This is a genomic window from Limosilactobacillus walteri (genome assembly GCF_014830205.1).
GTDB lineage: Bacteria > Bacillota > Bacilli > Lactobacillales > Lactobacillaceae > Limosilactobacillus > Limosilactobacillus walteri.
Map to the genome: position 1 here is coordinate 1 of NZ_QORN01000020.1, position 43,644 is coordinate 43,644.

A 43,644-nucleotide genomic window follows, 5' to 3' on the forward strand; every position below is an offset into this window, starting at 1 on the left:
CTTGACGGGACATAGTGCCATAAGATACCTGCAGTTTCTTTTTCTATAGGTCAATATCAATCTCAATTGGCGTATGGTCACGACGTTCACCGCTATCAATCATTCCTGAAGAAGTGACCTTATCAGCTAGTCGATTACTTACCAACCAGTAGTCAATCCGCCAGCCAGAGTTATTTTGCTTACTAGTAATCACCCGTTGCGCCCACCATGAGTATGCTCTTTTTTCATCTGGATGAAGGTGACGAAAACTATCAGTAAATCCAGCCGCCAGCAATTTAGTAAAATGTTCCCGTTCTTCATCAGTGAAACCTGCTGAATGATGATTGTTAGCTGGATGTGCCAAGTCAATCTCCTCATGCGCAACATTGAAATCACCACTAGCAATCACTGGTTTTTGCTGGTCTAGTTTCTGCAAATATTCCCGATAACGATCGTCCCATACTTGCCGCTCCGCAAGCCGCTTTAGACCGTTACCAGAGTTAGGGGTATAGACTTCCGTAACGAAAAAGTCAGGAAATTCAAGGGTAATGATACGTCCCTCATCATCCATTGGCGCCGGTGCCCCAATCTTAGGATATGTTACTACTGGTGCGTACTGTTTCAAATATAAGTACATTGTTCCTGCATATCCCTTGCGCGCAGGCTCTTCGGAACTACGCCAGATAACTTCATATTTAGGAAAAAGCTCTTCTAAAACAGCTAAATGTTTTTTGGTAGGTCCATTTTTAGATAGCTTTGTCTCTTGAATTGCAATCACATCAGGAGCTAGTGTTGCTATTTTTTGTAAAACTTCCCGTGTCTCACCCGCACGCACCGAGGTTCCGGTTAATGCGGCATTAATTGAATCAATATTCCATGAAATAAATTTCACTATTGTTTCCCCTTTTCATCACTTGATTTTATGTCACTTTTCTTGATAAAAACACCATCTGCTGTTGTCTTGCCTATGCGGTTCTCAATTTCGTGGTAAGCAGTTTCAACCGCCTGATAATGGTCGACCCCGATCAGTTTGCAAAAAATTAATAATGCCACTTGGAGGTCCCCAATACTATCAACTAGTTTAGCATGATTTTCTTTATTATACGCATCCGACAGTTCACCCATTTCTTCGACCATCTTCATAAACTCAACGCGTGGATCAGCATGATCAATACCACGTTCGTGCGCCCATTGATCGATTTTTTGGAACAATTCTTCATAGTCCTTCATCAACTCACCCCAATCACTAAAATTTATAATACCGCTCTTACTATATGATAAAAGATCGAAGTGAGCAATAAGGAACTTTATTTAAAAATAAAAAGCCCCTGCAATTGCAGAGACTCTCCACTACTAGTTATCGCGACGACGTTCAGCGATACGAGTAGCCTTACCAGTACGTTCACGTAAGTAGTAGAGCTTAGCGCGACGTACACGACCATGGCGAAGAACATCAATCTTGTCAACACGTGGTGAGTGAACTGGGAAAGTACGTTCAACACCAACACCGTTACTGATCTTACGTACAGTGTAAGTAGCACTGATACCAGCACCGTGGCGCTTGATAACAACACCTTCGAACATCTGGATACGTTCACGTGAACCTTCAACGATTCGTGCGTGAACCCGAACAGTATCACCGGCACGGAATTCTGGAATATCATCCCGTAATTGACTAGCAGTAATCTTTTCGATTAACTTGTTTTGACGCATAATATATTTCTTTCCTTTCGCCGACATTCATGTCCGTATGTGGGCAGCGGAACACCGTTATTCATAGCTAAACAGCCAATAAATACTATACACGTTTTTTTATACTGTTTCAAGGGAAAATTAATGGTTTTCCTGATTAATAATCGAATGACGAATCCCGTAAACAAAATAAATAAGTAAACCAATAACAAACCAGCCGACCATCAAAATTTTGGCGTCAGTATTCAATCCCCAAAAGATTATTGCGGAAAATATTGCGGAGATTGCTGGTAGGACGGGATATAACGGCATCTTAAATTGGGCTGGCGGCAAGTCAACCCCCTCACGCGGACGCAACGCATAAATCCCTAGAGAAACAAAGATAAAGGCAACTAACGTTCCTGCTGAGACAAGGGTGGCTAAAAATGTAAATGGGAAGACAGAACCCAGAATCATCGCCAACACAGTAATCATCCATAAAGCATGATTAGGAACATGTTTTTCATCAATTTGGCCAAGCGTTTTAGGTAATAAGCCATCACGGCCAAACGCGTAGATAAGCCGTGAAGAAGCTAGCAAAATAGCAATTAAGGCTGAAAAAATCCCGACAATTGCGACTATCGATAACAAGTTGGCAGTTATATAGTGTCCTGATTGGCGGAGCGCCCAGGCAGCCGGTTCAGCATTATTAGCATAGCGACTATATTTAAACATCCCCACTAACACTAGCGAAACTGCGATAAAGAAACCCGTTCCTAATAGTAGCGTTCCAATTAAACCACGTGGCATCGTTTTTTCAGGGTTTACCGTTTCTGCTGTATTAGCCGCAATTGCATCAAAACCAACATAAGCAATAAATATTTGGGCCGTCCCTGCTAAAATTCCTTGCCACCCACCAAAAGTTGTTCCCGGTTGATGAGCTGGTAAAAAGGGAACGTAATTTTGCGGATGAATTGCCGTAGCGCCAACAACAATAAACATTAGGATAACTAACAGCTTAACGCTCACAATTAGATTTTCAATCCTACTAACTTGATGAACTCCCCGAGAAATTAATGCCCCAACGATTAGGATAGCAAAGGCAGCCAATATATCAACATAAGATCCAGTATGGGGATTAAATCCTCCTGCTAAAGCCGGTGGTAACTTAATACCAAAACTACCGAGAAATCCTTGCATGTATGCTGACCAACCAGAAGCCACAAAGGCCACAGAGATAAAATATTCAGCAAGTAAGGCCCAACCCGCGATCCAGCCAAAAAATTCGCCAAAAAGAACATTAATCCACGAAAAAGCAGACCCAGCAAATGGTAATACTGATGATGTCTCAGCATAAGCCAAGGCCGACAAACCAGCACCAATTGCTGCCACGATGAATGCTAACGGAACAGCTGGTCCTGTATGGTCAGCAGCCACGATTCCTGGCAAGGTAAAAATTGCCGTTCCTACAACCATTCCCGTTCCTAGCCCAATCAAGTCTTTTGTATGTAAGCTTGGTGTCAGTTGAGCGTCCTTTTCTTGATACACTTTTGGGTTTTGCTTAAGAAATAAACGTTTAATAAATTTTTTCATCCACATCACCCTAATCTGGAACAGTCGGATCTTCATCAAGCTTAATATCTTCCAGCATTATTTGCTGTTCCCGACTAAGTTTTGCATTTTCCAGCAAGTCAGGACGGCGATGCAGGGTCCTTCGCAACGACTCCCGCATCCGCCATTCTTTAATCTTTTGGTGGTTCCCACTCGTTAACACTTCTGGTACCTTCATTCCACGAAAATCAGCAGGACGGGTATACTGGGGATATTCCAAAAGCCCATTGCTAAATGAGTCACCCATTGGAGAGGACATGTTGCCAAGAACCCCTGGAACAAACCTGACCGTAGCATCGATCATAACCATTGCCGCTAATTCTCCACCCGTCAATACATAGTCACCAAGAGAAGCCTCATCAGTAACTAACTGGCGAATCCGTTCATCGTAACCTTCATAGTGACCACAAATAAAGGTTAGGTGGTCCTCTTGAGCTAATTCTTTAGCATAGGCCTGATCAAATTTACGTCCTGCCGGATCCATTAAAATCACGCGCCCTTTAGAATATTGCCCTTTCGTTTGTTCCTCAACAGCGGCCATGGCGTCAAATATTGGCTGTGCCTGTAATAGCATCCCCGCACCACCACCAAATGGCGCATCATCAACATGATTGTGTTTATCGGTAGTATACTGGCGAAAATCAGTTACATTAATATCTAAAAAGCCATTATCCTGTGCTTTACCAATAATTGACTCGCCAAGAGTAGCTTGAAACATATTAGGGAATAAACTTAAAATGTCAATTCGCATTATTCCAGTCCCTCCATCAATTCCACTTTGACCACTTTCGCAGCAAGGTCAACATCCTTAATAACATCATCAATCACTGGCAATAATAAATCATTTTTATCTGGGCGCTCAACAACCCAAACATCATTAGCGCCGGGGGACAAGATTTCTTTAATTTTGCCTAGCTGTTGGCCATCCATTGTTTCAACATTTAGGCCAATAATTTGGTGATAATAATATTGACCATCTTCTAGTGGTTGCTGATCTTCTGCACTCACCATTAATTCATGATCGCGAAATTTTTCAACATCATTAATATTGTCGTAGCCCCTAAACTTCACTAAAATAAAGCCCTTGTGTTGACGCGCTTTCTCGATTTCTAGTGCAAGGGGTTCTTTTTCCTCTTGCAAGTATAAGGTGGTTCCCGGTGCAAAACGTTCATTGATAAAGTCAGTCGTTGCGAGAACCCGCACTTCACCACGAACGCCATGCGTATTTACAATTTTACCGACATTATAATATTTCATTTTTTCCTCCAAAAAAGACAAAAACCCCCACAGATTAGTGTGGGAGTTTTAAATTTAGTGACGATGGTCATTAATCAATAACCGGACGCGCTTAGAGTTAGCCCGTCGAGATTGAGCACCCTCGACTACCGTCCGCAATGCCGCTGCAACATGTCCCTGCCGACCAATCAAGCGACCAACATCACTCTGGTCGACACTGATTATGTAATGATGATAACGTCCATCATTATTCTGAGAAATTGACAATGCTTGCGGATATTTTAATAGCGGGGTCACTAAACTACGAATTAACGACTCTACATTTGTCTCAGCCATGATTAACTATCACTACTTCTTTGCGTACTTAGCTTCGTGGTACTTCTTCATAACGCCAGCTGCTTGAAGCATGTTACGAACAGTATCTGAAGGTTGAGCACCCTTTTGTAACCATTCCATAACAGCGTCTTCATCAAACTTGACTTCTTTAGGAGTAGTCAATGGGTTGTAAGTACCAACAGCAGTAATAAAACGACCATCACGTGGAGCACGTGAGTCAGCTACAACGATCCGGTAAAATGGACGCTTCTTTGAACCCATACGCTTTAAACGAATTTTAACAGACATTCTTTGCACCTCCCTGATTTCTTTTAACAGATAATAATATACCAGTGTTCAAATAGAATGTAAAGTATTTTTTCTTGACAGGCTTAAATTTTCTCAAAATTATTTCTTTTTGCGTAGTTTACGCAGTTTTTTAATTCGCTTTTGCTTATCTTTTTTCATCTTTCGCGCCATCCTATTCATCGCCATTTGACCCATTTTGCCACCCGGCATCTGACCGCCAAACATATTCTGCATTCCGTTGAGGTTACCATTTGTTACCTGCTTCATCATCTTCCGCATTTGATTAAATTGTTTAATCATTCGGTTAACTTCAACAATTGGCCGTCCTGCACCAGCTGCTAATCGACGACGGCGGCTTGGATTCATCAAGTCAGGATTCTCACGTTCTTCTGGAGTCATTGAAAGGACAATTGCCCGAATATGCGCAAATTGCTTCGGATCAAGGTTAATATTCTTTAACGCCGGATTATTAGCCATTCCTGGCATCATTTTTAAAATATTTTCAAGTGGCCCCATCTTAGTGACCTGGTCCATTTGGGCTAAGAAATCATTATAATCAAACGTATTTTCACGCATCTTATCCATGGTTTCTTGGGCTTGTTCTTCATCGAAATTCTTTTGAGCCTTTTCAATCAGCGTCATCATATCGCCCATGCCGAGAATTCGTGATGCCATTCGATCCGGGTGGAAAACATCGAGGTCTTCCATTTTTTCACCTTCACCGACAAATTTAATCGGCTTACCGGTAACAGCACGAATTGACATGGCAGCCCCGCCACGGGTGTCACCATCTAACTTAGTTAAAACAACCCCGGTGATATCTAACTTATCGTCAAATCCTTGCGCGGTATTAACAGCATTTTGTCCCGTCATTGAATCAATAACCAGCAAAATTTCATTTGGTTCAACGAGTTTTTTAATATTTGCCAGCTCATCCATTAATTGCTCATCAATTTGTAGACGCCCCGCTGTATCGATAATGACGTAATCATTATGATTTTGCTTGGCAACCTCCATCCCTTCACGAACAATCTCAACTGGATCAACATCGGTTCCCTTTTCAAAAACAGGAACATCAATTTGGTCAGCTACTTGTTGTAACTGGGTAATCGCAGCTGGACGGTACACATCGGCCGCAATAAACATTGGCCGCGCATGATTTTCGTTTTTTAACCGTAATGCTAACTTACCAGCAGTCGTTGTTTTACCAGCACCTTGAAGACCAACCATCATAATAACGGTTGGAATATGGGGAGCTTTATTAAGAGGAACTGCTTCTTCCCCCATTAATTTAGTTAATTCTTCATTAACAATTTTAACAATCTGTTGGGCAGGATTTAGTCCCTTTAAGACTTCCGCACCAGCAGCTTTTTCACGAACCGTTTTTACAAAGTCCTTAACAACTTTAAAGTTAACGTCGGCTTCCAAAAGGGCAAGGCGGATTTCACGCATTGTCTCCCGAAGATCTGCTTCAGTAACTTTTGGCTTTCGCCGTAATTTTTCCATCGCCTTTTGCAGACGATCTGTTAAACCTTCAAATGCCATTTATTCTTCCTCCAAGCTTTCCAAATGATTTACTAAATGATTTAAGGTTTGATCATTCGGATAGTTTTCATGAACGTATCGTTGAATCCGATCCGCCTGCTGATTTCGAACTTGAAATTCAGCATATAGATGCAATTTAGCTTCATAATCTTCTAAGATACTTTCCGTACGCTTTATATTATCGTAGACTGCTTGACGACTAACATTAAAGTTTTCTGCAATCTCACCCAGTGAATAATCATCACCATAATAAAGCTCTAGATAATCATTTTGTTTTTTCGTCAATAATGGTTGATAAAACTCAAATAGCGAATTTATTCGGTAGTTCTTTTCAATTTCCATCTAACCACCTACTTAGTCTACTTCGACAAGTCCCTTGAATAAGCCATAGACGAAGTCACTAGCATCAAATTTCTGCAAGTCATCAACCTTTTCTCCTAGCCCAACATACTTAACTGGCAAGTGTAGTTCGTTACGGATTGCAAGAACAATTCCTCCTCGGGCAGTTCCATCAAGTTTAGTCAGTACAATTCCCGTAACATCAGTACTTTCCTTGAACAATTTTGCCTGATTAAGGGCATTTTGACCAGTCGTTGCATCGAGGACTAACAAAACTTCATGAGGAGCCGATGGTATTTCACGCGTAAGAATCCGCTTCATTTTGGCAAGCTCATTCATTAGGTTAACTTTATTTTGCAACCGTCCTGCCGTATCAACAAACAAAACGTCATAATCTTCATCTTTAGCTTTCTTAACTGCATCAAAGACCACTGCTGCTGGATCGCCATTTTCCGGTCCCGTAACAATATCAACACCATCGCGTTGCGCCCAGACATCCAATTGTTCAGTAGCACCAGCCCGGAAGGTATCAGCAGCTGCCAGAAGAACTTTCTTTCCTTGCTTCTTAAATAATGCCGCCATTTTACCAATTGTGGTGGTCTTTCCGGCACCATTAACCCCAACAAACATAATAACGGTCGGACCTTGCGTTGCCATTGTTAAATCAGGATTCTCATCTTGACCAGCTTCGTCGTAAAGGTCAACCATTTTTTCAATAATAACGTTGGAAACGTCTTGCTTGTTCTTGGCATTCTGCAATTTAACTTCTTCACGCAACTCATCACTAAGTTTCATTGCCATATCATAGCCAACATCAGACTCAATTAGCATATCTTCAAGATCATCAAAAAAGTCTTCATCCACATGACGGAAATTAGCTAAAAATTTATTTAGGCGGGCGCCAAACCCTGACCGTGATTTTTCCAAGCCACGGTCGTATTTTTCTGTGGTTTCATCTTTTGCTGCGGTAGCTGATTCATCACTCGTTGGTGTTGCTGACTGATTATCTTCAACAGTTGCAGGCTGATCGTTTAACGCCACTGTATTTGCAGCAGGTTCATCATTTTGAGCATTAGTAGCTGGGGTAGCTGCTGGCTTTTCATCCTCAGTTACTTCTTCCTCATTAATACTGCTAGAGCTTTTTGCCACGGTTGTTATCTGGTCATCATTTTCCGTTTCTGATTGCTCAGCGATTGTTGAATCGGCTGAAGATTTAACGGGCTTACTTTCGCTTTCGCCAATGCCATTTTCAATTCCATCATGAATTACCTCATGGGTGCCATCAGCATTGATTTTTTCTTCCCGACTCACCGCTGGTGGAATATTTACCGGCACCTTCACTTCACTTTCAGCAGAAGATGCTGGCTGATCGCTTTCTGGTACTGACGATGCTGTACTTGCTAGTTCACTCTCGCTTGCCGGTGTCGCAGAATGTGCATCAGCGCTAGCTTCATTAGTAACTTGTTCTTCTTTTTTCTTATGGCGACGGAAAATATCAAATAATCCCATATTGATGCCTCCTAATAAAAATTAATCGTTATCTTCTTTGAGGGTATCCACGACATCGACTGAAACCATCTTTGATACTCCAGATTCTTGCATGGTTACCCCGTACAGAACATCAGCGCCCATCATTGTACCCTTACGGTGGGTTATCACAATGAATTGCGGTCCCGTTGTCCCAAACTGATTAAGGTAGTTTGCAAATCGCTGCACATTTACCTCATCAAGGGCTGCTTCCGGTTCGTCAAGAATAGCAAACGGTACTGGTCGAACTTTAAGGATCGCAAATAAAAGCGTAATGGCGGTTAAAGCCCGTTCACCACCTGATAGTAAGGATAAGTGCTGATTCTTCTTGCCTGGTGGCTGGGCCATAATATCAACCCCGGTGGTTAATAGGTCATGAGGATCAGTCAATACTAGTTTAGCATGACCACCAGTAAAAATTTGTTGGAACGTTTCATCAAATTTTGCTGAAACTTGGTTAAAGGTATTGATAAACCGTTCTTTTACTTGTGCATCCATCTCCCCCATTGTTTGATTAAGCTGGCTTCGTGAAGCTAAAAGGTCATCTTGTTGTCCCTTTAGAAAATCATACCGTTCACGGACACGTTCATATTCCTCAATCGCCCCGGTATTTACTTGCCCCAAATCATCGAGTCCCCGTTTCAACAACTTCAGCCGCGTGTGTAAAGTCTCATCATCAAGTGAACTCATTTGCTTACGCGCTTCATCAATTGTCATTGAATACTGATCAGTTAAGCGGTTAAGGCATTGGTCGATCATTGCTTCACACTTTACACGTTCTTCATTCAAACTGTTTCGATCGTCCAGAGCTGCGCGTTGCAATTCTTGTAACCGATCATGGTGTGCTTCCGCTTTGGAAAGACGTTGTTCAAGCTGGTCAAGACTGATCCCATTATCAGTTAATTGCCGTTTAGCCTTCTCTTGCTCTTGATTTGCCGCGTTAAGCGCTGATTGAGTCGATTCCTCGCTTGTCGACTGATTTTTTGACTCGTGCGTTAAGCGGGCCAAGTCTGCGACTACTATTTGAAGTGAGGATTGGGCAGCCCGCATTTGTTGCTGATAATCTTTCTTTTGTCGAAGAGATTGTTGCAGCCGTTCTTCGGCAACTGCCAGCCATTGTTGCATTTGGGCCAGCTGTTCAGCCTGAGCAGATTCACTATTTTGTAACTCATCAATTTGTATAAGGATTGTTTTAATTTTAGCTTTGGTATCCTCTAAAGCTTGATGAGTTTGTTTTTCTCGTACTTCATTATCATGTGCTTGCGTCTCATAATCCTGATACTGGGTTCCCTGTTGTTGAGCTTGCAATTCTAACGTCTTAACTCGGTTAGTCAATGTCTCTTGCTTGCTTGAGATAAGCCGACAGTTGCTTTGCGCCTCATGAAGGGCGGTTTGCTGCTCATGTAATTGTTGTTGATAGTCAGCAATAACTTGATCATTTGCTTGCTGTGCATGTTGCAATTTAGCAACCTCTTGTTCTAGCGTACTTGCAAGTTGCTGTTGTTTAATTAACTCATTTTCTAATTGTTTTGCCATCTGTCTTTGACTTAACAAACCTGCGCGCTGATTTTTAGTTGCTCCACCAGTCATCGCTCCGCTAGCATTGATTAGTTGTCCATCAAGGGTAACAACGCGGATTAGGTGCCGGCCGGCCTTAGCAATTGTGGCAGCATGATCAAGGGTGTCGGCGATTACCGTTGTCCCTAACAAATGGTCAGCAATTATTTGAAATTGCGGATCATAATTAATAAGGTCCGTTGCCCGCCCTAAAAATCCCGGTAATTCGTTTAATTGTTGCCAAATATTCAACGGACGACGCTGATTAAGGGTGTCAAGCGGTAAGATTGTTACTCGGCCTGCCCGTGTTTTTATCAAAAAGTTAATTATCTTTTTGGCAGTGACTTGCCGATCAACAACTAGTTGCTGTAATTGGCTCCCCAGTACTGTTTCAACGGCAATCGTGTAATTAGCAGGTACTTCCAACAACTCACTAACAGCCCCTGCTAATCCTGGAAATTGCTCCCGTTGGCGAAGGACGCTTTGTACTCCCCGATAATAGCCGCTATATTCATCGGCCATCGACTTATAGGCATTAATCCGCGATTTAAGTGACCGAACATCACCTAATGATTGATACCATTTTCGTTGTTTGCTTTGGTATTGTTGCGCTAATGTATCGTGCCGGCGTTGCGCTTGTTTTAATTTTTCTTCAGCAGCAATAACTGCTTCATGCAATTTTGTGGCTGCGACTTCACTTGCACTATATTGCTGGCGTGTCTTTTCTAATTCATCTTTGGCCGTCGTCATTTCGGCATTGCTTTGCTGCTGTAAAACAACTGCTTGCTCATGATTCCGAGATAGGAAAGACTGTTGATTATGAATTGTTGTAATTTGTTGCATTAAGTCAACTTGTTGATTTCGCAACTCATCTACTTCTTGATTCAATTTGGCAATTCGTTCACTGCTGCTCATCTTTTTAGCAGTCGCAAGTTCGTCTTGATGGTTCTTAATTGCTGTTTGCTGCTTATCAATCTGCGCTTGTACTTCTATTTGCTGCTTTTTAAGCTTTTGGAGTTGTGTATTTATTTCTTCTTGTTGTCCGTTAAGCCGTTGGCGTTCGTTTTCGCGCTGTTCACGACGTACACTCGAAACCGACTGTTGGCTTTGAAGCTTAGCAATCGCCTCGGTCTGATTAAGGATTATTGCCTGTAAACGGTCCTTTGTCGCCGCTAATTCACGCCGCTGCTGTTTGAGCTTATCTAATTGTTGACTATCCCGATCTGCTTGACGCTTGTAATCGTCAACCATCGCATTTGCTTGTTTTAGCTTATCCCCTAAACTGACTAACTTTTGGTGATAATTGTCGTAATGACGCACAGTTTGAGTCCAATCTAAAACATCAAATTGCTTTTTTTGTTCTAAATAGTCCTGCGCGATTGCACTTTGTTCTTCTAATGGCTCGATTTGCTTTTCCAGCTCACTAATAATGTCATTCACCCTGTTAAGGTTTTCCATCGTCGTTGCTAACCGCTTTTCTGCAGTTTCTTTATTCTTTTTATACTTAGCAACTCCGGCAACAGTTTCAATAATTCCCCGCCGGTCCGCTGATTTTCCATTAAAAATTTCTTCAATCCGACCCTGAGAGATAATTGAGAACGACTCACGTCCTAATCCGGAATCAATAAATAAATCAGTAATATCCTTTAAGCGAACGTGCTGATTGTTAAGTAAATACTCGCTATCACCATTGCGGTAGATTTTCCGCGTAATCGTTAATTCCGTAAAATCACTAGCAAGATAATGATCACTATTATCAAGAGTTATTGAAACCAGTGCACGATTAAGCGGCTTACGATCTGATGACCCATTAAAAATAACGTCAGCCATCCTGTCTCCACGTAGGTGATGCGCGGATTGTTCACCCATCACCCACTGGATTGCCTCGATAATATTACTTTTTCCACTACCGTTAGGACCAACAATCCCCGTCATTCCAGGCTCAAATTTAATTGTTGTTTTTTGGGCAAACGATTTAAACCCATCTAAAGTTAATGACAATAATTGCATCAGTTATTCCTACTTACTATTTATTTTTATTACGCAGCTTATCAAGTGCTTGTTGGGCAGCTTGCATTTCTGCATGTTTCTTTGAGGACCCCGTACCTTCACCAATGACCTTCCCATTAGCCGTAACATTTACATTAAACTCGGGATCGTTCTCCGTTCCGCTTTCTTTTAACAAGTGATATTCGATATCAATATCTCCATCACGTTGCAAAAATTCTTGGAGACTAGTCTTGGCATCAACTGCGTGATCAAACCAGCCCATATCAAGCTTCGGGAAAATAATTCGTTGAACAAACTTTTCAACCGCAGGACGCCCTTGGTCTAAGTATAAGGCACCAATGAAGGATTCAAAAATATCACAAAGAAGACCGGGACGTTGTCGCGCGCCAGCCATCTCTTCACCATGACCAAGCCGAATATATTGGTCAAAATGACATTCTTTAGCAAATTTTGAAAAGCTATCTTCGCAAACCATTGCTGCTCTTAAACGAGTAAGTTTTCCTTGCGGTAATTCTGGAAAACGCTTGTAGATGTATTCTGAAACGATCAGTTCCAACACGGCATCGCCAAGAAATTCAATCCGTTCGTAAAACTTTAATCCTTGGTTCGGATGTTCATTTACATATGAAGCTTGTGTAAAAGCTTCAGCTAATAAGGATGGATTATCAAAATGAATATTAAATTCCTTGGCCAGGTAGTCTTGTAATTCTTCGATCATAAAAAATTCCTTTCATTATTGACTAAATACTAATAAAATGTCTACCGCCTATTATACTAGACAACCTGCGTTTCCGCAGAGAAAATTAATGAATATTAAGGAGTTATTAAAACCCAGAACATTGATCTCTCAATATTCTGGGTCTTCTTTAACCAATTATCACTTGAGCTAGCTGCTAATTCGCAGTATGTTCAGCAATATAGTCAACTACTTCACCAATTGTGCTGAGCTTTTCAGCATCTTCATCATCAATTTCTTCGCCAAAAGTATCCTCTAATTCGAGCACAAATTCAACAAAATCGATTGAATCAGCATCTAAATCTGTTTTTAAATTTAAATCATCAGTAATTTTGGCCCGATCAACATCAAAATGATCGGCAACGATTTCTGAAACCTTATTAAAGATTTCTTTTTTCTTATTATCAGCCATCATTATTAACCTCTCTTTACTAGTTCGCTATTTATTCTATTCGTTTTTTGCCGAATTGTCTAGATTTGTAGAATCATCAAAAAATTCGACTGTTTTTTCAATTACACCGGTTTTAAGCATCGTCCTAATTTGACTAATAGTATTTTTTACTGCTATTGCATCTGATGAACCGTGTGTTTTTACCACGGGAGCTTTCAAGCCCAATAAGACAGCTCCACCATATGTAGAAGCACTCATCTTTTGTCCAATTTGGTGGAACGTCGGTTTTAACATTAAATAGCCTAACTTAGCACGTAACCCCCCATGAAGGATTCCATGCTTAATCAAGGTCATCATCATCTTCGCCGTTCCTTCAGTTGCCTTTAACGCTGCATTAGCTGTCCAACCGTCGCTTACAACAACATCAGCTTTGCCAAATAACAAGTCTCCCGCTTCGATATTACCGATAAAATTTAAATCATCTTTTCCGTTAAGGATCTTCCAAACATCTTTATGTAATTTATCGCCCTTATCTTCTTCGGCTCCATTATTCAATAGTGCAATTCGCGGATTAGCGACCCCTAGTACATTTTCAGCGTAGAATTTACCAAGGTATGCATACTGTTCGAGATTTTTTTCTTTACTTTCTGCATTTGCACCTGTATCTAAATAGACAAAGTTGTGACGAGATGATTCTGGCTTGGCAATCGGTAAAATACTGGTCAATCCTGGACGATCGATCCCTTTGATTCGACCAACAATAAAAAGCCCGGCCGCCAAAATTGCCCCGGTATTCCCTGCTGAGAAAAAGGCATCTGCATTTCCTTCTTTAACGGCAGCTGCTGCTCGAACAATCGAAGAATCTTTTTTGCGGCGAATAGCTCGAACAGGTTCTTCTCCCATAGTAATCTCTTCTGTAGTGGCAATGACGTTTAACCGATCATTATTCTTTATGAGGGGCTTAACCTTTTCTAAATCACCATAGAGGTCAAATTCAAGGTCTGGATAAAGGTCACGAGCCTGTTCAACCCCTTCAATGATTACTTGCGGCGCATTGTCGCCACCCATTGCGTCAACTGCAATTTTCATAATATATTCTTCCTTTCAATCAAAGTGTGTTTCTAGTTCATGTCGTTTAAGATACAACACAAGCGGTTGGTTTTCATCAACATCATCCCAGTTAGGCGTTGCTAATAGGTTACCAGCATCAGATCGTGCTATTTGGAGCATTTTTAAATCAGCAATCGGATCTCCCACTTTAAATTCTGGCATCCCTGATTGCTTTTTACCTAAAATATCACCAGAACCACGCAGTTTTAAGTCTTGTTCTGCTACTTTAAATCCATCATTCGTGGCAACCATTGTTTTCATGCGTGCTTTACCTTCGTCAGTCTTAGGATCAGCAATTAGCAAGCAATAGCTCTGACGATCTCCTCGTCCTACTCGCCCGCGCAATTGGTGAAGCTGGGCCAGTCCAAAGCGATCAGCATCATAAATAACCATCACTGTCGCATTGGGATTATCAACCCCTACTTCAATAACCGTTGTTGCAACAAGAACCTGGAGATCGCCAGCCTTAAATTGTTGCATCGTGGTATCTTTTTCATCTGTCCCCATTCGTCCATGCAATAAGCCGACCTTATAGTCAGGCTGTAAATCGGCTGACAATTGCTGAAAAAGGGCGGTTGCATTTTGAACATCTAAGGCCGCAGACTCCTCAATTAATGGACTAACAATATAAGCTTGCGCACCATTTTTTAATTGATCCCGCAAAAAGTGAATAGCTTCAGCATGCTGGTTAGACTTTAGCCATTGAGTTTGAATTGGTTTTCGTCCTGCCGGTAGTTGGTCAATGACGGAAACATCCATTTCTCCATAATTAGTAATCGCCAGAGTGCGGGGAATTGGGGTAGCTGTCATCGCTAAAACATCTGGGTGCTCCCCCTTTTCCCGAAGCCGTTGACGTTGATTAACGCCAAAACGGTGCTGCTCATCAGTTATTACTAAGCCTAGGTTAGCATATTCAACATCATCTTGAATCAAAGCATGGGTGCCAATTATTAAGTTTACATCACCACGTTTCATGGCGGTTACTAAGCTCTGGTGCTGTTTTGCAGTAAGCGAACCAGTTAAAAGTGCAACATGGACATGAGTTCCTTCAAAAACACGTGATAATTTTTCAGCATGCTGAGCTGCTAAAATTTCTGTGGGGGCCATCAACGCCGCTTGATAACCTGCAGTTACTGCTGCATAAATTGCAATCGCGGCGACAACCGTCTTTCCAGACCCAACATCCCCTTGAAGCAAACGATTCATTTGGTATGGCTGCCGCATGTCCCGACAGATTTCATTAACAACTTTCTTTTGGGCATTAGTTAGCTCAAATGGTAAACCCGCAATAAATTCTTTTAACTCATCATTATGGTATAAAATACGATTACCATTTTCCTGGCGGTGGGCCCGCCGAATAGCCTGTAAACGTAATTGAAAGAGAAAAAACTCCTCATAAGCAGCGGTGCGCCGAGCAGCTTTGGCGGTTGCTTGATTTTGTGGGAAGTGAATCTCCTTAATCATTTGGCGCCGATCCATAAGCCGATAGCGGTGCCGCAGCGTTTCTGGCAGATAAGTTGGGATTATATTACCGTATTCTTCATAAGCTTGCCGAATAAAACTTTGTAAAATATTTTGTCGGATATGCTTATTAACTGAATAGACTGCACCAAACTCATTACGGCTATCAGCTTGCTCTTTAATTAGCTTGTTGGCGGTTATTTGCCGGCGAGGAGCATCCCATTTACCCATCAGCGTTACTTGCTGGTTAATCGCCACCTGTTTCTTTATGTAGGGTTGATTAAAAAAAGTAGCCATAATTACTTCCTGCCCTACCTGTACCCGAAAGCTAAGGCGATTTCGCCGATAGCCATAGCGAGTTAATAGGGGTTCAGAAACAACAATCCCCTGCAATGTAATTTTTTGTTTGTCTTTTGCACCTGCAATATCAGTAGGTGTAAAGTCATTATAACGGGTCGGATAATAAGTTAACAGATCTTCAATTGTATCGATTCCCAAGGTTGCAAGATCAGATACCCTTTTAGGCCCAACACCCTTCAAGGCGGCAACCGAATCCGTTAAGCTCCGCACTTCCTCTCACCTCTTTATACATACAGCTAATAGTTAAAAATGAGGCCGGGAAAAAACAAAGAAGTTTTTTCTCAGCCTCTTTTTCATTATGAAGAAACTACCAGACTCAAGGCTAAATACAAACACTAAACCGTCCGCATTATAATTTGCTAGCTAGTGTTGCTCTTTTGCTTTAATTAATCTATTGGTAACATCTTATTCAACAGAAATTAAGTATGGATAAACTGGTTGACCACCATCATAAATTTGAATATCTAATTCATCATCTACTTCTTCAACTGCAGCTTTAATTGCATCAGCAGTTGCTTGGTCACCATCAGCACCAAATAAAATCGTTACAATTTCACTGTCTTCATCAAGCATTGCCTTAACCATTTTTATAGCTGCTTCTTTTAAGTTAGGATCTGTGTCAACAATTTTACCGTCGACAATCCCCATATAGTCGTCTTTCTTTATTTCACGGCCATCAATTGTCGTATCCCGAACTGCATTGGTAACAGCCCCACTGGCAACCGTGTCTAGGTTTCCTTCCATATTGGCTTGATTCTCATCTAAAGTTGCCTCTGGATTATATTCTAGCAATGCGCTCATAGCTTGAGCAATCGTCTTGCTATGGACAATCTTGGTAGGGATATCCGCCACATCAGCAGCCTGTTCTGCCGTCATAAAGATATTTCCGTTATTAGGAAGTACTAATGCCTGTTTGGCACCACTATTATTAATTGCCTCTAAAATATCTTGGGTACTTGGATTCATCGTTTGACCACCCGTAATGATATGAGTAACACCAAGGCTCTTTAATAACTTAGCAATCCCCTCACCAGACGCTACTGCGATAACAGCAGTTTTAATCTCTTTCTTTGCTTCAGCAGCTGCTTTAGCTTTTTCAATTGGCGATTCATCTTTAGCATTATCTTCATCATTTTCCATGATTTCTTCTTGTTGCCAAACCATATTATGAATTTCGATTGTCTGTAAGTCACCAAACTGTTGTCCCCACGATAATACTTTACCTGGATGTTCCGTATGCACATGAACGCGGACAACTTGGTCATCATTTAAGACAAGAAGACTGTCACCAAGATCAGCTAAATAGTTATAAAAAGTATCGTAATCAAACTTTTGGGTAACCTGCTTACCTTTACCAATCCGCACTAACATTTGGGTACAGTAGGTATATTTAATATCTTCTGGATTAAGCTTACCTTGGACGCTTTGATGATCCATTGCATGGACCATCTCATCAATCTCAGCATTATCTGGTTTGTAGTCTTCACTCTTATCTACTCGCCCGCTTAAAGCCTCATCAAATGCACGCAGGACAAATACTAACCCTTGTCCACCAGAATCAACAACTCCTACTTCTTTTAAGACCGGTAAAAGTTCAGGGGTCTTTTTCAGCGCCTTTTCACTTGCCTCATAGATTGCATGCATAATTTCAACAAGATCGTCAGTTTCTTTGATCTTATTTAAACCCTCTTGGGCAGATTCACGAACAACTGTCAGAATAGTCCCTTCAGTTGGCTTCATCACCGCCTTATAAGCAGTCTTAGCACCATTTGCGTATGCATTAACAAAATCTGCAGCAGATAGGACTTCCATCCCAGCCGTTGCCTTTGCAAAGCCCCGAAAAATCTGCGATAGGATAACACCTGAATTACCACGTGCCCCCATTAGTAAGCCCTTAGCTAAGGCTGCACTAAGGTCACCTACCTTCTTGCTAGTTTCGTTACGCTCATACTTAGCACCACTAGCCATTGAAGAAGTCATATTTGTCCCCGTATCACCATCTGGAACCGGAAAAACATTTAATGAATTAATAAATTCGGCATTTTTGCCAAGCTTATCTGCGGCCGCTTGGACCATCTTGCCAAACTCAAGGTTCGTAATTTTTGTTACAGCCAATTCGAAATTCCTCCCCAATGCTCTTTTAATCTTCTAGTGTCCGTACACCTTGGACACATACATTTACTGAGTTAGCCGTGATACCGAGCATTGTTTCAAGATTATATTTTACTTTTGCTTGGACACTCTTTGATACTTCTGAAATTTTAGTGCCATAGCCAACGATAATATTAACATCAACTGCTACGCCATTATCTTGTTGTCGAACAACAACTCCGCGAGCAAAATTTTCACGACGAAGAATTTGATTTACTCCATCCCGCAACGGGTTTCGACTTGCCATTCCAACAACACCGTAGTTATCAGTAGCAGCACCACCAACAACTGATGAAATAACATCGTTATCAATGTCAATTGTCCCTGACTTAGTTTTGATTTTTACTGCCATCGTCATGGCCTCCTTATAAAATACCAGTGTTAAAAATATCCACTGTGTTATTACTGAACTTTATAAAGATAATTTTAATAAAGCTCACAATTAAATCAATACCATCATACCATAGCATATTTCAGTAAAAAAGTAACCTCCGCATATTTCTCAAAGTGATCAAGGGGGTTAATTATATTAATATAAAAATAAGCCGCCCAACTGGACGGCATCATTTTTAATTAAACCCGAGTCACTTTACCTGACTTCAGTGTACGTGCTGAAACGTATACCTTCTTAGGCTTACCATTAACTAAAATGGTTACCTTTTGCAAGTTAGGCTTCCAGCTACGCCGACTTGAGTTAAGGGCGTGGGAACGCTTGTTACCAAATTGCGTCCGTTTACCGTTGATAAAATCTTTAGCCATTGGTGGTACCCTCCTCTTTGTTTCATATTTTTTCGTTTACGCAAAACTGCGATATAACTCACCTAATTAATCTACCATAGGCACCGCCACAATGCAAGATTTTTCTTTCAAGTAATTTTCCTTGACAGGCATTTTATTCTCCTAATTGCCGATTTTTAGCGGATCACTGCACTGGATTACGGCAACGATCCCCTTTTGAAATGAAAAATGATTTTCTTTGGCCGTAAATTCATTACTAGTCCATGAAAACGGAATTTCACTGTCCCAGTCTAATAATGGGTATTTTTCATCTAGTAAAGTCAGTCTCTTTACGGGGGTCAAGTTAACAAAAGCTAAATATTTTTTCCCTTTTAGGTGAGTAATTGTATGTGCCCCAGGAAGATAATAGGCCATCACATTTTGCCGGTCAATTATTTTTATCCGTGTTAAGTATGGTTTAAATTCAGCTTGTAGTGGTAAAAACAAGTTTGCTAATAGGTGGTCTAAGCGTCCGCCAGTTGCGCCAAAAACGTCTATTTCATCTGGAACGTTACCTTGAGTCGCAAATCGTATTCCCAATTGAGTATCGGTATAGTCTTTTTCCGGCGGGTAAACTTTTACTTGATAAAGTGCATCCTCTAATCCTTGCAATTCCATATCAGTGATTGAATCAAAATCACCGACAGCAATGGCTGGAATTATTCCCATCTTCAAAAGGGTGACTGCTCCCCGATCTACACCTACCCATTTCTCATTTGCCCGCTCTTTAATTAGATTAGTCGGAACCATCGCAAGCGGTCCACCCACAAGTACATTTACTCTCATTTTAACCTCGTAAAATTAAAAACGCGGAAATTAGCACGTTAACGACGTAGATGCTAGTTTATAATTCCACGTTATTTTGAATATTTGTTTACAAAAGAGCTAAAGGCTGAGAAAAACTTTTGCTTTTCCCAGCCCCTTAGCTAAATTACTTTGTAGCGTCTTCAAGCGCCTTAATGCGTTCTGCAGGATCTTCAGCATTAAAGACATATGAACCAGCTACGGCAACTGTTGCGCCAGCTTTGTAACAATCAGCAACCGTCTTGTCGTTAACTCCCCCATCAACTTCGATATCAAAGTTATAACCCTTTTCTTCTTTAATTGCGTTTAATTGTGCAATCTTGTCAACAGTCTCTGGTAGGAACTTTTGGCCACCAAAACCAGGATTAACAGTCATAACCAATACTTGATCTACCATGTGTAATACCGGTTCAATCATTGCAACTGGCGTCCCTGGATTAATAACAACTTCAGCTTTTACACCACCGTTTTTAATAATTTGAAGGGCCCGGTGAATGTGCTGAGTAGCTTCAACTTGAACACCAATAATATCAGCACCGGCATCAATAAACATTGGCAAAATATGTTCTGGTTGTTCAACCATCAAGTGAACATCCAAAACCATCTTCGTAATTGGACGAATTGCCTTAACGAAGCCAGGCCCATAGGAGATACTTGGAACAAATGTACCGTCCATTACGTCGATGTGCAAGTATTGTGCACCAGCCTTATCAACCTTTTCAATATCTTTTTGTAAATTGACATAATCTGCACTTAAAATTGATGGTGCAACTTTAATCATCCTAATTCCCTCATTTCTTATAATTTGGTTTCTGATTAGCAATCAATTCGTGGAACTGAACGTAATCATCATACCGACTCTTCATGATTATACCATTGTTTAATGCTTCCTTCACAGCACATTGTGGTTCTTTTAAATGAAGACAGCCACGAAACTTGCAATTTGAAGCAAGACGTGCCATTTCAGGAAATAAAAACGGCAAATCATTAACAGTCATATCAAAAGTTTCATATGATGAAAAACCAGGTGTATCAGCAATCAATGCACCATTAACATCTAACAGGCTGACCTTGCGAGTAGTATGACGTCCCCGTTGCAGGGCTTGTGAAATCTCACCAGTTGCAAGTTCAAGCTGTGGTGCTAAGTGGTTAAGCAAGGTTGATTTACCAGCGCCAGTTTGACCCATCATCGTTACAATTTTGCCTTTTAAGCACGACATCAGTGATAACAATTGGTGAGGCTCAAAAGGGTTGGGGTTAGCAAAAACCTGATAACCTATTTTTTGATACCCTTCAATTATTGGTAAAAGCTGCTGATATTCCTCTTCACTTAATAAATCAGTCTTTGAGAAATAAATCACCGGTTCAACTTTTTGTGCTTCTAAAGCAATTAATTGCCGGTCCAATAAATTAGCAGAAAAAGCCGGTTCTTTTGCTGATGTAACTACCACTGCCATATCAACATTAGCAACCGGTGGTCTTACCAATTGATTACGACGAGGCAGAATTTTTAGCAAGTAACCTTCCTGCTGGTTCTCTGCACTAAATTCAACATGGTCACCAACCACCGGTTTTATTTTCCGCTGCCGAAAATTACCGCGTGCCCTTGTCCTATAAATCTTGCCATCTGCGAAGATATCATAAAATCCACTTAATGATTGTTGAATGATTCCCGTTTTCAAGCTGCACCTCCATTATCCTGTAATATTTGTTGCACTCATAATTGTTCGACCATTACGCACAACCCGATAAGCGCCAGTTTGTCCCTGCTTAAGTGTAAATGGTACATTGATCGTAGTTTCTTGGTTGATTGTAATATCTTGGTATTCCATTGTTAAGTTATGGTTAGCATCACGGATATATACTTGAACCCGATTTTCAAGCTGACCACCATTCCCATCAAACGGAATATTAATCTGAATATTTGTCGTTTTTGTCTGATTGCCAGAATTAGCAATTGAAACCGTAAGCGTATCACCATGGTTTAAGGTTGACCCCGCACGTGGGGTTTGACTAATTACATGATTAGTTGCAATTGTTTTTGACTTTTTCTCTTGTGTCGTTAACTGCAGCTTATTTTTATTAGCAAATTGCTGAACGGCACTGATATCTTGATTTTTAAAACTAGGGATTTTAATTGGTTCCTTACCAGCGCTAACCTGAAATACAACTGTATCGGAAGCCGTCTTAATAATCGATCCCTTTTTATGGTTTTGTTTAATAATTTGTCCTTTATCTACATCATCTGAATAGATATTTTCTTTATGGACTTGAAAACCCTTTCGTTGCAAATTGGCTGCAACTGTCGAATAATCATCGCCAACATAATCAGCCATCTGCCACTGCTTTACTCCCGCACTTACTACTAGGTTGATGGGCGTACTTACACGCGTTTTACGGCTAGCACCAGGACTGGTTTTAACAACATGATTCTTATCAACCGTCTGACTGTTTATCCGCGTAATTTTTCCAATCCGAAGATCTTGCCGGTGTAATTTACGTTCAGCTTTTACAACTGGCATTCCTTCAACATCTGGAGTAATCACTTGGCGAATAAAAAACCACCAACTACCAAATAGCAGTCCAGCTATAATGACTATGCTACCACAGATAATCCCATATTTCTTCCACCATGATTTTGTTGGTTTCGTTGATGCTCGCTTCTTAGACTTTACTTCAGAAAACCGATTATCATCTTTTTTTAAACTTTTTATATCTAATACTTTAGTCTCACCATTATCGTCTTGGTGGAGTTTTAATCGTGGTTCATTTGCCCGTTCTGGAGCTAAAGCCGTTTTCAAGTCTGCTGCCATTTCAGCAACCGAATTATACCTATTTGCCGGTTCCTTAGCAGTAGCTCTAATTATTACATTTTCTAACGACTGGGGAATTTGCTTATTTTGTTCACGAACTGACGGAATTTCTTCGCGGAAATGTTTAAGTGCAATCGATACAGCAGTCTCGCCTTCGAACGGAACCTTACCTGTTAACAATTCAAATAAGATAATTCCCAGTGAATAAATATCAGACTGTTTTGTTGCAATACTTCCGCGTGCTTGTTCTGGAGACAAATAATGGACAGACCCCATGAGGGTATTAGTTTGCGTTAAAGAATCTTGCGATACAGCTACAGCAATTCCAAAGTCTGTAATCTTTATATTTTTATTTTCATCTATCAATATATTTTGCGGTTTTAAGTCACGATGGATAATTCCGTGAGCATGGGCAGTTGCAACAGCAGAAAGCACTTGCTCCATAATATCAATAACTTGCGGCAATGGAATAGGGTAATGCTTCTTGATGTAAGCCTTTAAGTCGGTGCCTTTTACATATTGCATAACCATATATTGCAAGCCATGGTCTTCACCAACATCATAAATACCGACGATGTGCGGGTCATTAAGCTGGGTTGCGGCCATTGCTTCCCGGTGAAAACGTCGCTTAGTATTTGGATCATCACGTAGATCAAGCCGTAATAATTTTACAGAAACATCGCGGTCTAATACTATGTCATGAGCCAAATAAACATTCGCCATTCCACCTTCACCAAGCGAACGAATTATCCGATAACGGTGACCAATTTCATATCCAGGATTCATACCTAGCCCTCCTGGTCACTATTAATTCCGATTAGAACGGTAATATTATCTGGACTGCCAGCATCGTTAGCCATTGCTACTAATTTCGTACATTTTTCCTGCAACGAAATCGGCTGTTTGAGCACAGCAATGAGCTGGTCTTTTTCAACGGTCTTAAACAAGCCATCAGAACACATTAATAACTGATCGCCTTCGTTTAGTTCAAAGCGATTTACTTCAACTTGAGCGTCAGGTGAAATGCCAATTGCGCGGGTAATAATATTACTCTGCGGTAATTTTAAAGCTTCATCTTCGGAAATATCCCCAGTTTTCACTAATTCATTTACCAATGAATGATCAATAGTTATTTGCGTTAATAAGTTCTGATGAAAAATGTAACCACGACTATCTCCAATATTAGCAACGACAAGAGCATTTTTAAATGCAATTGCAGCGACCATCGTGGTTCCCATCCCCTGTAACTGAACATTACGCTTAGACTGAGTTAAAATTTGATTATTAATTAACTGTGTCTCTCGTGCAAACCAGCGAATTCCCTCCAGCGGTGTTTGCGGTGGATTTTCCTTAAAGCGATTTCCCAATACGGTCACGGTATGTTCTGCCGCAATATCACCACTACGATTACCACCGATTCCATCAGCAATAACCATTAACTGGTTACCATCATCATTAGTAAACATATTAACGCGGTCCTGATTCTGCTTGCGCTGGTGACCAATATCTGTTTGATAAGCAACTTTCATCAATTTATTATAGTCCCTTCTTAAGGCTGCTAATAAAAAAGCCATCAGAGTCAAAGTCACTCGGCAAAATGGTTAACGTTGCGGAGTGACGACTATCTTTAACTTTACGTGTCGTTGTCGTCTTTACTAACTCAAATTCTGGATGCTGGGAAAGAAATGCTTCAACTGTTGCATCGTTTTCTTGTTGTAAGATCGTACACGTGCTATATGTGATTATACCGCCTTTTTTTAACTTTGGTGCAACTGCATTTAAAATTGCCAATTGGATTTTATGCAGCTGCATACTATCGGCAAGCTGTTTGGTATAACGAATTTCTGGTTTTCGGCGTAATAGTCCTATTCCACTACATGGCGCATCAACTAAGATTTTATCAAAGCTTTCATCTTCAAACCGTTCATCAACTTTTCGGGCATCGAGGGCATAGGCATCTACTCGATCGCTTACCCCCATTCGTTGCGCATTTTTCTCAATCAGGCTAACTTTATGCTGATGAATGTCAAGTGCCTCAACAGTACCGCCATCATTAGCGGACAAGTAGGTGGCGATTTGCACGGTTTTTCCGCCAGGAGCAGCACAAGCATCAAGAACTTTGTCCGCGGGCTTAATATGCATACTTTCAACTGCCAGCATCGCACTTTCATCTTGAATAGTAATTTTTCCATCACGAAAAAGATCGGAGGTGATAACTTCTCCTTTTGTAATGACTAAAGCATCCATTGCAATCTCACTTTTATGATATTCAATTTTTAAATTATCCAATGCTTGTTTAACAGCCGGGACAGTCGTCTTAGCAAGGTTTACCCGCACTACTTGATGGGCTGGCTCATTAATCGATTGTAAAATTTTGCCAGTGTTTTCTTCACCATATTGTGTAAGCAGCTCATTAACTAACCATTTTGGAACACTATTTTGAATACTCAAACGTTGAGAAGTAGCTTTAATTTCATTTAGCGCTGGCAATCCCTTTCTTAATACTGCATGTAATACACCAGTTACAAACTTGCGAATACCAGGGTTTCCACGACGTTTGGCAATCTTAATGCTTTCATCCGTAACGGCCCAGTTAGGAACACGTTCTAAATAATGAAACTGATAGATCGCAGAAAGTAACAATATTTTGACCCACAGATCAAGTTTGCGTTCATCAACAAAGCTATCCAACCAATATTCAAGTGTTAACTTATGTTGTAAGACCCCATAAACAATATTAGTTGCCAACCGGCGATCCTTATCTTCTAACGGATATTTTTTTAATAATTGGTCAAGTTGGAGATTTGAGTAAGCTCCGTTTCTTTCAATGCGTTCAAGGGCAGTCAAAGCTAATTCACGGGCATTTTGCGGTTGAAATTTAGTCATTAGTTACAACTTGTCCTCCCTCAACGATATTTTGATGGCCATTAAGGTAAGCGGTAATATCCATTGCTTTTTTACCCGCCGGCTGTAATTTATTGATCTGATAAACAGTTCCATCACCAGCGGCAATTGCCAGTTGATGTTTAGTAACTCGAACTACTTTCCCTGGGTCAAGCGTTGTTGTCTCATTTAATGGCGTAACATCATAAATCTTTGTTCGCAAGCCATCGATCATCATATTACCAAGCGGTACTGGTCGTAGTCCCCGAACCTTTGCATCAATAAGGTTTGCCGGTAAATGATAATCAATTTGTTCTTCAGCACTACTGATATTAGGGGAGAAGATAACTTTATCTGGGTCTTGAGCTACTGGATTAACATCCCCGCTAATAAGTTTCGGCAACGTCTCTAAAAGCAGGTCGCGTCCTAAAATGCTAAGCTTTTCAAACATTGTTCCGCTATCATCATCAGGCATGATAGGAATTGCTTTTTGTGCAATTACATCACCAGCATCCATTTTTTTAACCATGTACATAATGGAGACCCCAGTTTCTTTATCCCCATTAATAATTGAATATTGAATTGGCGCTCCGCCACGATACTTTGGCAATAAAGAACCATGAACATTAATTGCCGCAATTTTTGCAGCATCCAGTAGTTTAGTTGGTAAGAACTGTCCGTATGCAGCCGTGATCATTAAATCTGGCTGTAATTCAATAATCTTTGCCATTTCTGGGCTTTTACTTAGTTTTGCCGGCTGTAAAACTTCGATATTGTATTTCTTCGCTAATTGTTTTACTGGCGATTCATGAAGCGTTTTTTTACGCCCAATACGGTGATCGGGCTGAGTTAACACAGCCTTAACATCATATGCTGGATTATCAATTAAACTTTTTAAAATTGGAACAGCAAATTCTGGTGTTCCCATAAAAACGATTGATGTTGTCATTTTTGACATCCTTTCTCTTACATAAAATACTGCGGGTCAGGATCAATACTTATTTGAACATCCTTATAACCGTGACTCTGAGTGTCATGTAAAATCTCAAATAATAAGTTATGAAGCTGCGGATCCTGTTTATATTTAATTACAATTTGGTAGTAATAACGTCTTTTCATTCGAGCAATTGCCCGTGGTGTTGGTCCAAGAATAATAGTTGACGATGATATGCCTTTTTTTAACTGTTCATAAATCTGGGCCATCGCTTTAGCAGCCTGTGCTTCTTCAGGATGGCTAGCCATTAGCCGAACCGTGTAATAATAGGGCGGGTATCCCGCTTGGTGACGCAAAGCCATCTCTTGATTAAAGAAAAGGTCATAATCATGTTTTTTAGCATCTTGAATCGCATAATGTTCAGGATTATAAGTCTGAATTACAACATCACCCTGCTTATCTGCTCGTCCTGCGCGCCCGCTGACTTGACTAAGAAGGTCAAAAGTCCGCTCACTCGCGCGAAAATCTGGCAAGCCTAATCCTGTATCTGCATTTAAGACACCAACCAGTGTCACATTGGGAAAATCAAGCCCTTTGGCAATCATTTGCGTCCCTAATAAGATATCAGCTTGGTGCTGACCAAATTGACGCAATAATTTTGCATGCATGCCCTTCCGCTTAGTAGTATCAACATCCATCCGAATAATCCGGGCTTGCGGTAAAAGTTGGTGTAGTTCTTGTTCTACTTTTTCTGTTCCCGTACCATAATAACGAATTTTTCGGCTATGGCAGCTTGGACATTCATAAGGAATTGGTTCCTCATGTCCGCAGTAGTGACATTTCATCGTGTGCGTGTCCATGTGGAGAGTTAATGAAATATCACAATTAGGACATTTTAAGACTGTTCCGCAATCACGGCACATCATAAACGAAGAAAAACCGCGGCGATTAAGCATCAAAATACTTTGCTCGCGCTTTTGTAACCGCTGATCTAATTTTTCTAGTAAAGAATGAGAGAAGTTGCTTTCACCGTATTTTTTTACTTCTTCTCGCATATCAACAACCTTAATCGGTGGGAGCGGCTGTTTATTTACCCGATGCTCCAAGCGCAATAAGTGATAAACCTTTTTGATTGCTCGTGCCCGACTTTCTAAACTCGGAGTTGCCGATCCTAATACAACTGGTGCATTATTATAATTTCCCCGCCACTTTGCTACTTCACGGGCATGATAACGAGGAGATTCATCTTGTTTATAACTTGATTCATGCTCTTCGTCCAAAATTATAATACCCAGATTTTTTAATGGTGCAAAGATCGCTGAACGAGCACCGACAACTACTTGTGCTTCACCGCGCTCAATTCTTCGCCATTCATCATAACGTTCTCCATTAGATAGACTGCTATGAAGAACGGCAACCTTTGAGCCAAATCGTCGTCGAACCCGGTTAACGATTTGCGGGGTTAGAGATATTTCTGGCACTAACATTAATGCCGTTTTCCCCTGCTTAAGGGCATTTGCAATTGCTTGGAGGTAAACTTCTGTCTTACCGCTTCCCGTTACTCCCTGAAGTAAAAACGTCTGCGAATCATGCTTATCAATTGCTGCATTTATTTCATTAACAGCAAGTTGCTGCTCAGCATTTAAATGAAGTGGTGAATCTAAATGTTGATCATCTACTGAGGCTTGAACCCCCAGCGGATTACGATAAACTTCTACCGGAACTTTCTTCAGCCACCCCTTTTTTTGTCCTTGGTTAAAAGTTGTTGCTTTTAACCCTGTCGCATGTTCAGCATCTTTAAGCTTAACAACCTGCCCTAAAATTGTTTGTAAATATGAAATTAGCCGATTCTGCGCATGAGCATTGGGATGAAGCGAAGTCCGCTCTTCTTCAAGTTGCTCAAAATCTAAAAGCGGGCTAATACCCGTTACAGTTTTTGCACGCGCACGATTTTCGACTTGATAATCGATCGTAATTTTTCCCGCTCGCTGCAACTTAAGTAATGTGCTAAGGATTGCTGGCTTATCTTGAACAGCAGCCATTTCTAATTCGTCGCGCCCATGAAAAATATCAAATGCAACTTGCTCATCAACATCATCAATAATACGAACAATCCGCGAAGTTTTTGCTTTTAATAAGTTTGGCAACATTGTATATAAGCAGGATATCCAGAAAGAATAAGTCGTATCAGCTAACCATTTGCTAAGGGCCAACAATTCATTATTAACGACTGGTTGTAAATCCATTACTGCTTGGATTTTTTTAAGTTCTCCATCATAACTTGTTGCTTGGTCAAGCGCAACAACAAACCCCTGAACAGTACGGCTGCCATTGCCAAAGGGGACAACAACCCGAACGCCAACCTGAATTTGTTTCTCTAATGTTGCCGGAATCTGATAAGTATATGGTTGATTTGTCTGCATTGTTGGAACATCAACAATTACTTGCGCCAATTCGGGCATTTAATCACCTTGCTTTAATTTCGTGCTAATCAATTTAATAAGTTGATTAGCAATTTGCTTTTTTGATTGCTGTGGCCATTTTAGCGGGGCCTGATTTTTTTGAAGAATTGTAACTTGATTGTTGTCACTACCAAAAGCACTCTGGGGGCCAGCAACACTGTTAGCAACAATCATATCGGCATTTTTGCTGGCAAGTTTATGGTTAGCATTCTGCAGCAAATCATTAGTTTCTGCCGCAAAACCAACTACCAATTGGGATGACCTTTTCCTGCTTGCTATCTTTTTTAAAACATCGACCGTTTCTGTCAGCTCTAAGCTTAAATTGTGGTTATCCGCACTTTTCTTTATCTTATGGTCGACAATCTCAAGAGGACGATAATCAGCCACAGCTGCTGCCATTATCAAAACATCAGCGATAGGAAAATATTCTTGAAGTGCATTAAACAGATCTTCCGTTGTTGTGACATGAACAAGCTTTATCCGCGGAGATTGGGGGAGAGCAACGGCAACTTGACCTACAATTAACGTTACATCTGCACCAGCATGAGCAGCTGCATTAGCAATTGCAATTCCCATCTTGCCAGAAGAGCGATTGCCAATAAAGCGTACCGGATCAATGTTTTCACGTGTCCCGCCAGCAGTTACTATTACTTTCTTATCTTTTAATAGGTCAGTATCAGCTAAAAAGGCAGTTATATATTGACAAATTTCTATTGGCTCAGGTAACCTTCCTCGCCCGGCATATCCTTCTGCCAATCGCCCAATGGCCGGGAGCATTACATTTACACCATCTTCTTGAAGATAGGAAATATTACGTTGCGTTGCTGGCGCCATCCACATATGATTATTCATTGCCGGAACAACTACCTTTGGGGCTGCAGTAGCGAGAAGCGCAGTTGATACTGCATCATCAGCAATTCCACCTGCCATCTTGGCAATAATATCAGCCGAAGCCGGAACCACCACTGCTAGCTCTGTCCAATCAGCCAATTCAATATGCGGGATTGGTGTTGAATGTTCATCCCATAGACTAGTTAGCACTGGCGTTTTTGTTAGGGCAAACAATGTTGCAGGATTAACAAGTTTTGTAGCGGCCTCTGTCATTCCGACACGTACCTCATGGCCTTGTTTCTGCAGTCCCCGTACTACTTCAATTCCTTTATACGCGGCAATACTACCAGTTAAATATACTGCTATCCGTGTCATTTTTTCACCCCAAGCAAATTATTTTTCTAATTGATTATAGCATTTAATTATTATCAACTAAACTTGTCCGAATTAAAAAGGGGCTAGTGACAAACAATCGTCATAGTCCCTTATCGCTTATTTATGGTAAATTATTAGTCCTGTAAGTCTTCAGTATGATCAGGATCAATCGTTACTTTACCAGCCAATATTTCTTCAAGCGCCTTACCAACAGACTTGCTGGACTCATAATGTTCAAGTAATGGTGCTGCCCCAGCGTCTAGTTCATTAGCACGCTTACTAGCAAGCATCACAAGTGAGTAACGTGAATCAATGTGTTTCAGTAGTTCATCAACTGATGGAAATAGAATCATTTTTCGGAATCTCCTAACATTTCAAGATAACGTGGCATAACCCGTGTTACACGAAGCCGTTCTGTACGAATAATATCTTTAATCTTCTCGACAGCCTTTGGCACTTCATCATTAACAACAGCATAATCATAATTTTGCATCATTTGAATTTCACCGAATGCCTTATGAATTCGTTTGTTAATAACTTCCATACTATCTGTTCCACGGTGAATCAAGCGCTGTTTTAGCTCATCCAAGTCAGGCGGAGTTAAAAAGATAAACACACCATCTGGACACTTTGAACGAACCTGCATCGCTCCATTAACTTCAATCTCAAGGAAAACATCTTTTCCTGAATCTAACGTATCATTAACATATTTTAATGGGGTACCATAATAATTGTCAACATACTTAGCATATTCTAGCATTCCACCGGTTTGGATATGGTGTTCAAACTCTTCTTTGCTGACAAAAAAATAGTCAACACCATTAACCTCACCCGGTCGCGGTTTCCGCGTAGTCATTGAGATTGAATACTGAAAATCATTATCATTTGAATCAAAGATGGCCTTTCGAACGGTCCCCTTACCAACGCCAGAAGGACCTGAAAGAACAATTAACATTCCACGATTTGCCATTATAACGCTCCTATTTAATTAATCGTATTACTACTATAATGCACTAGATTAGCACTTAAATCAAGCAAATGTGAAACAAAAAAGTTTGAGCGTTTTGCTTGCATTTCTGAATGTATGTTCGTATACTATAATTACAAACGAATGTTCGGAGGCGCGATTATGCAAATTGAACAAAAATCTCTTTTTAAATTTACGCCACAAATCATTAGTAATAAACTTCGGAACTTATTTGAGGAGGATTCTTCTCATAATCAAGAAGGTCTATTAACCCCGCAACCTGCTGAACAACGTCAATTATTTTTAAAGCGGGCTATCAAAGACAAAATTAAAGCTACCTTTCAGCTAATGCCAATTAATAATGATGGTTATCCAGTCAATGTTACTGGTAATATCGCCAAATTAGCGGATACTAATCGTTATCTTATTACTAACCAAAATGTAAGCTATGTTGTTAACTTTGATCAAATTCGTTACATCGCTAACTTATAATCAACCATGATAGGCTCCAGAGTTCGGGTTTCGAACTTTGGAGCCTATTGCATATTGTCTTATTCAAATTAAGAAAATAAGTTTATGCTAGAACCTATTTTTATTGTTTTGCCATCTCTAAAAGTTCTTGCGCATGCTCTTTGGTTAAGTGGGTAATCTTTTCACCAGATAACATGCGGGCAAGCTCCTCGACTCGTTCACTTTCTTTTAACGGTGTTACCCGAGTAGTAGTCCGCTCATCATGAACAGACTTTTTAATAAGAAAATGATGCTGTGCAACCGCAGCTACTTGTGGTAAATGAGTAATGCAAAGAACTTGTGAATGGTGAGCAATTACTTTGATTTTATCTGCAATTGCTTGGGCAACTCGTCCGCTAACACCAGTATCTACCTCATCAAAGATAATACTGGTGACTCCTTCCTTTTGAGCAAAAATCGTCTTCAATGCAAGCATCACCCGCGATAGTTCGCCACCGGATGCTATCTTAGCCAAGGGTCCCATTGACTCACCAGGATTAGTTCGAATATAAAATTCTACTTGGTCGATTCCTGTTGGCGTAAATTGTTCGCGTCCTTCATTAATAAAGTGAACTTCAAATTCGGCTTTTTCCATATAAAGTTCTTTTAATTGTTGATGAACCTTTTTCCCTAATTCATGAGCAGCCTTTTGGCGGACCTGGCTTAATTTTCGTCCTGTTTCACGAACTTTGTCTTCAGCCGCAGAGAGCCGCTGCTCTAAGTCACTACTAGAATCAGCAGCAGCTTCCATTGAGTCAAGTTCCTTTTTGATCTTGGTATAGTATTTTAATACCTCTGCCAACGTATCCCCATATTTATGTTCTAAATCGCCAATTATAGTTAATCGTTGCTCAATCTGTGCCAATCTTTCATCGTCAAATTCAAGCATATCAAGCTGCTGGCTTGCTTCGTTGGCAACATCTTGTAGTGCATAATAAGCATCACTTAAAGATTTACTAAGGTTATCATATGCATCATCAAATTCAGCAATAGCATTAATAGCATCCATTACCGTCGCAACTTGGTCAAGAACCGGAGCTTGATCTCCTTCATTGAAGGTTGTAACAGCTAATTGAAGGGCGTTATTAATTTGTTGAAAGTGTTCTAGTCGGTCACGTTCACTCACTAATTCTTCCTCTTCATTAGCCTTTAAATTAGCTTCTTCAATTTCATTTACTTGATAACGTAACATGTCCAAACGTTGTGCCCATTGTTGCTCATTAGCTTGCTTTTTATTTACCGCGGCTTTTAACTTAGAATAATCTTGATATTCAATTTGGTATTGAGCTAATAACGGTTGGACTTCTTTAGCCGCAAACTGGTCTAACATCCCCAAATGCGTCTCAGGCTGCATCAATTGCTGATGCTCATTTTGTCCTTGAATATCAACTAGTCCACTGCCAATTTTACGTAATGTTGTTGTATTGATTAATTGTCCATTGACCCGTATTGTGTTGCGACCATTGCGATGGATCTCTCGAGAGATAATTAAAATGCCATCTTCATGGCTAATCCCAAGCGAATCTAACAAGTCATCAAAATCAGAATCATCTGGAATAGCGAATTGTCCTTGGAGACTCAGTTTTTCTTCACCGCGACGAATAAATTCCTGTGAACCACGTCCTCCAGCCAATAGTCCAACTGCATCAATAATAATAGACTTACCAGCACCGGTTTCCCCAGTTAATACAGTCATCTGGTTAGCAAATGTTAATGTTAAATGTTTGATAATTGCTAAATTGTCAATCGTCAATTCTTGTAACAAAGATAACCACCTCGCTTAGTCCAACATTGCATTAAGTTTTTCTTCTAATTTTACTGCTGCATCAGCGGATACACATACAACCAGAACATTTCCATCATCACCAATCGTCGTAAAAACAGTAGGGAAATCCATCTTGCGAATTAAGGTCGCGACTACTGGACCATTTCCCGGATGAACGGTTAATGCCAAGAAACAATTATTACGCTTCAATTGTTCTAAACTATCATGAAGGGTTGCTGCTAATTGACTTTCATGTCCCTGACGATGGTAAGCAGGGATTCCATAACGATAGCCCCCATCGTCTGCGGGTACTTTAATCAGCTGCATATCTTTGATATCGCGTGAAATTGTAGCCTGCGTTACCGTTAATCCTAATTCTCGGAGCCGTTCAACTAGATCTTCTTGTCGCTCAATACTTTCACTTGTTATGATTTCTCGTATTTTTTGTTGTCGTTCTGCCTTTTTCATTTATTTATTCATCCCTATATTATTCTTTATGATTTAAATCGTCATCAGCAGCAGCAATAACGTTATCAATATCGACATTTGAGCTAAGAATTCCTTCTTTCTCACTCAATCGGAGGTGAACAAGAAATTCCATATTTCCCTGACCACCTTTAATTGGAGAATAATCTAAACCTAGAACATCAAAATGATCTTCACGAGCAAAGGTCAAAACTTCTTCTAAAACCATTCGATGAACCTTATGATCATGAATTATTCCATTTTTACCAACATGTTCTTTACCGGCTTCAAACTGCGGTTTAATCAACGCTACAACTTCTCCGCCCATTTTTAAAATACGAGCTAGTGGTGGCAAAATAAGACGTAACGAAATAAAAGAAACATCAATTGAAGCGAATTCTGGTTGTCCACTAGTAAAATCAGCTAACTTACTGTAACGAAAATTAGTTTGTTCCATTACCACAACTCGCGGATCTTCACGTAATTGCCATACTAGCTGATTAGTTCCGACATCAAGAGCATAGCTTAATTTCGCGCCATTTTGTAACATCACGTCTGTAAAGCCACCCGTAGATGAACCAATATCTAAGACCGTTTTGTCTTTAACTGAGATTTCAAAAGTTTTTAATGCCTTGGCTAATTTCAAGCCTCCTCGGCTAACATATGGCATCTTTTTCCCTTTCATATGAAGGGTTGTTGTAATCGGTATTTTTTGCCCCGGCTTATCTAATCGTTCATTATTTTTTCCGAGGATTTCGCCAGCCATTACAGCTCGCTTTGCTTGCTCTCGTGAATCAAAAAGTCCCTGCTGAACTAATAACACATCTACCCGTTCTTTTTTCATTTTCTCTTTTCCTTATTTAAAATATGCTAAAAATTGATCATATCCTGCAAATGATTTACCAGTAATTTGCTCAAGCTGTTGTTGGGTTCTAACAGCTGCAGCGATAGCTTTTCGTAATTGTTCCTTAGCCCCTTTAATCCCTAACAATCCGGGATAAGTATTCTTTTGTTCATTAGCATCCTTATGAACTTTTTTACCCATCTTTTCAGTAGTGCTAAGAACGTCCATTAAATCGTCATAAATTTGAAATGCCAAGCCAAAATTAGCTCCAAATAACGCTAACTGCTGACACACCTGATCAGATTGACCTGTTATGATGCCACCCGCAAGAACCGCATATTCTAAAAGTGCTCCTGTTTTTTGTCGGTGCAAATAGCGTAGTTGTGCTAAGTCTAGCTGCTGGTGCTCACCTTCAATATCACGAGCCTGACCAGCAACCATGCCAGCTGGGCCAGCTGCTTTAGCAAGCTCAAGTGCTAACCGGCTCCGCGTAGTAGCAGATAAGTGATTATCAGTCACCCATTGAAAGGCAAGAGTTAACAGCCCATCGCCAGCAAGCGTTGCCATACCTGCTCCAAATTTACAATGATTAGTTGGTTTACCTCGGCGCAATTCATCATTATCCATTGCTGGAAGGTCATCATGAATCAAAGAGTATGTATGCAATAACTCCAATCCTGTTGCTGCTCGTAACACATCATTGTTAAGCTCTCCTCCAAGTATCTCAACAGTGGCAAGAGTAAGCGCAGGACGAAGACGTTTTCCCCCAGCCATTAAAGAGTACTGCATCGAATTAAGGAGTGTTTCTTGGTCAACATCCGCTGCTAATGCCTGGGCAAGGTAATTATCAATTTGTTCTTTTAAAGTTGAAAGTGCTGTAACCACTACGCTAACGCTCCTAAAATTTATTCGTTCTCACTGCCAAAACCACGGTTGCCGCCACCATTATTGCTTGGATCGTCACTTTGTTTTTCGTATACTTTCTCATTACCACTATCATCGATCAGGTGTCCTAATGTCTTTTCGGCACTTGTTAACTTCGCTTGTAATTCTTTAGATAGTTTTATGCCTTCTTGAAACTGCTGTAAAGCTTCTTCGAGTGGGACGTTTCCTTGTTCTAAATGACTTACAATTTGTTGCAGTTGTGTTAATTGTTCTTCAAATGTTGGTTTTTCTGTTGCCATATTAGTGCTCCTTTACGCTTTTAATCTCTGCTTGAACTTCTCCATCATCAAAATGCAATTGAACCTGTTGACCAACCGCTAGTTGTTTGGCGTGATTTACTACTTTTTCTTCACTTGTTACATAGGTATAACCACGGCTCATAATCTTTAGCGGACTCAACGAATCCAATTGTTTGATTAAGCTCATAACCTGTTGGTGCCTATCGTTTTGGTTTGCCGCTGCTGACATTATCAATTGTTTTTCTAATTGTTTAACAGTTTGTGCCTGCCGCTGAATTTGGTGTAATGGTGATTGGGCCATTAACTGAGACTGAAGTCGTTCAATCCTAATTTGGGTAGTTTGAAGTGTATTGTGCGCTACCTGTTCAAGTTGCTGGGTTAACTGGTCAACTTTTTGCGCATAATTTTCATATAACCGTGTGGGTTGCTGAAAAATATAACTTTGCAGCTGTTTTTTTAACTGTTGACGATCAAAATTAATTTGGGTTCGCATTGTATTCAACAAGCGATTCTGGTCATCCTTGATTGTCATTAACACATCATTTAACTGCACAGGGGTAGCTAATTCTGCGGCTGCGGTTGGTGTGGCAGCCCGGCGATCTGCTACTAGGTCCGCAATTGTCGTATCAGTTTCGTGACCAACCGATGAGATAACTGGGATCTTACTTGCCACAATTGCACGGGCAACAACTTCTTCATTGAACGGCCATAAATCCTCTATTGAACCACCGCCGCGACCAATAATTAAGGTATCAAAATCTCCTCGTTCATTTGCACGATTAATCTGACGAGCAATATCTGCTGCTGCCTTATCCCCTTGTACAACTGTTGGATATAAAACAACTTGAGCAATTGGATAACGGCGCCGAACCGTGGTATTAATGTCGCGAATAACAGCTCCATCAATACTAGTAACAACTGCAATTCGCTTGGGAAACAGCGGAATTTGCTTTTTAGGCAGATCAAATAAGCCTTCTGCGTTTAGTTTCTTCTTTAATTGTTCAAATGCCAAATAGAGTGATCCTACCCCATCAGGTTCCATTCGATCAATATAAATCTGGTAACGGCCGCTTTTTTCATAAAGACTAACATGACCCACTACACAGACTTTCATTCCCTGCTCTGGCGTAAACTTGATTTTACGGTATTGATGTTCAAACATTACCGCGTCGATTAACGCATTATCATCCTTTAGGCTAAAGTACTGATGGCGCTGACGTAACCGAAAATTTGAAAGTTCGCCGGTTAAATAGACTGTATGTAAATACGGGTCACGATCAAATTTTGTTTTTAAATATTTAGTTAACTCGCTAACTGTTAAATATTGGCTTCTATCCATGATGCCTCCATTGTGCTAAATCAACTGTTTGCTCCATTAAGGTTGCAATTGTCATTGGACCGACCCCACCTGGCACTGGCGTAATTAACCCTGCTTTCTCTTTTACACTGTCAAAATCAACATCACCAGTTAATTTCCCGGTACTTAAGCGGTTAATCCCAACGTCAATCACCGTTGCACCTGCTTTAACATCCGCGGCCCCAATAAGGTGCGGTACTCCTGCTGCAACAATCAAAATATCCGCTGTTTGTGTTAGCTTTGTCAGGTCCCTTGTATTTCTTCCGGCCATTGTGACCGTTGCATCTGCATTGTTCAATAATGCTAATAAAGGTTTACCAACCAAAATGCTTCGACCAACAATTACCGCATTTTGGCCCTTTAGCTGAACCTCATATTCTTTTAGCATTCGCATAATTCCACGAGGAGTACATGCAATAGGGTGGTTAGTATTTTGATTTGCAAACAATTTGCCAAGATTCAACGGATTTAACCCGTCAACGTCCTTTTCAGGAAGAATTGCATTAGTGATCGTTTTTTGGTCAATTTGTGGTGGCAAGGGTTGTTGGACTAAAATTGCATCGATAGAATCATCTTTATTTAAATTATCAATCTCAGCTAACAACTCATTTTGACTAATATCTCTTGGAAATTTTCTAAGAATTGAGTTAATTCCCAATTTCATTGCCTTTTTATGTTTATTACGGGTATAAATCAGACTTGCAGAATCATCCCCTGCAATTACCACCGCAATTCCTGGATGAATACCTTGCTGGTTTAGTTTTGCAACCCGCTTATGAGTTTGCGCATTAATCTTTTTAGCAAGAGCTCGTCCGTCAATAATCGTCGCCACAGTGCCTTCCTCCTTTAAATTTCAACCTATATTTTACCATAGTTGGTCGCAAAAAAGCTGTCATACAAAAAAGGTGGGCTATTGGTATCATGCCATTGCCCGCCATTTTACTTATCTAGATTTGCTTGTTTTTCAAATTTACCAAGTGCACCATTGATAAACTTACGTGATTTATCACTACTAAATGTCTTAGTTAACTCTAACGCTTCATTTATTGCCACAACTGTCGGAACATTTTCTGCATATTGCATCTCAAATAATGCCAACCGCAAAATCACTAGGTCAGGTTTTGCTAAACGTCCAATAGTCCAGCCACTTGCTAATAAATTATTGATTTGTTCATCTAGTTGGTCTTGATGTTCACGAACACCATTTACTAGCGTTAATAAGTAAGGTGGTATTTGTTTTTCATCGTGATGAGGAATTGCTTCATAAATTGTCTGAATATCTGCCTCTGGATCTGACTGCAAGGCAAATAAAACTTGAAAAGCTTCCTCACGAATCATGTGTCGGTTTAAACTCATTCTATTCACCAGCCCCATCATCTAAGTGTTCACCAAACAAATCATTAGGATCCACTTGCTGGTCTTCTTTTGCGGTTACAATCCCCTTGATGTGAACATTGACTTCTTTAACTTTTAAATCCGTCATTAAAGTAATCTGTTGTTTAACTTTGTCTTGAATCTTCGCTGCCACTTTTGGAACAGACACACCGTATGCCACATAAACGTCAACATCAAGTGATAAATCTTTATCATTGCTGGAAAGCTTTACTCCTCGTCGGCGGTCGGAGCGTCCCAAAAGCTCACTCACACTATTAGCAAATGAGCCGTACATCTTTGAGACACCATCAATTTCACTTGCGGCAATTCCCGCAATAATTTCTAAAACTCGTGGCGAAATTTGAATTGTCCCGAGTGATTGATCTTCACTACTTAAAACAATCTTTGATTCTTCAGCCATCGTCAGCCCTCCAATTTATTTTATCTTCTGTATAGTAATCATTTCTATTTTGCACTAAGTCAGCGTGAAATGCAATACAACAACCTGGTTATTTAGTTATCAATTGAGATTGCTGAAATTAATTGGGAGTTATGATTATACCAATCATGAACCACTAAATCGAGGCTTGCAGTCCTAAATTTTCCTAACGCAATCTCTTCAAATTGTTCTTGTAAGGCAAGAATTTGGTGCGGATGCTGGAGCGGGGATGTAAAGCGCGCAATTGTAACATGCCCCGAATTAGTTGGGTAACGTTCTTGTAACATTAAACCCTTTAGCGGTAGTTCATGCCGAATTAAATTCCTTAGCTTTATTAAATTGTCCGAATAGTAGCCCTTTACCAAGATGGCGTTAGGACTTATAATGATGCCCTTTAGTTCCCAATGAATTGTTCCAACTGTAGAAATAATCTGACTTAAAACTTCAGTATACTTTTTCTTTTCTAATGGTGACAGGTAAAATTTAGTATTTGCCGCAATTATGTCAATGATTGTAATATGCATATCCGTTGCCGGATAATAATATTGCGCTGGCTCTAGTTTCTTAAATTCCTGCAAGCAGATATTAATATTACGACAAACATGCGCTGGTAATGAAGTGAGAATCGTTAGTCCCAGACGATGATCTTTCTTTATCCCAATTAAGTGCTGATCAATTTGTTCATTATTGCTTTGGATGGCGGCATGTCCTTGGTTATTGATATTATGATATAGTTTTAACAATTGCATTTATTTACCTACAATAATTAGTTCTGTTGGTGCAGTCGTTAAAACCTCCACACCACCATGAGTTATCAAAATATCATCTTCAATCCGCACTCCACCAATTTCTGGAATGTAGATACCAGGTTCCACGGTTATTACTTCATTGTTATGCAATTTCATCTTTCGGGTAGTCGGCCCGTAACTAGCTGGCAACTCATGCACAGATAACCCTATACCATGCCCCATTCCATGGTTAAATTCATCACCATAACCAGCTTCTTCAATTAACTGTCGACCAGCAGCATCAAGTTTATCCCCACGTTGACCAACATGGGCTGACTGAATAACTGCTTGTCGTGCCTCATTAACTATTTGGTAAACATCGCGGAGTTCTGGATCAATTGAACCTACAGCAAACGTTCGCGTCATATCAGCAGTATAACCGTCAACATAATAACCAAAGTCAAGAGTTACAATATCACCGTCTTCGATTACCTTATCCGAAGCGGTGGCGTGAGGTTTAGCTGCGTTTTTACCACTAGCAACAATCGTCGGAAAAGATGCCGTCGTTGCGCCATTTTCTTTCATCCATAGGTCAAGGATGTTTGCTATATGCCGTTCGGTAACCCCGGCGCGAATATTTTCTAAAACATAATGATAACCTGCAGTGTGGAGGTCAGCAGCTTTGCGAAGCTTATCTACTTCCACGCTTTCTTTAGCCATTCGCATTTGTTCAATTTGATTATGGAAAGGAACAATATCTGCTATCATTGTTTCATCTAGCACATCAAACAAATAATAGGAAATAGTATCCTCATAACCAAGCACCCCAATTTTTAATCCTTGACAGATTTTATTTAAGGATCCGTAGTAATCACGGGTGATTGTCCCAACAACTTCATCATTTTCAAACTCTTCAAGGGCTAGCTGATAACGGTCATCAGTGATTAAAATTGCATTCTCACTGGTAATTAGTAACAAACCATCATCCTGCATTAGGTCAAAGCCAGTTAAATACAAAATGTTCTTTTCATTAGTAACTAACATTGCATCAATAAAAAGTTGTGGCAACTTTTTTTGTAGCCGTTCAATTCTTGTCATAGCATTTCCACCATTTTCTTGTCTTTTGCTTAAAGAAAAAGCCGAGAAAAGACTCGACTTTAATATCACTATATTTTCTGTTCTTACTTTATGCTACTAAATAGAACAGAAACAAGATAGGGAGTACAAGGCGGTTGGCTAAGGTAAAACGATGATTAAGTATGTCATAAGCTGATATCATTCGTCCTTAGACGCGAACCTTGTTGTTATTTTCCACGTTATCTTGTTATCATTCATTAAAATAGTAGAGGCTGAGAGAAAACAAAAGTTTTTTCTCAGCCTCTTATTAAAAGTATTATTCAGCGATTGGGTAAACAGATACCTTACGCTTACTACGACCCATGCGTTCAAACTTAACAACACCGGCTACCTTAGCGTATAAAGTATCATCTCCACCACGACCCACGTTTTCACCTGGGTTGATGTGAGTACCACGTTGACGGTAGATGATTGATCCAGCAGTTACGATGGAACCATCAGCAGCCTTTGTACCAAGACGACGACCAGCTGAGTTCCGACCGTTAGCAGTGGAACCACCCCCCTTGTGGTGGGAGAAGAATTGCAAATCCATAATCATAGTTGTTCACCTCCAGCGATGAAATTTAATTAAACATTTTTACTTCAATGTTTTGTGGATAGCTTTCTTGGATGTCAATTAATCCGTTTAAGAGGGTACTAAGCAAGATTTGACTCTCACGATCCAAATCCAAATTAGTAACTTCTAAAAAGCCTCCATTAGCATTATCCCGTTCAACATGTGGCCTAGTGTGAACTACTCGTTCAAGACCATTGATTGTCGAAATAGATAACGCAGATACTGCTGCACATACAATATCTTGACCGTATGGTCCAGAATCGGCATGTCCAGTTAACTTAAAAGACGTGATCCGATGATTCGAATCTAAAGAAAAATGTGCTCGAATCATGATCTCACCCCCACATTAAGCGTTGATCTTGTTGATAGTAACCTTAGTGTAAGGTTGACGGTGACCTTGCTTAGTGTGAGTGTGCTTCTTAGGCTTGTACTTGAAAGTAACAACCTTCTTTTCCTTACCTTGCTTGTCAACAGTACCTTCAACAGAAGCACCGTCAACTACAGGAGTACCGATCTTAGTGTCGTCTCCACCGACAAAGATAACTTGGTCGAAAGTTACCTTGTCACCTGCTTTAGCATCAAGCTTTTCAACATAGATAGAAGCACCTTCTTCTACCTTGTATTGCTTACCACCAGTAACAATAATTGCGTACATACTTTGTGCACCTCCTTAATATCTCAGACTCGCCGAACCAAGCAGCATAATGCTTTTAACTTGGTAACGTGCGGTTGTAGTTGTTGGTTCACAAATACAACGTTTGTATAATATCAAATAATTACTTATTCGTCAACCACCTTAACAATAAACTATAAAATAAAAAGACTGAAGAATATTCTTCAGCCCTTTCAGCAATAGCAGCGCTAAATTTCTTCTAGTGTGACTTCTTTTTCGCTATAAAAGAAATCAACTAGCGTAATATTACTATTGCTGCATTGATCCAACATTTTCGCCACGCTTTGAGTCATGTATCGTGGAGTGTAAATCATGCCATCTTCCAGCCATCGACTTACTAGCCCTAAAAATGCTGATCCAATGAAGGAGATCTGCAAATTTAATGGAACTTCCAATTGCTGGTTCTTATTGACCTGCTCGTTAAAGTATGTCATTTCGTTTGCCAACCGATTGTAAAGTTGTTCATAAAAGAAATTATTCTTTTCATTATTCAATAATACATCAAAAATATCAGCATCATTTTCGATATACTGAAACGCCTTGCGTAGTGAGAACACCTGCACCGTTCGCTCTTTTGACAAATCGCTATCAATCATTACCTGGTTGAAGAAATCATCAATAATTTCTTGAATAGCAGACTTAATAAAGTCACGCTTATCCCTATAATGAAGATAGAAAGTTCCGCGGGTGATGTTGGCAGTTTCAGTAATCTTCTGAACGCTAATATCTTCAAGCTTTTCGCGTCTCATCAGATATACAAGAGCTTTACGCAGACTATTACGTGTTTTGACTACACGCGGGTCTGTCTTATTAGCAGCCATTTAATCATCATCCTTCCATATACAGCTTAAATCCTTCCCACTTTCGTACTTCTACTAATTTAAAGTATAGTTGCTTTGGAAGCGCTTTGTCAACGTAATTGACGCTTTTATTCTAACAAAATATTTATAACTAATTATTCTATATTGACAAAGCTTAGCTGTTAATTATATACTTGACTTTGTCTGGGGCGGTAGCTCAACTGGATAGAGCATCGGTCTTCTAAACCGAGGGTTGCGAGTTCAAGTCTCGCTCGCCCCATCACTGTTAAATATTTGAGAAATAAAGGCACCTTTCTATAGGTTGCTTTTATTTTTTTATTATTATTTTTTAATATTTTATTAAATAACCTTAATTATGTTACAAAATAATTGCAAAATGAACCCTTTTAATAATATTGTATAGGTAGAGATTGCTTTTTGTATTTTGAGGTGATTATAATGTTACCATTTTTTATTATTGTTTTGATTTTAGTTGCGTCAGTAATTGGTGAAGTTATGTTTGGCAGCCTTAACAATCAAGAGACTGGTAAGCATGGTGCTTCTGCCAATCACTTACGAGATCGAAAAGCTTAATCTATTATTCCGTTCAACAAAAGACGTCAAGGAATTTTGTTTTCGGCACTATGTCCCGTCAAGT

The 43,644-nt window shown here is 40.2% G+C and carries 47 protein-coding genes, 1 tRNA gene and 1 other annotated feature; of the genes, 3 read left to right on the forward strand and 45 right to left on the reverse strand.

Annotated features, from left to right (window positions below; translation table 11 throughout):
- Positions 1-43: 43 nt before the first annotated feature.
- From DTK66_RS05900 to gmk, 30 genes are all read right to left on the reverse strand, one after another.
- Positions 44-871, reverse strand: a complete 828-nt coding sequence (locus DTK66_RS05900) for an exodeoxyribonuclease III (protein ID WP_191668074.1) — start codon at positions 869-871, stop codon at positions 44-46.
- Positions 871-1,209: a MazG-like family protein gene (locus tag DTK66_RS05905; protein ID WP_191668075.1), complete on the reverse strand. Its 339-nt coding sequence runs from the start codon at positions 1,207-1,209 to the stop codon at positions 871-873. Before DTK66_RS05905 ends, DTK66_RS05900 begins: the two co-directional genes overlap by 1 nt.
- 123 nt (positions 1,210-1,332) lie before the next feature.
- Positions 1,333-1,692 carry a 50S ribosomal protein L19 gene (gene rplS / locus DTK66_RS05910; protein ID WP_153710673.1) on the reverse strand — a complete coding sequence of 120 codons (360 nt, stop codon included), beginning with the start codon at positions 1,690-1,692 and terminating at the stop codon, positions 1,333-1,335.
- A 120-nt stretch (positions 1,693-1,812) separates the two neighbouring features.
- Positions 1,813-3,243 carry an APC family permease gene (locus DTK66_RS05915; protein WP_191668076.1) on the reverse strand — a complete coding sequence of 477 codons (1,431 nt, stop codon included), beginning with the start codon at positions 3,241-3,243 and terminating at the stop codon, positions 1,813-1,815.
- A gap of 10 nt (positions 3,244-3,253) precedes the next feature.
- Positions 3,254-4,012 (reverse strand): tRNA (guanosine(37)-N1)-methyltransferase TrmD, encoded by a 759-nt coding sequence (gene trmD, locus DTK66_RS05920; RefSeq protein WP_153930098.1) that lies wholly within the window; start codon positions 4,010-4,012, stop codon positions 3,254-3,256.
- Positions 4,012-4,518, reverse strand: coding sequence for a ribosome maturation factor RimM (rimM, locus tag DTK66_RS05925; protein WP_191668077.1), 507 nt, complete (start codon positions 4,516-4,518; stop codon positions 4,012-4,014). Before rimM ends, trmD begins: the two co-directional genes overlap by 1 nt.
- A 54-nt stretch (positions 4,519-4,572) precedes the next feature.
- The gene (locus tag DTK66_RS05930; RefSeq protein ID WP_191668078.1) at positions 4,573-4,833 is read right to left on the reverse strand and encodes a KH domain-containing protein; all 261 of its coding nucleotides are present in this window, start codon (positions 4,831-4,833) and stop codon (positions 4,573-4,575) included.
- 12 nt (positions 4,834-4,845) lie between these two features.
- Entirely contained in the window at positions 4,846-5,121 is a 276-nt protein-coding gene (rpsP, locus tag DTK66_RS05935) for a 30S ribosomal protein S16 (protein ID WP_153930095.1), read from the reverse strand.
- A gap of 99 nt (positions 5,122-5,220) precedes the next feature.
- Entirely contained in the window at positions 5,221-6,666 is a 1,446-nt protein-coding gene (gene ffh, locus DTK66_RS05940; RefSeq protein WP_153930094.1) for a signal recognition particle protein, read from the reverse strand.
- Complete coding sequence (locus DTK66_RS05945) at positions 6,667-7,008, reverse strand: putative DNA-binding protein (protein ID WP_153930093.1); 342 nt, start codon at positions 7,006-7,008, stop codon at positions 6,667-6,669.
- A gap of 12 nt (positions 7,009-7,020) precedes the next feature.
- On the reverse strand, positions 7,021-8,514 hold the full coding sequence (gene ftsY, locus DTK66_RS05950) for a signal recognition particle-docking protein FtsY (RefSeq protein ID WP_191668079.1): 1,494 nt from the start codon (positions 8,512-8,514) through the stop codon (positions 7,021-7,023).
- Positions 8,515-8,535: 21 nt separating this feature from the next.
- Positions 8,536-12,099 (reverse strand): chromosome segregation protein SMC, encoded by a 3,564-nt coding sequence (gene smc / locus DTK66_RS05955; protein WP_191668080.1) that lies wholly within the window; start codon positions 12,097-12,099, stop codon positions 8,536-8,538.
- Between the two features lie 16 nt (positions 12,100-12,115).
- On the reverse strand, positions 12,116-12,817 hold the full coding sequence (gene rnc, locus DTK66_RS05960; protein WP_153930090.1) for a ribonuclease III: 702 nt from the start codon (positions 12,815-12,817) through the stop codon (positions 12,116-12,118).
- Between the two features lie 175 nt (positions 12,818-12,992).
- The gene (gene acpP / locus DTK66_RS05965; RefSeq protein ID WP_153930110.1) at positions 12,993-13,247 is read right to left on the reverse strand and encodes an acyl carrier protein; all 255 of its coding nucleotides are present in this window, start codon (positions 13,245-13,247) and stop codon (positions 12,993-12,995) included.
- A 36-nt stretch (positions 13,248-13,283) separates the two neighbouring features.
- Positions 13,284-14,315: a phosphate acyltransferase PlsX gene (gene plsX / locus DTK66_RS05970; protein WP_153930089.1), complete on the reverse strand. Its 1,032-nt coding sequence runs from the start codon at positions 14,313-14,315 to the stop codon at positions 13,284-13,286.
- Positions 14,316-14,330: 15 nt separating this feature from the next.
- Positions 14,331-16,367 carry an ATP-dependent DNA helicase RecG gene (gene recG / locus DTK66_RS05975; protein ID WP_191668081.1) on the reverse strand — a complete coding sequence of 679 codons (2,037 nt, stop codon included), beginning with the start codon at positions 16,365-16,367 and terminating at the stop codon, positions 14,331-14,333.
- 195 nt (positions 16,368-16,562) lie between these two features.
- Positions 16,563-18,272: a DAK2 domain-containing protein gene (locus DTK66_RS05980; RefSeq protein WP_191668082.1), complete on the reverse strand. Its 1,710-nt coding sequence runs from the start codon at positions 18,270-18,272 to the stop codon at positions 16,563-16,565.
- A 25-nt stretch (positions 18,273-18,297) separates the two neighbouring features.
- Complete coding sequence (locus DTK66_RS05985; protein WP_003663831.1) at positions 18,298-18,660, reverse strand: Asp23/Gls24 family envelope stress response protein; 363 nt, start codon at positions 18,658-18,660, stop codon at positions 18,298-18,300.
- A gap of 221 nt (positions 18,661-18,881) precedes the next feature.
- Positions 18,882-19,067 carry a 50S ribosomal protein L28 gene (gene rpmB / locus DTK66_RS05990; RefSeq protein WP_003663833.1) on the reverse strand — a complete coding sequence of 62 codons (186 nt, stop codon included), beginning with the start codon at positions 19,065-19,067 and terminating at the stop codon, positions 18,882-18,884.
- Positions 19,068-19,208: 141 nt separating this feature from the next.
- The gene (locus tag DTK66_RS05995; protein ID WP_191668083.1) at positions 19,209-19,871 is read right to left on the reverse strand and encodes a thiamine diphosphokinase; all 663 of its coding nucleotides are present in this window, start codon (positions 19,869-19,871) and stop codon (positions 19,209-19,211) included.
- 145 nt (positions 19,872-20,016) lie between these two features.
- Positions 20,017-20,670: a ribulose-phosphate 3-epimerase gene (gene rpe, locus DTK66_RS06000; protein ID WP_153930086.1), complete on the reverse strand. Its 654-nt coding sequence runs from the start codon at positions 20,668-20,670 to the stop codon at positions 20,017-20,019.
- A gap of 10 nt (positions 20,671-20,680) precedes the next feature.
- On the reverse strand, positions 20,681-21,571 hold the full coding sequence (rsgA, locus tag DTK66_RS06005; RefSeq protein WP_153930085.1) for a ribosome small subunit-dependent GTPase A: 891 nt from the start codon (positions 21,569-21,571) through the stop codon (positions 20,681-20,683).
- 12 nt (positions 21,572-21,583) lie between these two features.
- Positions 21,584-23,488, reverse strand: a complete 1,905-nt coding sequence (pknB, locus tag DTK66_RS06010; RefSeq protein WP_191668084.1) for a Stk1 family PASTA domain-containing Ser/Thr kinase — start codon at positions 23,486-23,488, stop codon at positions 21,584-21,586.
- Positions 23,489-23,490: 2 nt separating this feature from the next.
- Complete coding sequence (locus DTK66_RS06015) at positions 23,491-24,231, reverse strand: Stp1/IreP family PP2C-type Ser/Thr phosphatase (RefSeq protein WP_191668096.1); 741 nt, start codon at positions 24,229-24,231, stop codon at positions 23,491-23,493.
- Between the two features lie 7 nt (positions 24,232-24,238).
- Positions 24,239-25,588: a 16S rRNA (cytosine(967)-C(5))-methyltransferase RsmB gene (gene rsmB / locus DTK66_RS06020; RefSeq protein WP_191668085.1), complete on the reverse strand. Its 1,350-nt coding sequence runs from the start codon at positions 25,586-25,588 to the stop codon at positions 24,239-24,241.
- Positions 25,581-26,534 carry a methionyl-tRNA formyltransferase gene (gene fmt / locus DTK66_RS06025; RefSeq protein ID WP_191668086.1) on the reverse strand — a complete coding sequence of 318 codons (954 nt, stop codon included), beginning with the start codon at positions 26,532-26,534 and terminating at the stop codon, positions 25,581-25,583. The genes rsmB and fmt overlap by 8 nt, the downstream gene beginning before the upstream one ends.
- Before the next feature lie 17 nt (positions 26,535-26,551).
- On the reverse strand, positions 26,552-28,981 hold the full coding sequence (gene priA / locus DTK66_RS06030) for a primosomal protein N' (protein WP_191668087.1): 2,430 nt from the start codon (positions 28,979-28,981) through the stop codon (positions 26,552-26,554).
- Positions 28,982-30,187, reverse strand: a complete 1,206-nt coding sequence (gene coaBC / locus DTK66_RS06035; RefSeq protein ID WP_153930080.1) for a bifunctional phosphopantothenoylcysteine decarboxylase/phosphopantothenate--cysteine ligase CoaBC — start codon at positions 30,185-30,187, stop codon at positions 28,982-28,984.
- Between the two features lie 134 nt (positions 30,188-30,321).
- On the reverse strand, positions 30,322-30,540 hold the full coding sequence (gene rpoZ / locus DTK66_RS06040) for a DNA-directed RNA polymerase subunit omega (protein WP_153930079.1): 219 nt from the start codon (positions 30,538-30,540) through the stop codon (positions 30,322-30,324).
- Entirely contained in the window at positions 30,537-31,157 is a 621-nt protein-coding gene (gene gmk / locus DTK66_RS06045) for a guanylate kinase (RefSeq protein ID WP_182595293.1), read from the reverse strand. Before gmk ends, rpoZ begins: the two co-directional genes overlap by 4 nt.
- A 141-nt stretch (positions 31,158-31,298) precedes the next feature.
- Here gmk and DTK66_RS06050 point away from each other — a divergent pair, with 141 nt between their 5' ends.
- Positions 31,299-31,646, forward strand: a complete 348-nt coding sequence (locus tag DTK66_RS06050) for a hypothetical protein (protein WP_153930077.1) — start codon at positions 31,299-31,301, stop codon at positions 31,644-31,646.
- A gap of 100 nt (positions 31,647-31,746) precedes the next feature.
- Here DTK66_RS06050 and recN read toward each other — a convergent pair whose 3' ends face one another.
- The 15 genes from recN to DTK66_RS06125 all read right to left on the reverse strand — a co-directional run bounded on the left by recN (position 31,747) and on the right by DTK66_RS06125 (position 43,007).
- Entirely contained in the window at positions 31,747-33,429 is a 1,683-nt protein-coding gene (recN, locus tag DTK66_RS06055; protein ID WP_191668088.1) for a DNA repair protein RecN, read from the reverse strand.
- A 15-nt stretch (positions 33,430-33,444) separates the two neighbouring features.
- A complete protein-coding gene (locus DTK66_RS06060; RefSeq protein WP_153930075.1) occupies positions 33,445-33,897 on the reverse strand; it encodes an arginine repressor in 453 nt (150 codons plus the stop codon).
- A 19-nt stretch (positions 33,898-33,916) separates the two neighbouring features.
- Positions 33,917-34,738 carry a TlyA family RNA methyltransferase gene (locus DTK66_RS06065; protein WP_191668089.1) on the reverse strand — a complete coding sequence of 274 codons (822 nt, stop codon included), beginning with the start codon at positions 34,736-34,738 and terminating at the stop codon, positions 33,917-33,919.
- 12 nt (positions 34,739-34,750) lie between these two features.
- Positions 34,751-35,623, reverse strand: coding sequence for a polyprenyl synthetase family protein (locus DTK66_RS06070; protein WP_191668090.1), 873 nt, complete (start codon positions 35,621-35,623; stop codon positions 34,751-34,753).
- Between the two features lie 20 nt (positions 35,624-35,643).
- Positions 35,644-35,922: an exodeoxyribonuclease VII small subunit gene (locus DTK66_RS06075; protein WP_153930073.1), complete on the reverse strand. Its 279-nt coding sequence runs from the start codon at positions 35,920-35,922 to the stop codon at positions 35,644-35,646.
- A gap of 1 nt (position 35,923) precedes the next feature.
- Positions 35,924-37,261: an exodeoxyribonuclease VII large subunit gene (xseA, locus tag DTK66_RS06080; RefSeq protein WP_191668091.1), complete on the reverse strand. Its 1,338-nt coding sequence runs from the start codon at positions 37,259-37,261 to the stop codon at positions 35,924-35,926.
- Positions 37,254-38,111 carry a bifunctional 5,10-methylenetetrahydrofolate dehydrogenase/5,10-methenyltetrahydrofolate cyclohydrolase gene (locus DTK66_RS06085; protein ID WP_191668092.1) on the reverse strand — a complete coding sequence of 286 codons (858 nt, stop codon included), beginning with the start codon at positions 38,109-38,111 and terminating at the stop codon, positions 37,254-37,256. Before DTK66_RS06085 ends, xseA begins: the two co-directional genes overlap by 8 nt.
- A gap of 107 nt (positions 38,112-38,218) precedes the next feature.
- Positions 38,219-38,635 (reverse strand): transcription antitermination factor NusB, encoded by a 417-nt coding sequence (gene nusB, locus DTK66_RS06090; protein ID WP_153930071.1) that lies wholly within the window; start codon positions 38,633-38,635, stop codon positions 38,219-38,221.
- 1 nt (position 38,636) lies between these two features.
- The gene (locus DTK66_RS06095) at positions 38,637-39,074 is read right to left on the reverse strand and encodes an Asp23/Gls24 family envelope stress response protein (RefSeq protein ID WP_153930070.1); all 438 of its coding nucleotides are present in this window, start codon (positions 39,072-39,074) and stop codon (positions 38,637-38,639) included.
- 92 nt (positions 39,075-39,166) lie between these two features.
- On the reverse strand, positions 39,167-39,841 hold the full coding sequence (locus DTK66_RS06100; protein WP_191668093.1) for a 2'-5' RNA ligase family protein: 675 nt from the start codon (positions 39,839-39,841) through the stop codon (positions 39,167-39,169).
- A complete protein-coding gene (locus tag DTK66_RS06105; protein WP_191668094.1) occupies positions 39,842-40,918 on the reverse strand; it encodes a M24 family metallopeptidase in 1,077 nt (358 codons plus the stop codon).
- A 295-nt stretch (positions 40,919-41,213) separates the two neighbouring features.
- Complete coding sequence (gene rpmA / locus DTK66_RS06110) at positions 41,214-41,495, reverse strand: 50S ribosomal protein L27 (RefSeq protein WP_019252495.1); 282 nt, start codon at positions 41,493-41,495, stop codon at positions 41,214-41,216.
- Positions 41,496-41,520: 25 nt separating this feature from the next.
- Positions 41,521-41,844, reverse strand: a complete 324-nt coding sequence (locus DTK66_RS06115; RefSeq protein ID WP_153930067.1) for a ribosomal-processing cysteine protease Prp — start codon at positions 41,842-41,844, stop codon at positions 41,521-41,523.
- Between the two features lie 15 nt (positions 41,845-41,859).
- On the reverse strand, positions 41,860-42,168 hold the full coding sequence (gene rplU / locus DTK66_RS06120; RefSeq protein ID WP_153930066.1) for a 50S ribosomal protein L21: 309 nt from the start codon (positions 42,166-42,168) through the stop codon (positions 41,860-41,862).
- Between the two features lie 15 nt (positions 42,169-42,183).
- Positions 42,184-42,254, reverse strand: a sequence feature (ribosomal protein L21 leader region).
- Between the two features lie 120 nt (positions 42,255-42,374).
- The gene (locus DTK66_RS06125) at positions 42,375-43,007 is read right to left on the reverse strand and encodes a TetR/AcrR family transcriptional regulator (RefSeq protein WP_191668095.1); all 633 of its coding nucleotides are present in this window, start codon (positions 43,005-43,007) and stop codon (positions 42,375-42,377) included.
- Between the two features lie 185 nt (positions 43,008-43,192).
- On the opposite strand from DTK66_RS06125, the gene DTK66_RS06130 reads away from it, so the two are divergent.
- Positions 43,193-43,266 (forward strand) — tRNA-Arg (locus tag DTK66_RS06130).
- A 179-nt stretch (positions 43,267-43,445) separates the two neighbouring features.
- Positions 43,446-43,580 (forward strand): hypothetical protein, encoded by a 135-nt coding sequence (locus DTK66_RS11100; protein ID WP_255505073.1) that lies wholly within the window; start codon positions 43,446-43,448, stop codon positions 43,578-43,580.
- Positions 43,581-43,644: the final 64 nt, after the last annotated feature.

Coding starts and splice junctions, on each gene's coding strand:
- DTK66_RS06115 (WP_153930067.1), bottom strand. CDS start 41,844: ATGATTCGAGCACATTTTTCTTTAGATTCGAATCATCGGATCACGTCT.
- DTK66_RS05985 (WP_003663831.1), bottom strand. CDS start 18,660: ATGGCAGTAAAAATCAAAACTAAGTCAGGGACAATTGACATTGATAAC.
- rpmB (WP_003663833.1), bottom strand. CDS start 19,067: ATGGCTAAAGATTTTATCAACGGTAAACGGACGCAATTTGGTAACAAG.
- DTK66_RS06095 (WP_153930070.1), bottom strand. CDS start 39,074: ATGGCTGAAGAATCAAAGATTGTTTTAAGTAGTGAAGATCAATCACTC.
- DTK66_RS06100 (WP_191668093.1), bottom strand. CDS start 39,841: ATGCAATTGTTAAAACTATATCATAATATCAATAACCAAGGACATGCC.
- DTK66_RS06015 (WP_191668096.1), bottom strand. CDS start 24,231: ATGAAAGTTGCTTATCAAACAGATATTGGTCACCAGCGCAAGCAGAAT.
- DTK66_RS06105 (WP_191668094.1), bottom strand. CDS start 40,918: ATGACAAGAATTGAACGGCTACAAAAAAAGTTGCCACAACTTTTTATT.
- DTK66_RS06065 (WP_191668089.1), bottom strand. CDS start 34,738: ATGAAAAAAGAACGGGTAGATGTGTTATTAGTTCAGCAGGGACTTTTT.
- rsmB (WP_191668085.1), bottom strand. CDS start 25,588: ATGACTAAATTTCAACCGCAAAATGCCCGTGAATTAGCTTTGACTGCC.
- ffh (WP_153930094.1), bottom strand. CDS start 6,666: ATGGCATTTGAAGGTTTAACAGATCGTCTGCAAAAGGCGATGGAAAAA.
- trmD (WP_153930098.1), bottom strand. CDS start 4,012: ATGCGAATTGACATTTTAAGTTTATTCCCTAATATGTTTCAAGCTACT.
- DTK66_RS05915 (WP_191668076.1), bottom strand. CDS start 3,243: ATGAAAAAATTTATTAAACGTTTATTTCTTAAGCAAAACCCAAAAGTG.
- rnc (WP_153930090.1), bottom strand. CDS start 12,817: ATGATCGAAGAATTACAAGACTACCTGGCCAAGGAATTTAATATTCAT.
- rpe (WP_153930086.1), bottom strand. CDS start 20,670: ATGATTAAAGTTGCACCATCAATTTTAAGTGCAGATTATGTCAATTTA.
- DTK66_RS06075 (WP_153930073.1), bottom strand. CDS start 35,922: ATGGCAACAGAAAAACCAACATTTGAAGAACAATTAACACAACTGCAA.
- gmk (WP_182595293.1), bottom strand. CDS start 31,157: ATGGCAAATCGTGGAATGTTAATTGTTCTTTCAGGTCCTTCTGGCGTT.
- priA (WP_191668087.1), bottom strand. CDS start 28,981: ATGCCCGAATTGGCGCAAGTAATTGTTGATGTTCCAACAATGCAGACA.
- pknB (WP_191668084.1), bottom strand. CDS start 23,488: ATGAATCCTGGATATGAAATTGGTCACCGTTATCGGATAATTCGTTCG.
- smc (WP_191668080.1), bottom strand. CDS start 12,099: ATGCAATTATTGTCATTAACTTTAGATGGGTTTAAATCGTTTGCCCAA.
- ftsY (WP_191668079.1), bottom strand. CDS start 8,514: ATGGGATTATTTGATATTTTCCGTCGCCATAAGAAAAAAGAAGAACAA.
- rpsP (WP_153930095.1), bottom strand. CDS start 5,121: ATGTCTGTTAAAATTCGTTTAAAGCGTATGGGTTCAAAGAAGCGTCCA.
- nusB (WP_153930071.1), bottom strand. CDS start 38,635: ATGAGTTTAAACCGACACATGATTCGTGAGGAAGCTTTTCAAGTTTTA.
- DTK66_RS11100 (WP_255505073.1), top strand. CDS start 43,446: ATGTTACCATTTTTTATTATTGTTTTGATTTTAGTTGCGTCAGTAATT.
- fmt (WP_191668086.1), bottom strand. CDS start 26,534: ATGACAACATCAATCGTTTTTATGGGAACACCAGAATTTGCTGTTCCA.
- plsX (WP_153930089.1), bottom strand. CDS start 14,315: ATGAAAATTGCAGTTGACGCAATGGGTGGCGACAATGCGCCGCAAGTA.
- DTK66_RS06125 (WP_191668095.1), bottom strand. CDS start 43,007: ATGGCTGCTAATAAGACAGACCCGCGTGTAGTCAAAACACGTAATAGT.
- acpP (WP_153930110.1), bottom strand. CDS start 13,247: ATGGCTGATAATAAGAAAAAAGAAATCTTTAATAAGGTTTCAGAAATC.
- DTK66_RS05995 (WP_191668083.1), bottom strand. CDS start 19,871: ATGAGAGTAAATGTACTTGTGGGTGGACCGCTTGCGATGGTTCCGACT.
- rplS (WP_153710673.1), bottom strand. CDS start 1,692: ATGCGTCAAAACAAGTTAATCGAAAAGATTACTGCTAGTCAATTACGG.
- rimM (WP_191668077.1), bottom strand. CDS start 4,518: ATGAAATATTATAATGTCGGTAAAATTGTAAATACGCATGGCGTTCGT.
- coaBC (WP_153930080.1), bottom strand. CDS start 30,187: ATGACACGGATAGCAGTATATTTAACTGGTAGTATTGCCGCGTATAAA.
- DTK66_RS05945 (WP_153930093.1), bottom strand. CDS start 7,008: ATGGAAATTGAAAAGAACTACCGAATAAATTCGCTATTTGAGTTTTAT.
- DTK66_RS05905 (WP_191668075.1), bottom strand. CDS start 1,209: ATGAAGGACTATGAAGAATTGTTCCAAAAAATCGATCAATGGGCGCAC.
- xseA (WP_191668091.1), bottom strand. CDS start 37,261: ATGGATAGAAGCCAATATTTAACAGTTAGCGAGTTAACTAAATATTTA.
- rplU (WP_153930066.1), bottom strand. CDS start 42,168: ATGTACGCAATTATTGTTACTGGTGGTAAGCAATACAAGGTAGAAGAA.
- rpoZ (WP_153930079.1), bottom strand. CDS start 30,540: ATGATTCTATTTCCATCAGTTGATGAACTACTGAAACACATTGATTCA.
- DTK66_RS06060 (WP_153930075.1), bottom strand. CDS start 33,897: ATGAAAAAGGCAGAACGACAACAAAAAATACGAGAAATCATAACAAGT.
- rpmA (WP_019252495.1), bottom strand. CDS start 41,495: ATGATTATGGATTTGCAATTCTTCTCCCACCACAAGGGGGGTGGTTCC.
- DTK66_RS05930 (WP_191668078.1), bottom strand. CDS start 4,833: ATGGCTGAGACAAATGTAGAGTCGTTAATTCGTAGTTTAGTGACCCCG.
- DTK66_RS06050 (WP_153930077.1), top strand. CDS start 31,299: ATGTTCGGAGGCGCGATTATGCAAATTGAACAAAAATCTCTTTTTAAA.